General features: G+C 68.5%; 51 protein-coding genes (1 of these 51 only partly in view). 13 read left to right on the plus strand and 38 right to left on the minus strand.

Annotated elements, in window-relative coordinates; translation table 11 throughout:
* The first annotated feature begins 199 nt into the window (after positions 1–199).
* The 4 genes from glgX to AC1RL8_RS26200 all read left to right on the plus strand — a co-directional run bounded on the left by glgX (position 200) and on the right by AC1RL8_RS26200 (position 7721).
* On the plus strand, positions 200–2278 hold the full coding sequence (gene glgX, locus AC1RL8_RS26185) for a glycogen debranching protein GlgX (protein ID WP_492686686.1): 2079 nt from the start codon (positions 200–202) through the stop codon (positions 2276–2278).
* 91 nt (positions 2279–2369) lie between these two features.
* On the plus strand, positions 2370–3707 hold the full coding sequence (glgC, locus tag AC1RL8_RS26190) for a glucose-1-phosphate adenylyltransferase (protein ID WP_492686685.1): 1338 nt from the start codon (positions 2370–2372) through the stop codon (positions 3705–3707).
* A gap of 14 nt (positions 3708–3721) precedes the next feature.
* Positions 3722–5191, plus strand: coding sequence for a glycogen synthase GlgA (glgA, locus tag AC1RL8_RS26195; protein WP_492686684.1), 1470 nt, complete (start codon positions 3722–3724; stop codon positions 5189–5191).
* Positions 5192–5237: 46 nt separating this feature from the next.
* Positions 5238–7721 (plus strand): glycogen/starch/alpha-glucan phosphorylase, encoded by a 2484-nt coding sequence (locus AC1RL8_RS26200; protein ID WP_492686683.1) that lies wholly within the window; start codon positions 5238–5240, stop codon positions 7719–7721.
* A 24-nt stretch (positions 7722–7745) separates the two neighbouring features.
* On the opposite strand, the gene AC1RL8_RS26205 is transcribed toward AC1RL8_RS26200, so the two are convergent.
* The 4 genes from AC1RL8_RS26205 to AC1RL8_RS26220 all read right to left on the minus strand — a co-directional run bounded on the left by AC1RL8_RS26205 (position 7746) and on the right by AC1RL8_RS26220 (position 10491).
* Complete coding sequence (locus tag AC1RL8_RS26205; RefSeq protein ID WP_095743305.1) at positions 7746–8216, minus strand: ExbD/TolR family protein; 471 nt, start codon at positions 8214–8216, stop codon at positions 7746–7748.
* Positions 8217–8231: 15 nt separating this feature from the next.
* The gene (locus AC1RL8_RS26210) at positions 8232–8927 is read right to left on the minus strand and encodes a MotA/TolQ/ExbB proton channel family protein (protein WP_095743304.1); all 696 of its coding nucleotides are present in this window, start codon (positions 8925–8927) and stop codon (positions 8232–8234) included.
* Between the two features lie 27 nt (positions 8928–8954).
* The gene (gene dapB, locus AC1RL8_RS26215; RefSeq protein WP_492686735.1) at positions 8955–9755 is read right to left on the minus strand and encodes a 4-hydroxy-tetrahydrodipicolinate reductase; all 801 of its coding nucleotides are present in this window, start codon (positions 9753–9755) and stop codon (positions 8955–8957) included.
* Positions 9756–9930: 175 nt separating this feature from the next.
* Positions 9931–10491, minus strand: a complete 561-nt coding sequence (locus AC1RL8_RS26220) for an outer membrane protein assembly factor BamE (protein WP_062481043.1) — start codon at positions 10489–10491, stop codon at positions 9931–9933.
* Between the two features lie 85 nt (positions 10492–10576).
* Between AC1RL8_RS26220 and fur the strand changes: the two genes are divergently transcribed.
* Positions 10577–10996, plus strand: a complete 420-nt coding sequence (fur, locus tag AC1RL8_RS26225) for a ferric iron uptake transcriptional regulator (protein ID WP_062481042.1) — start codon at positions 10577–10579, stop codon at positions 10994–10996.
* A 63-nt stretch (positions 10997–11059) separates the two neighbouring features.
* On the opposite strand, the gene hprK is transcribed toward fur, so the two are convergent.
* The 4 genes from hprK to AC1RL8_RS26245 form a co-directional block, all read right to left on the minus strand.
* Entirely contained in the window at positions 11060–12019 is a 960-nt protein-coding gene (gene hprK / locus AC1RL8_RS26230) for an HPr(Ser) kinase/phosphatase (protein WP_062481041.1), read from the minus strand.
* A gap of 101 nt (positions 12020–12120) precedes the next feature.
* A complete protein-coding gene (locus AC1RL8_RS26235; protein WP_042581318.1) occupies positions 12121–12588 on the minus strand; it encodes a PTS sugar transporter subunit IIA in 468 nt (155 codons plus the stop codon).
* A 192-nt stretch (positions 12589–12780) separates the two neighbouring features.
* On the minus strand, positions 12781–13110 hold the full coding sequence (gene hpf, locus AC1RL8_RS26240; RefSeq protein ID WP_013538898.1) for a ribosome hibernation-promoting factor, HPF/YfiA family: 330 nt from the start codon (positions 13108–13110) through the stop codon (positions 12781–12783).
* A gap of 320 nt (positions 13111–13430) precedes the next feature.
* A complete protein-coding gene (locus AC1RL8_RS26245; protein WP_492686682.1) occupies positions 13431–15548 on the minus strand; it encodes an ATP-dependent helicase in 2118 nt (705 codons plus the stop codon).
* Between the two features lie 225 nt (positions 15549–15773).
* Here AC1RL8_RS26245 and corA point away from each other — a divergent pair, with 225 nt between their 5' ends.
* Positions 15774–16760: a magnesium/cobalt transporter CorA gene (corA, locus tag AC1RL8_RS26250; protein ID WP_056584267.1), complete on the plus strand. Its 987-nt coding sequence runs from the start codon at positions 15774–15776 to the stop codon at positions 16758–16760.
* Positions 16761–16816: 56 nt separating this feature from the next.
* A complete protein-coding gene (locus tag AC1RL8_RS26255) occupies positions 16817–17569 on the plus strand; it encodes a YoaK family protein (protein WP_062481040.1) in 753 nt (250 codons plus the stop codon).
* Positions 17570–17578: 9 nt separating this feature from the next.
* Here the strand turns inward: AC1RL8_RS26255 and AC1RL8_RS26260 are convergent, their stop codons facing one another.
* From AC1RL8_RS26260 to AC1RL8_RS26310, 11 genes are all read right to left on the minus strand, one after another.
* Positions 17579–18319, minus strand: coding sequence for a 5'-methylthioadenosine/adenosylhomocysteine nucleosidase (locus AC1RL8_RS26260; protein WP_492686734.1), 741 nt, complete (start codon positions 18317–18319; stop codon positions 17579–17581).
* A 36-nt stretch (positions 18320–18355) separates the two neighbouring features.
* Complete coding sequence (locus tag AC1RL8_RS26265) at positions 18356–19987, minus strand: ABC transporter substrate-binding protein (RefSeq protein ID WP_492686681.1); 1632 nt, start codon at positions 19985–19987, stop codon at positions 18356–18358.
* Between the two features lie 47 nt (positions 19988–20034).
* Positions 20035–21054: a peptide ABC transporter ATP-binding protein gene (locus AC1RL8_RS26270; RefSeq protein ID WP_492686680.1), complete on the minus strand. Its 1020-nt coding sequence runs from the start codon at positions 21052–21054 to the stop codon at positions 20035–20037.
* The gene (locus tag AC1RL8_RS26275) at positions 21051–22076 is read right to left on the minus strand and encodes an ABC transporter ATP-binding protein (RefSeq protein ID WP_492686679.1); all 1026 of its coding nucleotides are present in this window, start codon (positions 22074–22076) and stop codon (positions 21051–21053) included. The genes AC1RL8_RS26270 and AC1RL8_RS26275 overlap by 4 nt, the downstream gene beginning before the upstream one ends.
* Positions 22077–22093: 17 nt before the next feature.
* Positions 22094–23002, minus strand: coding sequence for an ABC transporter permease subunit (locus AC1RL8_RS26280; RefSeq protein ID WP_492686678.1), 909 nt, complete (start codon positions 23000–23002; stop codon positions 22094–22096).
* 4 nt (positions 23003–23006) lie between these two features.
* Positions 23007–24011: an ABC transporter permease subunit gene (locus AC1RL8_RS26285; RefSeq protein ID WP_095743299.1), complete on the minus strand. Its 1005-nt coding sequence runs from the start codon at positions 24009–24011 to the stop codon at positions 23007–23009.
* Positions 24012–24065: 54 nt separating this feature from the next.
* Positions 24066–25745: a long-chain-fatty-acid--CoA ligase gene (locus tag AC1RL8_RS26290; RefSeq protein WP_369644986.1), complete on the minus strand. Its 1680-nt coding sequence runs from the start codon at positions 25743–25745 to the stop codon at positions 24066–24068.
* 100 nt (positions 25746–25845) lie between these two features.
* A complete protein-coding gene (locus AC1RL8_RS26295) occupies positions 25846–27345 on the minus strand; it encodes an NAD(P)(+) transhydrogenase (Re/Si-specific) subunit beta (protein WP_492686677.1) in 1500 nt (499 codons plus the stop codon).
* Positions 27342–27680 carry an NAD(P) transhydrogenase subunit alpha part 2 gene (locus AC1RL8_RS26300; protein ID WP_056584236.1) on the minus strand — a complete coding sequence of 113 codons (339 nt, stop codon included), beginning with the start codon at positions 27678–27680 and terminating at the stop codon, positions 27342–27344. Before AC1RL8_RS26300 ends, AC1RL8_RS26295 begins: the two co-directional genes overlap by 4 nt.
* Positions 27681–27717: 37 nt before the next feature.
* The gene (gene panD, locus AC1RL8_RS26305; protein WP_062481508.1) at positions 27718–28080 is read right to left on the minus strand and encodes an aspartate 1-decarboxylase; all 363 of its coding nucleotides are present in this window, start codon (positions 28078–28080) and stop codon (positions 27718–27720) included.
* 16 nt (positions 28081–28096) lie between these two features.
* Positions 28097–29227 (minus strand): Re/Si-specific NAD(P)(+) transhydrogenase subunit alpha, encoded by a 1131-nt coding sequence (locus AC1RL8_RS26310; RefSeq protein WP_139702225.1) that lies wholly within the window; start codon positions 29225–29227, stop codon positions 28097–28099.
* A 402-nt stretch (positions 29228–29629) separates the two neighbouring features.
* Between AC1RL8_RS26310 and AC1RL8_RS26315 the strand changes: the two genes are divergently transcribed.
* From AC1RL8_RS26315 to AC1RL8_RS26325, 3 genes are all read left to right on the plus strand, one after another.
* On the plus strand, positions 29630–30352 hold the full coding sequence (locus tag AC1RL8_RS26315; protein ID WP_062481504.1) for a response regulator transcription factor: 723 nt from the start codon (positions 29630–29632) through the stop codon (positions 30350–30352).
* 83 nt (positions 30353–30435) lie between these two features.
* The gene (locus AC1RL8_RS26320; protein ID WP_492686676.1) at positions 30436–30864 is read left to right on the plus strand and encodes a DUF4019 domain-containing protein; all 429 of its coding nucleotides are present in this window, start codon (positions 30436–30438) and stop codon (positions 30862–30864) included.
* 28 nt (positions 30865–30892) lie between these two features.
* On the plus strand, positions 30893–31366 hold the full coding sequence (locus AC1RL8_RS26325; protein ID WP_070063403.1) for an NUDIX hydrolase: 474 nt from the start codon (positions 30893–30895) through the stop codon (positions 31364–31366).
* Between the two features lie 7 nt (positions 31367–31373).
* Here the strand turns inward: AC1RL8_RS26325 and mnmA are convergent, their stop codons facing one another.
* The gene (gene mnmA / locus AC1RL8_RS26330) at positions 31374–32474 is read right to left on the minus strand and encodes a tRNA 2-thiouridine(34) synthase MnmA (RefSeq protein WP_159273579.1); all 1101 of its coding nucleotides are present in this window, start codon (positions 32472–32474) and stop codon (positions 31374–31376) included.
* A 144-nt stretch (positions 32475–32618) separates the two neighbouring features.
* On the opposite strand from mnmA, the gene AC1RL8_RS26335 reads away from it, so the two are divergent.
* Positions 32619–34337, plus strand: a complete 1719-nt coding sequence (locus AC1RL8_RS26335; protein WP_492686675.1) for a long-chain-fatty-acid--CoA ligase — start codon at positions 32619–32621, stop codon at positions 34335–34337.
* Between the two features lie 3 nt (positions 34338–34340).
* On the opposite strand, the gene AC1RL8_RS26340 is transcribed toward AC1RL8_RS26335, so the two are convergent.
* The 16 genes from AC1RL8_RS26340 to ssb form a co-directional block, all read right to left on the minus strand.
* Positions 34341–35333, minus strand: coding sequence for an LLM class flavin-dependent oxidoreductase (locus tag AC1RL8_RS26340; protein WP_390347148.1), 993 nt, complete (start codon positions 35331–35333; stop codon positions 34341–34343).
* 44 nt (positions 35334–35377) lie between these two features.
* The gene (locus tag AC1RL8_RS26345) at positions 35378–37042 is read right to left on the minus strand and encodes an FxLYD domain-containing protein (RefSeq protein ID WP_492686674.1); all 1665 of its coding nucleotides are present in this window, start codon (positions 37040–37042) and stop codon (positions 35378–35380) included.
* A 21-nt stretch (positions 37043–37063) separates the two neighbouring features.
* Positions 37064–37669, minus strand: a complete 606-nt coding sequence (locus AC1RL8_RS26350; protein WP_492686673.1) for a hypothetical protein — start codon at positions 37667–37669, stop codon at positions 37064–37066.
* Positions 37670–37684: 15 nt separating this feature from the next.
* Complete coding sequence (locus AC1RL8_RS26355) at positions 37685–39481, minus strand: VanW family protein (RefSeq protein ID WP_492686672.1); 1797 nt, start codon at positions 39479–39481, stop codon at positions 37685–37687.
* Positions 39478–40083: a DUF6891 domain-containing protein gene (locus tag AC1RL8_RS26360; protein ID WP_070063409.1), complete on the minus strand. Its 606-nt coding sequence runs from the start codon at positions 40081–40083 to the stop codon at positions 39478–39480. The genes AC1RL8_RS26355 and AC1RL8_RS26360 overlap by 4 nt, the downstream gene beginning before the upstream one ends.
* A gap of 300 nt (positions 40084–40383) precedes the next feature.
* Complete coding sequence (locus AC1RL8_RS26365) at positions 40384–40764, minus strand: hypothetical protein (RefSeq protein WP_062480474.1); 381 nt, start codon at positions 40762–40764, stop codon at positions 40384–40386.
* A 246-nt stretch (positions 40765–41010) separates the two neighbouring features.
* Entirely contained in the window at positions 41011–42495 is a 1485-nt protein-coding gene (pdxR, locus tag AC1RL8_RS26370; RefSeq protein ID WP_492686671.1) for a MocR-like pyridoxine biosynthesis transcription factor PdxR, read from the minus strand.
* 70 nt (positions 42496–42565) lie between these two features.
* On the minus strand, positions 42566–43366 hold the full coding sequence (locus AC1RL8_RS26375) for an inositol monophosphatase family protein (protein ID WP_206167823.1): 801 nt from the start codon (positions 43364–43366) through the stop codon (positions 42566–42568).
* A gap of 13 nt (positions 43367–43379) precedes the next feature.
* A complete protein-coding gene (locus AC1RL8_RS26380) occupies positions 43380–44099 on the minus strand; it encodes an ABC transporter permease (protein ID WP_062480468.1) in 720 nt (239 codons plus the stop codon).
* Between the two features lie 2 nt (positions 44100–44101).
* A complete protein-coding gene (locus AC1RL8_RS26385) occupies positions 44102–44794 on the minus strand; it encodes an ABC transporter permease (RefSeq protein ID WP_062480466.1) in 693 nt (230 codons plus the stop codon).
* Positions 44795–44838: 44 nt separating this feature from the next.
* Positions 44839–45627 carry a transporter substrate-binding domain-containing protein gene (locus AC1RL8_RS26390; protein ID WP_095950686.1) on the minus strand — a complete coding sequence of 263 codons (789 nt, stop codon included), beginning with the start codon at positions 45625–45627 and terminating at the stop codon, positions 44839–44841.
* 33 nt (positions 45628–45660) lie between these two features.
* Positions 45661–46449, minus strand: a complete 789-nt coding sequence (locus tag AC1RL8_RS26395; RefSeq protein WP_390347160.1) for an ABC transporter ATP-binding protein — start codon at positions 46447–46449, stop codon at positions 45661–45663.
* Positions 46450–46482: 33 nt separating this feature from the next.
* Entirely contained in the window at positions 46483–47262 is a 780-nt protein-coding gene (locus AC1RL8_RS26400) for an SDR family oxidoreductase (RefSeq protein ID WP_492686669.1), read from the minus strand.
* Between the two features lie 14 nt (positions 47263–47276).
* Positions 47277–48047, minus strand: coding sequence for a 2-keto-4-pentenoate hydratase (locus AC1RL8_RS26405; RefSeq protein ID WP_492686668.1), 771 nt, complete (start codon positions 48045–48047; stop codon positions 47277–47279).
* A gap of 7 nt (positions 48048–48054) precedes the next feature.
* The gene (locus AC1RL8_RS26410; protein WP_492686733.1) at positions 48055–49254 is read right to left on the minus strand and encodes a pyridoxal phosphate-dependent aminotransferase; all 1200 of its coding nucleotides are present in this window, start codon (positions 49252–49254) and stop codon (positions 48055–48057) included.
* A gap of 488 nt (positions 49255–49742) precedes the next feature.
* Positions 49743–50312: a single-stranded DNA-binding protein gene (gene ssb / locus AC1RL8_RS26415; RefSeq protein WP_492686667.1), complete on the minus strand. Its 570-nt coding sequence runs from the start codon at positions 50310–50312 to the stop codon at positions 49743–49745.
* Between the two features lie 174 nt (positions 50313–50486).
* On the opposite strand from ssb, the gene uvrA reads away from it, so the two are divergent.
* Both uvrA and AC1RL8_RS26425 read left to right on the plus strand, forming a co-directional pair.
* Positions 50487–53570, plus strand: coding sequence for an excinuclease ABC subunit UvrA (gene uvrA / locus AC1RL8_RS26420; RefSeq protein WP_174250277.1), 3084 nt, complete (start codon positions 50487–50489; stop codon positions 53568–53570).
* Between the two features lie 46 nt (positions 53571–53616).
* Positions 53617–54513, plus strand: coding sequence for a DMT family transporter (locus AC1RL8_RS26425; protein WP_492686666.1), 897 nt, complete (start codon positions 53617–53619; stop codon positions 54511–54513).
* A gap of 2 nt (positions 54514–54515) precedes the next feature.
* Here the strand turns inward: AC1RL8_RS26425 and AC1RL8_RS26430 are convergent, their stop codons facing one another.
* Positions 54516–55283, minus strand: a complete 768-nt coding sequence (locus AC1RL8_RS26430) for a GntR family transcriptional regulator (RefSeq protein WP_492686665.1) — start codon at positions 55281–55283, stop codon at positions 54516–54518.
* 1 nt (position 55284) lies between these two features.
* On the minus strand, positions 55285–56547 hold the 3' portion of the coding sequence (locus AC1RL8_RS26435) for a glycerol-3-phosphate dehydrogenase/oxidase (RefSeq protein WP_369630972.1). Its footprint extends 507 nt past the window's final position; 1263 of the gene's 1770 nt are visible here — the last part of the coding sequence; its start codon lies off the right edge, out of view; the stop codon is at positions 55285–55287.

Genomic DNA, 56547 nt, shown 5'->3' on the forward strand with positions numbered 1-56547 from the left:
CTCGCAGCTGTTTGAGCGAAGCGAGTTCTGCGAGACCCCGCGAAACGCGAGCACCGCAGGTTGCCCGTAGCGAAGCGGAGGGTCGCAGACAGTGGGGTCGCCTTTCTTTGCTTACTTTCTTTGGCGAAGCAAAGAAAGTGAGTCGCCCGCCGGGGCGAGTCCCGGCCTCGGAAAGTAAACCCACGGCGAGGCCCAAAAAATGCTGAGCCCAGGCCATCCCCTCCCACTAGGCGCAACCCCATCAAATCAAGGCGTCAACTTCGCCCTCACAGCGCCATCCGCCAGCAAAGTAGAACTCTGCCTCTTCGACAGCACAGGCAAGAGCGAACAACAGCGCCTACCGCTCCCAGAGTGCACAGACGGCATCTGGCACGGCCTGCTTCCCAACGCAAGAACAGGCCTGATCTACGGCTACCGAGTCCACGGCCCTTGGTCCCCCCAAGAGGGCAAGCGCTTCAACCCCGCCAAGCTCCTCCTCGACCCTTACGCCCGAGAAATCCTCGGCCACTACAACGGCAGCGACCTCTTCCTGGGCCACGCCCCCACAGACCCGACCCAACGCGACCACCGAGACAACGCCCCCATCGCCCTCAAGGCCCGCGTCACAGCCCCCAGCAACGCACCCAAAACAACAGGCCAAGCCCACATCCCCCCCACCGACCGCGTCCTGTACGAACTCCACATCCGCAGCCTCACCCACCAGCACCCCGGCGTTCCCGAACCGCTAAGAGGCACCTACGCCGGCCTCGCAGAGCCTGCCGTCCTCGACCACCTGCAACGCCTGGGCATCACCACCCTCAGCCTCATGCCCGTGCAGCACCGCGCCGACGAACAGCGCCTGCTCGCCAAAGGCCTGACCAACCACTGGGGCTACAACACCATCGGCTGGTTCGCCCCCGAGGCGCGCTTCTGGAGCGGCCGCCCCGGCACCACGCCCGCCAGCGAGTTCCGCGCCATGGCCGATGCGGTGCATGCGCGCGGCATGGAGCTGGTGATCGACGTGGTCTACAACCACAGCGCCGAAAGCGACGAGCTCGGCCCCACGCTCTCGCTGCGCGGCATCGACAACGCCCTGTACTACCACCTGCGCCCCGACGACCGCGCCCTGTACGAGAACTGGGCCGGCACGGGCAACTGCCTGAACCTCGGCGAGCCGCGCGTGCTGCAGCTGGTGATGGACAGCCTGCGCTTCTGGGCCTGCGAGATGGGCGTCGACGGCTTCCGCTTCGACCTCGCGCCGGTGCTGGGCCGCGACGCGCAGCGCGGCTTCGATGCGCGTGCGCCCTTCTTCGCGGCCATCGCGCAAGACCCGGTGCTGTCGCGCACGCTGCGCATCGCCGAGCCCTGGGACCTCGGCCCCGGCGGCTACCGGCTCGGCGAGTTCCCGCCGGGCTGGCTCGAATGGAACGACCGCTTCCGCGACACGCAACGCGGCTTCTGGCTGCGCCAGGGGCGCGAGGGCGCCGCCGGCCTGGGCGACTTCGCGCACCGCTTCACGGCCTCCAGCGCGAGCTTCGCGCACGATGGCCGCGCACCGACCGCGAGCGTCAACTTCATCACCGCGCACGACGGCTTCACGCTGCGCGACCTCGTGAGCTACGCGTCGCGCCACAACCTCGCCAACGGCGAAGACAACCGCGACGGCCATGCGCACAACCTGAGCACCAACTGCGGCGTCGAAGGCCCGAGCGACGACCCCGCCGTGCGCACGATGCGCGCACGCCTGCAGCGCACGCTGCTCGCCACGCTGCTGCTGTCCCAGGGCACGCCGATGCTGCTGGCCGGCGACGAGCTCGGCCACAGCCAGGGCGGCAACAACAACGCCTACTGCCAGGACAACGAGACCACCTGGCTCGGCTGGATCGGGCTGTCCGACCCGGCCAGCGAACGCGCGCGCCTGGCGGCCTTCGTCGCGCGGCTCACCGCGCTGCGGCGCGAGGCGCCGGCGCTGCGCAGCGCGCGCTGGTGGCCGGCCGAACCGACGGCCGACGGCGCACCGCCGGGCATCCGCTGGCTGCGCCCCGACGGCCAACCGATGGCGCCGGCCGACTGGCACGCAGGCACGGCCCTTGCGATCCTGTTCGGAGATGCCGAAGACGCCTGGCTGGTGCTGGTGAATGCGGGGCCGAGCCCCGTCGCCTTCACGTTGCCGCAGGGCGACTGGCGCTGCTGCCTGGCCACCGATGCCGAAGACCCCGACGCCCTGCGCGCCGCGCCCCGCCCGCTGGGCCGCGCGGTGGAGGTGCCGGTTTCGAGCCTCTGGCTTGCAAGAACGTAGGAGCCAAGCCCACGGCGCAGTGCCAGACTCGGTGCGGACACTCTGAAGACGACGACGAATTCAACAAGCGAACGAACGAACGGAGACACAGATGGACAAGCTCAACACCCAGGGAACCCAGGCCCCGCAGCCCCCCCTGCAGGCCCATCAACTGGTCCGCCGCACCATCGCGCTGGTGCTGGCCGGCGGCCGGGGCTCCCGCCTCAAGCAGCTCACCGACCGGCGCGCCAAGCCGGCCGTGTACTTCGGCGGCAAGTTCCGGATCATCGACTTCGCGCTGTCCAACTGCCTGAACTCCGGCATCCGGCGCATGGCGGTGGTCACGCAGTACAAGTCGCACTCGCTCATGCGCCACCTGCAGCGCGGCTGGAGCTTCCTGCGCGCCGAGCTCAACGAGATGGTCGACGTGCTGCCCGCGCAGCAGCGCATGGGCGACGAGCACTGGTACCGCGGCACGGCCGACGCGGTGTACCAGAACCTGGACATCATCCAGACCCGCTCCACGCCGCACGACTACGTGGTGGTGCTGGCCGGCGACCACATCTACAAGATGGACTACTCCATCATGCTCAAGGACCACGCCGAGCGCGGCCTGGGTTGCACGGTCGGCTGCATCGAGGTGCCGCGCCACGAGGCCACGGCCTTCGGCGTGATGGCGGTGGACGACGGCCGCCAGATCACCAGCTTCCTCGAGAAGCCCGCCGACCCGCCCGCCATGCCCGGCCACCCCGACCTGGCGCTGGCCAGCATGGGCATCTACATCTTCGACTCGGCCTACCTGTACCGGCTGCTCGAGGAAGACAACGCCAACCCCGACTCGAGCCACGACTTCGGCAAGGACATCATCCCGCGCGCCGTGGCCGAGGGCCGCGCGCTGGCGCATCCGTTCAGCATGTCCTGCGTCACGCGCGCCTCGCGCGGACCCGACGCCAAGGCCTACTGGCGCGACGTGGGCACGATTGATGCATTCTGGGCAGCCAACCTCGACCTGGCCTCGATCACCCCGGAGCTCGACATCTATGACACGGACTGGCCCATCTGGACCTACCAGCGGCAGCTGCCGCCGGCCAAGTTCGTGCTCGACCGCGAGGGCCGCCACGGCATGACGGTCAACACCATCGTCTCGGGCGGCTGCATCGTCTCGGGCTCGAAGGTGAGCAGCTCGGTGCTGTTCTCGGGCGTGCGCATCCACTCCTTCTGCGAGATCAACGAGGCCGTGCTGCTGCCCGACGTGGAAGTGGGCCGCGGCTGCCGGCTCAACCGCGTGGTGATCGACCGCGCCTGCGTGATCCCCGACGACACGGTGATCGGCGAAGACGCCGAGGCCGACGCCGCGCGCTTCGAGCGCACGGAAACGGGCGTGGTGCTGGTCACGCGCGAAATGCTCAAGCGGCTCGCGCCGGACCCCGCGCCTTCGACCGCTGCCTGATCGACCGCACCACCATGCGCATCCTCCAGGTCAGCGCCGAGCTGTTTCCCCTCCTCAAGACCGGCGGCCTGGCGGACATCGCCGGCGCCCTGCCCCTGGCGCTCATGGCCGCGGGGCAGGAGGCGCGCGCGCTGCTGCCGGGCTTTCCCGCCATCGTGGCCGGCGTGCGCGACCTAGCGCCCGTGGCCGAGTTCACCGCGCCCTGGGGCGAGCGCTTCGGCCTGCGCGCCGGGCACGTCGCCATCGCCGGCGCGCCGCCGATTCCCACCTACGTGATCGACGCGCCCGCGCTCTACGACCGACCCGGCAACCCCTACGAAGACACCACGCGCCAGCCCTACGGCGACAACCACCGGCGCTTCGCGCTGCTGGGCTGGGCGGCGGCGCAGCTCGCGCAGGGGCTCGACCCCGGCTGGCGGCCCGACATCGTGCACGCGCACGACTGGCACGCGGCGCTCGCGCCGGCCTACCTGGCCTTCGCGCGGCGCGCGGGCGGCCCGCGCACGGGCAGCGTGTTCACGGTGCACAACCTCGCCTACCAGGGCGTGTTCGCGCCCTGGCACTTCGCCGAACTTGGCCTGCCGGCGCCGGCCTTCCACATGAACGGGCTGGAGTACCACGGCCAGATCTCCTTCATGAAGGGGGGCCTGTACTTCGCCGACCAGCTCACCACCGTGAGCCCGACCTACGCGCTCGAGATCCAGACCCCCGAGCAGGGCTGCGGCCTCGACGGCCTGCTGCGCCAGCGCGCCGGCGTGCTCAGCGGCATCCTCAACGCGGTGGACGACCAGGTCTGGAGCCCGTCCACCGACGCCGCGCTGGTGCAGGGCTACCAGGCGCCCGAGGGCCGCCACATGGCCGGCAAGGCGCGCTGCAAGTCGGTGCTGCAGCGCCAGCTGGGGCTGGCCGAGCGCCCCGACGCGCCGCTGTTCATCGTGGTGAGCCGGCTCACCGAGCAGAAGGGCCTGCACCTCGTGCTCGGCGGCCTCGACACGCTGCTGGCGCAGGGCGGCCAGCTCGCGCTGCTGGGCAGCGGCGAAGGCTGGCTCGAAGAGACCTTCCGCCAGCGTGCGGCGGCGGCGCCCGCCTCGGTGAGCGTCACCATCGGCTACGACGAGACGCTGGCGCACCAGCTCTTCGGCGCGGGCGACGTGACGCTCGTGCCCTCGCTGTTCGAGCCCTGCGGCCTCACGCAGATGTACGGCCTGAAGTACGGCAGCCTGCCGCTGGTGCGCCGCGTCGGCGGGCTGGCCGACACCGTCGTCGACTGCACGCTGGAAGACATGGCCAGCGGCGCCGCCACCGGCTTCGTGTTCGAGCGCTTCGAGGACGCCGACTACGACCGCGCCCTGCGCCGCGCCTTCGCGCTGTACGAGCGCGCCGCCGACTGGCGCCGCGTGCGCGGCAACGCCATGCGGCGCCCGGCCGACTGGGGCACGGCAGCCGCGCAGTACATCGATGTGTACCAACGGGCGCTGGCCTGAAGCCCCGCCCCACACACACCCCACCACCCACTCCGGGAACGCCTCCATGACGATCAAGGACTTCGCCTACGACCACCCCGACCGCGACGTTGCCGCCTTCAAGCGCGCGGTGGCCAACAAGCTGATCTACGCCGTCGGCAAGGACCCCGTGGCCGCCAGCCAAGACGACTGGCTGCACGCCACCGCGCTGGCCGTGCGCGACCAGCTCGTCGAGCGCTGGATGACGACCACGCGCGCCAACTACGCGCAGGACCTCAAGCGCGTGTATTACCTGTCGATGGAGTTCCTCATCGGGCGCACTTTCACCAACGCGCTGCTCGCCGTCGACCTGTACGGCACCGTGCGCGAGGCGCTGGCCGACTTCGGCGTCGACATGGCGGCGCTGGCCGAGCGCGAGCCCGATGCGGCGCTCGGCAACGGCGGCCTCGGGCGGCTCGCGGCCTGCTTTCTCGATTCGATGGCCACGCTCGGCGTGCCCGGCATGGGCTACGGCATCCGCTATGAATACGGCATGTTCCGCCAGCGCATCGTCGACGGCCAGCAGGTCGAGACACCCGACTACTGGCTCACGCGCGGCAACCCGTGGGAGTTCCAGCGGCCCGAGGTGAACTACCGCGTGCGCTTCGGCGGCCACGTGCAAAAGCGCGAAGGCAAGAACGCGCCCTACGGCGCGGCCGACTGGGTCGACACGCACGACGTGCTGGCCGTGGCCTACGACACCATCATTCCCGGCTACGGCACGCAGGCCACCAACACCTTGCGGCTGTGGTCGGCGCGCGCCACCGAGGAGATCGACCTGTCGGCCTTCAACCGCGGCAACTACATGGCGGCGGTGGAGAGCAAGAACCACTCCGAGAACGTCTCGCGCGTGCTCTACCCCGACGACTCCACGCCCTCGGGTCGCGAGCTGCGGCTGCACCAGGAATACTTCTTCTGCAGCGCCAGCGTGCAAGACCTGCTGCGCCGCTACCTGCGCAACCACACGAGCTTCGATCAACTGTCCGACAAGGTCAGCATCCACCTGAACGACACGCACCCGGTGCTGGCCGTGCCCGAGCTCATGCGCCTGCTGCTCGACGAGCACGGCCTGGCGTGGGACGTGGCCTGGGCGCACACGCAGAAGGTGTTCAGCTACACCAACCACACGCTGATGCACGAGGCACTGGAAACCTGGCCGGTCGAGATGCTGGGCCGCATCCTGCCGCGCCACCTGCAGATCCTGTACGACATCAACGCGAAGTTCCTGGCCGCCGTGACGCAGACGCACGGCCAGGACGTCGAGCTGGTGCGCCGCCTCTCGCTGATCGACGAGACCGGCGAGCGCCGCGTGCGCATGGCCTACGTGGCGGTGCTCGCGAGCCATTCGGTGAACGGCGTGTCGGGGCTGCACTCGGAGCTGATGAAGCAGTCGATCTTTGCCGACTTTGCGAAGATCTTTCCCGAACGCTTCAACAACAAGACCAACGGCGTCACGCCGCGCCGCTGGCTCGCACAGGCCAACCCGCCGCTGGCCGCGCTGCTCGACCAGCGCATCGGCAAGGGCTGGCGGCGCGACCTGTCGCAGCTCGAGGCATTGCGACCGATGGTCGCGCAGCCCGCCTTCGTGCGCGCCTTTCGCCATGCCAAGCGCGAGAACAAGCTGCGGCTGGCCAACTGGGTCGGCGAGCACCTGAAGCTCGACCTGGACACCGACGCGATGTTCGACGTGCAGGTCAAGCGCATCCACGAGTACAAGCGGCAGTTGCTCAACGTGCTGCACGTGATCGCGCGCTATCACCGCATCCTCGATGCGCAGGCCAGCGGCACGCCGCTCGACATCGTGCCGCGCGTGGTCGTGTTCGCGGGCAAGGCGGCCTCGGCCTATGCGATGGCCAAGCAGGTGATCCGGCTCATCAACGACGTGGCGGCCACCGTGAACGCCGACGCGCGCGTGGGCAAGCTGCTGAAGGTGGTGTTCCTGCCGAACTACAGCGTGAGCCTGGCCGAGATCATCATGCCGGCGGCCGACCTGTCGGAGCAGATTTCCACCGCGGGCACGGAAGCGTCAGGCACCGGCAACATGAAGTTCGCGCTCAACGGCGCGCTCACCATCGGCACGCTCGATGGCGCCAATGTCGAGATGCGCGAGAACGTCGGCCCCGAGAACATCTTCATCTTCGGCCACACCACGCCCGAGGTGGCCGACATTCGCGCCCGCGGCTACCAGCCGCGCGAGATCTACGAGGAGAACGCCGAACTCAAGCGCGTGCTCGATGCCATTCGCGACGGCGCGTTCTCGCCGGGCGAGCCGGCGCGCTACCAGGGCATCTACGATGCACTCGTGAACTGGGGCGACCACTACCTGCTGCTGGCCGACTACGCGAGCTATGTCGCCAAGCAGGCCGAGGTCGATGCGCTGTACCGCGATGCGGAGGCGTGGACGCGCATGGCGATCCTCAACGTGGCGGGCATGGGGGCGTTCTCGTCGGACCGGACGATCGCGGAGTACGCGCATGAGATCTGGCACACGAAGCCCGTGATGCTCGGCTGAGGCGAGCGGGCCGGGCCCGCAAGCTCAGCGCGGTTTGGCGGGGGCCGCCTCGGCCTCGGTCACGAAGCCGATCCGGCTCAGCCCGGCCTTGTTCGCGATGCCCATGAGCGCCACCACCTTGCCGTAGGGCACGGTCTGGTCGGCGCGCAACTGCACCTCGGTGTCCTTGCTGTCGGCGGCGGCCTTTTCGAGCTGGGCGGTCAGCTCGTCGTCGGTCACAGGCTTGTCGTTCAGGAAGACCTTGCCCGAGGCATCGACCGACAGGCTCACGAACTTCGGCGTGTCGTTGGGCTGGCCCGCGTCGGTCTGCGGCAGGTCGAGCTTGATCGAGCTGGCCATCAGCGGTGCGGTGATGATGAAGATCACCAGCAGCACCAGCATCACGTCGACCAGCGGCGTGACGTTGATGTCGGACAGCGGGCGCTGCCCACCCGCGCCCATGGCTCGCCCGCCGCCTGCGGCGCTGCTGCCCAGTGAGGTGCGTCCGAAGGCCATGGCGTGCGTTGCGCGTTAAACAGGCATCGGCCGCGCGGGCGGCGGTGCGGCGGGTGCCGGCGCTTCGCCGAAGCTGCCGAGCAGGTCGTGCGCGAAGCCTTCGAGCTCGGCCTCGACGCGGCCCACGACGCGGCCGAACACGTTGTAGGCCAGCACGGCCGGAATGGCGACGGCAAGGCCGAAGGCCGTCATGACGAGCGCCTCGCCGACCGGCCCGGCCACCTTGTCGATGGTGAAACCGCCGGTCTGGCCCGCGATGCCCGCGAGCGCGCCATAGATGCCCCAGACGGTGCCGAGCAGGCCGACGAAGGGCGCGGTGGCACCCACGGTGGCCAGCAGGATCTGCCCGGCCTGCAGGCGCCGCAGCGCGCCGTGCAGCGCACCGCGCAGCACGCGCGTGAGGCGCTGGTTGCGGTCGACCGTGGCGCCCAGCGTGCCGCCGGGGGCTTCGGTGGCGGCCTGGCGCAGCGCGGCCACGGCGGGGCGCACGAGTTCGGCGCGGTCGAAGGCCTGCAGCTTCTGTTCGGCCTCGACCAGGGTGGCCGACTGCCAGAACGCCGCGATGCTGCGCAGCACGTCGCGCGTGCCGCCGCGCAGCAGCCAAGCTTTCCAGAGGATCACGACCCAGCTGGCGATCGACATCGCGAGCAGCAGCGCGGCCACCGAACGGCTGACGCCGTCACCGTGGGTCAGCAGTTCGAGCACGCTCATTCGCGTCCTTGGTTGTGGTGCGCGTGCTTAGCGCAGACCCAGCACGTCGAACATGTCGAACAGGCCGTTGCGCTGGCCGCTCAGGAAGCGCACCGCACGCAGCGCGCCCTGCGCGTAGGTCACGCGGCTGGACGACTTGTGGGAGATTTCGATGCGCTCGCCGATGCCCGCGAACAGCACGGTGTGGTCGCCCACGATGTCGCCGCCGCGGATGGTGGCGAAACCGATGGTCGACGGGTCGCGCTCGCCCGTGATGCCTTCGCGGCCGTACACGGCGCAGTCCTTGAGGTCGCGGCCCAGCGCGTCGGCGATCACCTCGCCCATCTTGAGCGCGGTGCCCGAGGGCGCGTCGACCTTGAAGCGGTGGTGGGCCTCGACGATCTCGATGTCGTAGCCGGTGGCCATCGCACGGGCGGCCATGTCGAGCAGCTTGAGCGTGACGTTGACGCCCACGCTCATGTTGGGCGCCATCATGATGGCGACGTCTTTGGCGATCTCGCCGATCTCGGCCTTCTGCGCGTCGCTGAAGCCGGTGGTGCCGATCACGGCCTGCACGCCCAGTTCGCGGCACACGGCCAAGTGCGCCATCGTGCCTTCGGGGCGGGTGAAGTCGATCATCACCTGCGCGTCCTGCAGGCCGGTGCGCAGATCGGCCACGATGGGCACGCCGCTGGTGAAGCCCAGGAAGGCCGCGGCATCGGCGCCGAGGGCGGCGCTGCCGGCGATGTCGAGCGCGCCGGCCAGGCGGCAGTCGGGCGCATTGCGCACGGCTTCGATGAGCATGTGGCCCATGCGGCCCGAGGCGCCGGCGATCGCCACCCGGCGCAGCGCGGGAGCGGAGGAAGAAGAATCGGAGGTGGGGGTGGTGGTCGGTTCAGTCACGGGGATTCGGTCGTTGAAAAGTCCCTACGGGAGCCATGGACACCGACGAAAGCCACCCCACCGGTCCGGCGGGCACCGCCCGCAGGAGGGGTGGCCGCCGCCGGAGCCCTGCCGCGCACGCTCAGCGCGCGGCTTCGAGCGGGGGGTAGGCGGCCGGCAGCGCGGGCATGGGGGCTGCCGGGGTGCCGGTGGTGTCGGCTTTCTTGTCGGCCTTGGGCGCGAATTTTTTGAGCTCTTCTTCGGTGGCCTCGAGCTGCGGCACCTTGCCGCTCTTGCGGCGGGTGTCGAGCGTGGCGACGAATTCTTCTTCGCTGGGCATTTCATCGCCCTCGAAGCGGTCCATGAGTTCACCGTTGAAGAACACGGTCAGGCGGCGCTCCTGGGGATCGACGCCCTGGCGGCGGATCGTGAAGACGTAGTCCCAGCGGTTGGCGTGGAAGACGTCGTTCAGCAGCGAGGTGCCGAGGATCTCGCGCACCTGCTGGCGCGACATGCCGGGCTTGAGTGCCGCGACCTGTTCCTTCGACACGAAATTGCCCTGCACCACTTCGACTTTGTAGGGGGTGACGGCAGACAGCGCGCCACGCGTGCGTTCGCTGAAACCGCTGCAGGCACCGAGGGCGAGCGTCGCCGCAATGGCAGCAACCAGCAACCAGGGCCGGCGTTGGAGGATGGCAGGCATGGGAGAAGAGGGGGTAGCGATATGATCGAACATTGTAGCGGCCGAGCCTGAAGGCCCGGCCTCAGCCCAGGGCGCAGGAACCATCATGGCCAACATCGACGAACTCAAGAACACCGGCCTCAAGGCCACCTTGCCGCGACTGAAGATCCTCGAGATCTTCCAGACCGGCAGCCAGCGGCACATGACCGCGGAAGACGTCTTCCGCGTGCTGCTCAACGAACACTCCGACATCGGCCTGGCCACCGTGTACCGCGTGCTCACGCAGTTCGAGCAGGCCGGCATCCTGGAACGCAGCCACTTCGAAAGCGGCAAGGCGGTCTACGAACTGAACGAAGGCACGCACCACGACCACCTGGTCTGCACCTCGTGCGGCAAGGTCGAGGAGTTCTACGACGCCGAGATCGAACGGCGCCAGCAGATGATCGCCAAGGACAAGGGCTGGGTCCTGCAGGACCACGCCATGTCGCTGTACGGCCTGTGCGGCGACTGCGTCAAGAAGCGCTGACGCCGGCCCCCCGCGAAAGCAGAAAGCAGCCCTTCGTTTCGAAGGGCTTTTTTCTTGCCGGCCTCAGTCCGGATCGCGCCCGCTTTCCATCGCCTTGTGGTGGCGGGCCACGAAGTCGGCATAGGTGTCGATGCCGCGCAGCTGCAGGATCGAGTTGCGCACCGCCGCCTCCACCAGCACGGCGATGTTGCGCCCCGCCACCACCTGGATGATGACCTTGCGCACCGGGATGCCCAGCACGTCCTGCGTGAGCGGCGCCGAGGGCATGCGCTCGTAGTCGCGCTCGAAGCTGTCGCGCCGCACGAGGTGCACGATGAGCTTCAGGCGCATCTTCCGGCGCACCGCCGTCTCGCCGAAGATCGCGCGGATGTCCAAGAGGCCGATGCCGCGCACTTCCAGCAGGTTCAGCAGCAGGTCGGGGCAGCGCCCCTCGATGGTGTTCTGGTTGATGCGGTACAGGTCGACCGCGTCGTCGGCCACCAGGCCGTTGCCGCGCGAGATCAGCTCCAGGCCCAGCTCGCTCTTTCCGAGGCCCGACTCGCCCGTGATCATCACGCCCATGCCCAGGATGTCCATGAACACGCCGTGCATCGAGGTGCGCTCGGCGAAGTGCTTGGACAGGTAGGCGCGCAGCAGGTCGATCACGAAGGCCGACGACTCGCGCGTGGCAAACAGCGGCAGCTGGGCGCGTTCGCAGATCGACAGCAGCTCGTCGGGCGCGGCCTGGCCGTCGGCCAGCACCAGCATCGGCGGCTCCAGCGTGACGATGCGGCCGATGCGGCGCACGCAGTCTTCCTTGCTGCCGCGCGTGAGGTAGGCCACCTCGCGCGCGCCGAGGATCTGCACGCGGTACGGGTGGATGTAGTTCAGGTAGCCGACCAGGTCGGCGGCCGACTGCGCGCGGCTGATGACGTCGGGGTCGAACTGGCGCTCCGAGGCGCCCAGGCCCGCGAGCCATTCCCAGCGGAGCGACCCGCGGAACTCCTCGAACATGGCATCGGCGCTGATGACGGTCGGCTTCATGCGTGCGGCGGCCGGCGCGGGGCGCCGGCATTCTGGTCAGGATGGAGGGAGAGAAAAGCGTCGCCGCAGCTTATCAGCAGCGGCAGGCCCGGCACGGGCGCTCAGGCGACCTGGGTCGACTGCCAGCCGGCAATGAGGCCGTGCAGCGCGGCGGCGTCGGTGCTGGACTTGATCTGCTCGCGCAGGCCGGCGTCGCTCAGCAGCTCGGCAATTTCGGACAGGATTTCGAGGTGCTTCTGCGTGGCCGCTTCGGGTACCAGCAGGAAGATCAGCAGCGCCACGGGCTGCTCGTCGGGAGCGTCGAAGCCGATGGGGTTCGCCAGCTGGAACACCGCAGCCATCGGCGCCTTGAGGCCCTTGATGCGGCCATGCGGAATGGCGACTCCGTGGCCCAGACCGGTGGAGCCGAGGCGCTCGCGCGCAAACAGGCTGTCGGTGATGAGGGCACGGCCCAGACCGTGAAGGCTCTCGAACAGCAGGCCGGCTTCTTCGAAAGCACGTTTCTTGCTGGTGGCGTCAACGCTCACGAGCACTTGAGCGGGCGGCAGGATGGACGCGAGGCGATTCATGGTGGGGTCAGAGCGGGGGCGATTATGCACCTCCTCGGTAAAAACCCCCAGTCCCCCTAATTACTTTCGTCTACATGTGTTGCCGTGAGGCGTCGCTTCCTCTGGAGGCCCTTGCAAAGCCCCACCAATGTGGTCGGACAAACAAAAGGCCGCCCGAAGGCGGCCTGAGATGCGGGGCGCGGGGCCCGGCGTTTACATCACGCGCTTGGGCGCCACGTGATGGTGGTCCTGCAGGCGATCCTTGTGGCGGACCACCTGGCGGTCGAGCTTGTCGACCAGCTCATCAACCGCGGCGTACAGATCAGCGTGGCTCGATTCCGCGAACATGTCATTGCCCTTGACGTGAATGTTGCACTCCGCCCTTTGGCGGCGTTCCTTTTCCTTCTGCTTTTCCACCGTGAGGATCACCTTGACATCGACCACCTGGTCGAAATGTCGCGTGATCCGGTCCAGCTTGCTCGTGACGTAGGTGCGCAAGGCAGGTGTGACGTCGAGGTGATGACCGCTGATCGTCAAATTCATGAATGACCTCCTGAGAATTGACGGTTGGGGAAATGACCGCGCTCCGGGATGAAGCGTGGCCGGCGAAACAGGTGAGGTTGGGAGAGAGGGGGAAGAGGAAGGGAGATGAAGAAAGGGGGCGGTCGGATTCACTATGCCCAAGCTGTCACGGTATTGCAATACCGGGGCTTGCCCGAGTGACGGGCCGGTGTATTGCATGCCCTAATCCGCTATTGATTCCATAGCTGCCCCCGTGCAGTGGCATGCCGTTGCGGCACATTGGAAGCAAGTGTTTCCATGTGCAGCGCGCAGTGACCCTCACGCCCGAAGGGCCGGCCCGTTCAGCGCCAGGCGGCGCGCATGCGGTTGCGCAGGTCGATCACCGCCGCCGGCGGCGGCACCGCGGGCGGCAGCACCGGCGGCGGCGGCCAGGTCTGCAGCTCGAAGCCCGCCAGGTCGGACTCCGTGATGAAACGGGTGCGGTTGGCGTACAGGTGCCGGTCGCCGCGCGCCGCCTGCTGCGTGATGTGAAAGCGCTGCGGCATCACCAGATGCAGGTGGTCGCGGGCCCGCGTCATCGCCACGTAGAGCAGGCGCCGTTCTTCTTCCAGCTCGTGCGCGCCCTGCGCCACGTCGGCCGGCATGCAGCCGTCGACCACGTTGATGACGTGCACCGAGTTCCACTCCTGCCCCTTGGCCGAATGGATGGTCGACAGGATCAGGTAGTCCTCGTCGAGCGAAGGCGGGCCGGGCCGGTCGCTGGTGGCCTCGGGCGGGTCGAGCGTGAGTTCGGTGAGAAAGCGCTCGCGCGAGCCATAGACGGCCGCCAGCCGCGCCAGTTGCTCGACGTCGGCATGACGCACGCCCGAGGTGTCTTCGTACAGCCGCTCCAGGTGCGGCTGGTACCACTGCATGGCTACCTCCACGTCGGCCGGCCACTGCAGCGACGGCGCGCGCAGCGTCGCATAGGCCTGGGCAAAGTCGGCCCACTGTTCACGCGCGGCCGACGGCGGCACGAAGTCGCGCACGGCCGCGGCGGGGTCGGCCGCCTGGTCCATCGCGTCGAGCAGGCGCGTGCCGGTGGCCGGGCCCACGCCGGGAATGAGCTGCGTGACCCGGAAACCCGCCATGCGCCCACGCGGGTTCTGCGCGAAACGCAGCACGGCGAGCAGGTCCTTCACATGCGAGGCCTCGAGGAACTTGAGCCCGCCGAACTTCACGAACGGGATGTTGCGCCGCGCCAGCTCCAGCTCGAGCGCCGCGCTGTGCGACGAGGTGCGAAACAGCACCGCCTGCGACTTCAGCGCCAGCCCGCCTTCGCGGTGCGCCAGGATCTTGTCGGCCACCCAGCGCGCCTGCCCGGCCTCGTCGGGCACGAGCACCAGCACCGGCTTGCCGGCCGAGGGCTTGTCGGTCCACAGCGTCTTGGCGTGCCGCTCGGCGGCCTGCGCGATGACGCGGTTCGACACGTCGAGGATCGGTTGCGTCGAGCGGTAGTTGCGCTCCAGCGTGACGACGCGCGCCTCTTGTGAGAACTGCGAGGGAAAGTCGAGGATGTTCCGCACCGTGGCGCCGCGGAACGAGTAGATCGACTGCGCGTCGTCGCCCACCACCGTCACGCCGCGCCCATCGGGCTTCATCGCGCGCAGGATCTCGGCCTGCAGCAGGTTGGTGTCCTGGTACTCGTCGACCAGCACGTGGTCGAAGCGCGCGCCGACGTGCGCGGCCAGCGCGGGCTCGGCGACCATCTCGGCCCAGTAGAGCAGCAGGTCGTCGTAGTCGAGCACGTTCTGCTGCTGCTTGGCTTCGACGTAGGCGCCGAAGAGCGCCTTGAGCTGCGCCTCCCACTCGGCGCACCAGGGAAAGCTGTCTTTCAGCACGGCGGCCAGCGGCGCGCGCGTGTTCACGCAGCGCGAGTAGATCGACAGGCAGGTGCCCTTGCGCGGGAAGCGGTTGACCGTGGACGACAGGCCCAGCTCATGCCGCACCAGCCCCATCAGGTCTTCGGCGTCGCCGCGGTCGTGGATGGTGAAGTTCTCGTCCAGCCCGATCTGCGCGGCGTACTCGCGCAGCAGCCGTGCGCCGATGCCGTGGAAGGTGCCGGCCCAGGGCAGCGCGGGCGGGCGCTCCGACTTCAGGCCCAGCACGCGCGCCAGCACCTGGCCCGCGCGGCGCTCCATTTCCTGCGCGGCGCGGCGCGAGAAGGTGAGCAACAGCAGGCGCTGCGGATCGACCCCGTCCGCGATCAGGTGCGCCACGCGGTGCGCCAGCGTGCTGGTCTTGCCCGAGCCGGCACCGGCGATCACGAGCAGCGGCCGGTGGTCGGCGCCGACCGCCGCGCCCACGCCGTGCTCGACCGCCGCACGCTGGTCGTCGTTGAGCGCGGCGAGCGCCGCGGCCAGGCGCTCGGCTTGCGTCTTCGGGGGGGTGGAAAGAACAGGGGACGCAGGGGTCTGCATGGGCACGACTTTACTGTATGTCCGTCCAGTTCGAGTGCCTTGTCGCCCTGTGGCCGGTGACATAATCGCGCCTCGCTGCAACCGGAGACTCCCCTTGGAAACCGCCCCGTCTCGGCAGCTTTCAACTCCCTGGCGACGCTGCGCGTGATGTACTGACGCCGGGTCCGCGGGAATTGAAAGCGCCCCGCCCTCGCCCATCGTTCAGTCACCCCCGGGAGTGAGCCCATGCTCAACATCTTTACGCTCGCCAACGGCCGCCTCGTCCAGGAAGAGATCGAGTCGCTCGAAGAGCTCTCCAAGTTCCAGCCGATCTGGGTCGACCTCGAGTCGCCCACGCTCGAGGAAAAGCGCTGGATCAAGCAGTACTACGGCCTCTCGATTCCCGAAGACGCGATGGACGAGGACATCGAGGAATCGGCCCGCTTCTACGAGGAAGACAACGGCGAACTGCACATCCGCTCCGACTTCTTGATCGACGACGACGAAGACCCGCGCACGGTGCGCGTCGCCTTCATCCTCAACCAGCACAACACCGACCTGCGCAGCCGCGGCGTGCTGTTCTCGATCCACGACGAAGACGTGCCCGTGTTCCGCCTGCTGCGCATGCGCGCACGCCGCGCGCCGGGGCTGATCGAAGACGCGAAAGAAGTGATGCTCAAGCTCTTCGACGCCGACGCCGAGTACTCGGCCGACACGCTGGAGAACATCTACGACGAGCTCGAGGTGGCGGGCAAAAAGGTGCTGTCGGGCAACGTCAGCGACGAGCTGGCCGGCGAGGTGCTCGGCGCCATCGCGCGGCAGGAAGACTTGAACGGCCGCATCCGCCGCAACGTGATGGACACGCGCCGCGCCGTGAGCTTCATGATGCGCAGCAAGATGCTCAACGCCGAGCAGTTCGAGGAGGCGCGGCAGATCCTGCGCGACATCGAATCGCTGGACAACCACACGGCCTTCCTCTTCGACAAGATCAACTTCCTGATGGATGCGACCGTCGGTTTCATCAACATCAACCAGAACAAGACCATCAAGATCTTCTCGGTGGCCAGCGTCGCGCTGCTGCCGCCCACGCTGATCGCGAGCATCTACGGCATGAACTTCAAGTTCATGCCCGAGCTCGACTGGGCCATGGGCTACCCCTACGCCATCGCGCTGATGGCGGCCAGCGCGCTGGTGCCGATGTGGTACTTCCGTCGGCGCGGCTGGCTCAAGTAACGCCGCACATCGGGTGCTAGAGTGGCTGCCGACAGGCAGCTGACCTGGAGGGCCCCGTGCGCAGACTTCGTTTCCTCACCAACCGCCACCGCGCGCCGTCGACGAACACCGCGCTCGGACTGCTGCTGGCCTTCAACGCCGGCGCCATCAATGCAGGCGGCTTCCTCGTGCTGCACATGTACACCTCGCACATGACCGGCTTCGCCTCGCAGCTGGCGGACGGCATGGTGCTGGGCAACCTCACCCTGCTGCTGAACGCGCTGGGCGCGATCCTGGCGTTCGTGAGCGGCGCGGCGGTCTGCGCGGTGCTGGTGAACTGGGCGCGCCAGCACCGGCTGCATGGCGTGTACGCGCTGCCGCTGCTGCTGGAGGCCGCGCTGATGTTCCCGTTCGGGCTCGCCGGCGCCATCACGCTGACCTGGGCCACGCCGTTCGCGGTGCCGCTCACGGTGCTGCTGCTGTCGTTCATCATGGGCCTGCAGAACGCCGTGGCGTCGAAGACCTCGGGCGGCAGCACGCGCACCACCCACATGACCGGCAACATCACCGACGTGGGGATCGAGCTGGGCAAGATGCTCTACTGGAACCGGCGCGCGCCGTCCACGCCGCTGCCGGTGCGCCACGACCGCAGCAGGCTGCGCCGCTGCGGCGGCCTGGTCGCCATGTTCGTGCTCGGTGGCGCCGTGGGTGCGCTGGGCTTCAAGCACGTGGGCTTCATCTGCGTCGTGCCGCTGGCCGCGCTGCTGCTGGCGCTGTCGATCCCGCCGCTGCTGCGCGACCTGCCGCAGCTGCGCCGGCTCGCGCCGTAGGCGGGTTCTTCAGGCCGCGTCGCGCGGCAGGGAGGCGAGCCAGGCGTCGACGAGCGCGAGGCTGTAGCGGCTCGCCACCTCGGCCACGAAGCGCGTGAAGTCGCCGTGCGCGGTATCGTCGGCGCGGTCTGAAATGGTCCGCAGCGCCGCGAAGGGCACGCCGTAGTCGTGGCAGGCCTGCGCCATCGCCGCGCCCTCCATCTCGACGGCGAGCGCATCGGGCAGCGAGCGTTGCAGGACCCCACACTCCGCGGTGGTCGACACGAAGCGGTCACCGCTGATCAGCAGGCCGCGATGGACCTTCGGCGACCGCAGATGGAACTCATCGACCGCCTTCTGCCCCACCAGACTCACCGGATCGCGCAAGGTGCTTTCGGCCACCGCCGCCAGCGCATCGCCGATGACCGCATCGGCCGCGAAGCGTGAGCGCCCCATCAGCGGCACCTCGTACTTCGGAAAGATCGGCGAAGCGTCCATGTCGTGCTGCAACAGCTCGGTCGCCACGACCACGTCGCCGACGTTCACGCCCGGCGCCAGCCCGCCCGCCACGCCCGTGAACACGATCGCCCGCACGCCGAAGCGCTCGAGCAGCACCGTGGCCGTGACCGCCGCCGCGACCTTGCCGATGCGCGACAGCACCGCGACCACGGGCTGGCCTTGCAGGTGGCCGACCCAGAAGTCGCGGCCGGCCACGCGCACGCGCTGCTCGTCGGGCATGCGCGCGAGGAGCGCACTCAGCTCCTCGTGCATGGCCGCGACGATGGCGATGGGCGCAGCGGCCACGGCTTACTTGATGTCCACGCCGTAGAACGTGTGGCGGCCGAACGGACTCAATTTGAAGTCGACCACCTCCTTGCGCACTGGCTTCAGCTGCACCGCGTGCGCGATGGTGAACCACGGCGCCTGCTCCTTGAAGATGACCTGCGCCTTCTTGTAGAGCGTGTCGCGCTCCGACTGCTTGGTCGCGCTCTTGGCCTTCACCACGAGGTCTTCGTAGGGCTGGTAGCAAAACTTCGAGATGTTGCTGCCGCTGGCCGACTTGGCCGAGGCGCAGCCCAGCAGCGTGTACATGAAGTTGTCCGGGTCGCCGTTGTCGCCGGTCCAGCCCAGCATGCCCATCTGGTGCTCGCCGGCCTGCAGGCGCTTGCGGTACTCGCCCCACTCGAAGCTCTTGATCTCGGCCTTGACGTTGATCTTGGCCAGGTCGGCCTGCATCAGTTCGGCGATGCGCTTGGCATTCGGGTTGTAGGGGCGCTGCACCGGCATGGCCCACAGGTCGGTACTGAAACCATCGGGGAAGCCGGCCTGCGCCAGCAGCTTCTTGGCGGCTTCGGGGTCGTACGGGTCGTCCTTCACGGCATCGTTGTAGGACCACAGCGTGGGCGGAATCGGGTTCTTCGCGGCCACGCCGGTCGTGAGGTACACGCCGTCGATGATGGCCTTCTTGTTGATCGCCATGTTGATGGCCTTGCGCACGCGCACGTCGTCGAAGGGCTTCTTCGTCGTGTTGTACGAGAGGTAGCCCACGTTCAGGCCCGGCTGCTCCAGCACCTGCACGTTCGGGTCCTTGCGGATCGCGTCGAGGTCGGCCGGGTTCGGGTACGGCATGACATGGCACTCGCCCTTTTGCAGCTTGGCCCAGCGCACCGACGCATCGGGCGTGATCGCGAACACGAGGTCGTCGATCTTGGCCTTGCCGCCCCAGTACTGCGGGAAGGCCTTGAAGCGGATGATCGCGTCCTTCTGGTACTGCACGAGGTAGAACGGCCCGGTGCCGACCGGGTCCTGGTCGACCTTCTCGGGCGTGCCGGCCTTCAGCATCGCGATGGCGTATTCCTTCGACTGGATGCCCGCGTACTGCATCGCCAGGTTGGCCAGGAACGGCGCCTCGGCCTGGTTGAGCGTGATCTTCACCGTGTGGTCGTCGATGCGGTCCACCGACTTCAGCAACTTGGGCATGCCCATGTCGTTGAAGTAGGAGTGGTTCTGGCTCGTGACCTTGAAGAAGGGGTCGCTCTCCTTCCACTGGCGCTCGAGCATGAAGATGAAGTCGTCGGCGTTGAAGTCGCGCGTGGGCTTGAAGCTCTTGCTCGTGGTGTGCCACTTCACGCCCTTGCGCAGGTGGAAGGTGTACACGGTGCCGTCGGCCGAGATGTCCCATTTTTCCGCGAGGCCCGGCATGACCTTGGTGCCGCCGCGCTCGAACTCGACGATGGTGTTGTAGACCTGCGTGGTCACGTCGAAGGACGTGCCGGTGGTGTTCATGCCCGGATAGAAGTTTTCCGGGCTTCCTTCGGAGCAGTACACCAACGTCTTGGCTGACACGGCGCCGCAGGCCAGGGTAAGGGCCGTGAGCGCTGCCGGTGCCAGGAGCGCCAGCTTTTGTGAGCGGCGCGAAACGGAGGACTGGGTCGTCATGGGGACTCCTCGAGACAGGGTTGAAAAAATCGCCACTCCACTCTTCTTCAGGACGCGGCGAGCACGGGACCATCGGCGCGCACGGCCGGCGCGCCATCGAGAAACTGCTCGGCGTAGTGGCAGGCCACCAGCCGGTCGTCGAGCGCGCGCAGCACGGGGCGCTCCTCGCGGCAGCGCGGCTGCACGTGCGGGCAGCGCGTGCTGAAGACGCAGCCCGAGGGCGGGTCCAGCGGCGACGGCAGTTCGCCCTTGAGCACGATGCGCTGGCTGCTCAGCCCCGGCGTCGAGGCCAGCAGCGCCTGCGTGTACGGATGCAGCGGCCGCGCGAAGATGCGCGACTTGGGGCCCTGCTCCACCGCATGGCCCAGGTACATCACGAGCACGTCGTGCGCGATGTGGCGCACCACGCCCAGGTCGTGCGAGATGAAGAGGTAGGCCAGGCCCAGCTCGGCCTGCAGGTCGGCCAGCAGGTTCAGCACCTGCGCCTGGATCGACACGTCGAGCGCCGACACCGGCTCGTCGGCCACCAGCAGGCGCGGCGACAGCATGAGCGCGCGCGCGATGGCGATGCGCTGGCGCTGGCCGCCCGAGAACATGTGCGGGTAGCGGTTGGCGTACTCGGGGCGCAGGCCGACGCGGGCCAGCATCTCGCGTGCTTTCTCGGCGCGCTCCGGCTTGCTCAACGAGGTGTTGATGGCCAGCGGGTCTTCGAGCACCGCCGAAATCTTCTTGCGCGGGTTGAGCGAGCCATACGGGTTCTGGAACACCAGCTGCACCGCCTGGCGCAGCTCGCGCCTGCGTTCATGCGGCGGGCTCACGGCATCGGCACCGATCAGCGTCAGTTGCCCGGCGGTGGGTTTCTCGATCAGCGCGACCATGCGCGCGAGCGTCGACTTGCCGCAGCCCGATTCGCCCACCACCGCGAGCGTGCGCCCGCGTTCGAGGCGAAACGAGATGTCGCCCACGGCGCGCAGCTGCGCCGGCGCGCGGAACAGCCCGCGCCGCACGGCGTAGGTGCGCTGCAGGTTGCGCGCCTCGACCACGATCTCCGGCGATGCGTCGCTCATGGCAGCACCTCCGCAATCGCGGTGCGCGGCGGGTCTTGCGCGATGGCATCTGCGCGCCCCGGCTCGCCGAGCGGAAAGTGGCAGCGCACCTCGGCGCCCTGCCACGCACGCAGCGCCGGGCGCACCTGGCAGGCGCGCTCGGTGACGTAGCCGCAGCGCGGCGCGAACAGGCAGCCCGCGGGCCGGTCGTGCACGCCGGGCACCACGCCGCTGATGGTGGCGAGCCGGCCCTCGGGCGCGGCGCGCTCGGGCAGCGCCGCGAGCAGCGCCTCGGTGTAGGGATGCTGCGGCGATGCGAAGAGGCGGTCGACGCGCTGGTGCTCCATCACCTGCCCCGCGTACATCACGGCGATGCGCTGCGCCATCTCGCTGACCACGCCCATGTTGTGCGTGATGAGCACGAGCGCCATGCCGCGCTCCTTCTGCAGATCGCGCAGCAGGTCGAGGATCTGCGCCTGGATGGTCACGTCGAGCGCGGTGGTCGGCTCGTCGGCGATCAACAGGCGCGGGTTGCAGGCGATGGCCATGGCGATCATCACGCGCTGGTTCATGCCGCCCGAGAGCTGGTGCGGGTAGCTGCCCAGGCGCGACGAGGCGGCGGGAATGCCGACCTGCTCGAGCAGTTCGGTGGCGCGCTTCCTCGCTTCGCGCTTGTCGAGCTTCAGGTGCAGGCGCAGCGTTTCCATCAGCTGGAAGCCGATGGTGAAGCAGGGGTTGAGGCTGGTGGTCGGCTCCTGGAAGATCATCGCGACCTCCTTGCCGACCAGCGTGCGGCGGGCCTTGTCGGAGATGCCGAGCAAGTCCTTGCCCGCAAAGCGCATGTGGTCCGCGCGCACGCGGCCCGGAAAGCCGACGAGGCCCATGAGCGCCATCATCGTGACGCTCTTGCCCGAGCCCGACTCGCCGACGATGCCGAGCACCTCGCCCTCTTCGAGCGTGAGGCTCACGCCGTCGACGGCGTGCAGCACGCCGCCTTGCGTGGGGAACTCGACGTGCAGATCTTTGATTTCAAGCAAAGGCATCTGTTCTTTCCTTTGCTTCAGCGCTTGAGCTTCGGGTCGAGCGCATCGCGCAGCCCGTCGCCCAGCAGGTTGAAGGCCAGCACGGCCGCAAGGATGGCGAGGCCCGGAAAGGTCACGACCCACCACGCGCGCAGCACGAACTCGCGCGCATCGGCCAGCATCGTTCCCCACTCGGGCGACGGCGGCTGTGCGCCCAGGCCGATGAAGCCGAGCGCCGCCGCATCGAGGATGGCGGTCGAGACGCCCAACGAGGCCTGCACGATCAGCGGCGCCGAACAGTTGGGTAGCACCTCGCGGAACATCAGGCGCAGCGTGCTGGCGCCGCTCACGCGCGCCGCAGTCACGTAGTCGCGCGAGACCTCCGCGATGACCGTGGCGCGCGTGATGCGCACGTAGTGCGGCAGCACCACGATGGCCACCGCGAGCATGGCGTTGACGAGCCCCGGCCCGAGGATCGCGACGATCACGATGGCCATCAGCAGGCTGGGCATCGTGAGGATGATGTCCATCATCCGCATGATCGTGATCTCGAGCACGCCGCGGAAGAAGCCGGCGACGAGGCCGAGCACCACACCCACCACCACCGACAGCGCCACCACCGCGACACCGATCGACAGCGACAGCCGCGCACCGTGCATGAGCCGCGACAGGATGTCGCGCCCGATGGCGTCGGTGCCGAGCAGATAGCTCCACGAACCACCCTCCTGCCACGCCGGCGGCTTGAGGAAGGCGGCGGCGTTGGTTTCGTTCGGTGCGTGCGGTGCAATCCACGGCGCGAACAGCGCCACCAGCAGCAGCACCACGATGGTGACGAGACCGATGACCGCGCCCCGGTTCGCCGAGAAGGCGGTCCAGAACTCGCGCCAGGGACCGGGAGGCGCCGAGGCCTGCGAGCCGGGGGGAACTGCGTGGGTGTTGCTCGTCATCGACTCAATGCCTGATCCGCGGGTTGATGACGCCGTAGGCGATGTCCACCAGCAGGTTGAGCAGCATCACGATGCCGCCCAGCAACAGCATGCCGCCCTGCAGCACCGGGTAGTCGCGCCGGCCGATGGCCTCGATGAGCCACTTGCCGACGCCGGGCCAGGAGAAGATGGTCTCGGTGAGGATCGCGCCGGTGAAGAGCACGCCGATCTGCAGGCCGATCACCGTGACGACCGGGATCAGCGCATTGCGCAGCGCATGCAGGCCCACCACGCGAAAGCGCGACAGGCCCTTGGCGCGCGCGGTGCGGATGTAGTCCTCGCCCAGCACCTCGAGCATGGCCGAGCGCGTCATGCGCGCGATGACGGCCAGCGGCACGGTGCCCAGCACGATGGCCGGAAGAATGAGGTGGTGCAGCGCCGACCAGAAGGCCTCGGTCTCGCCGGCGCGCAGCGCATCGATCAGCAAAAAGCCGGTCTGCGGTTCGACGAAGTACTGCACCGAGATGCGGCCCGACACCGGCGTCCAGCCCAGTTGCACCGAGAAGAACAGGATCAGCAGCAGGCCCCACCAGAAGATCGGCATCGAGTAGCCGGTGAGCGACGTGGCCATCACGCCGTGGTCGAAGATGGAGTTGCGCCGCACCGCCGCGAGGATGCCGGCCGGCAGCCCCAGCAGCAGCGCGAAGAGAATCGCGCAGACGCCGAGTTCGACGGTGGCCGGAAAGAGCGCGAGGAACTCGCTCATCACGGTGTCCTGCGTGATGAGCGACTTGCCCAAGTCACCCTGCAGCACGCGGCCGATGTAGATGCCGTATTGCACGAGCAGGGGCTTGTCCAGGCCCATGGCGGTGCGCAGCTCGGCGTGGCGCGCGGGGTCGATGCCGCGCTCGCCGGCCATCGTCTCGATGGGGTCACCCGGCACCAGCCGGATGAGAAAGAAGGCCAGCAGCGTCATGCCGATGAAGGTCGGCACGAGCAAGCCTAGGCGAACGTAAATGAATCTGAGCATCGACCCGCGAATATGCAAGATCGATGCCCCGGCCCCACCCGGGCGGAACCCTTACTACTTCTTGCTATCCCGCAGTTCGCGCCGCAGGATCTTGCCCACCGGGGTCTTGGGCATGTCGGTGCGGAACTCGATCACGCGCGGCTGCTTGTAGCCCGTGAGGTTGGCGCGGCAGTACTCGCGCACCTGCGCTTCGGTGAGCGACTCGTCCTTCTTGACGATGACGAGCTTCACGGCCTCGCCGGTCTTGTCGTCGGGCACGCCCACCGCGGCGCATTCGAGCACGCCAGGCAGCATCGCCACCACGTCCTCGATCTCGTTCGGGTACACGTTGAAGCCCGACACCAGGATCATGTCCTTCTTGCGGTCGACCACCTTGAAGTAGCCGCGCTCGTCGACCACGCCGATGTCGCCGCTCTTGAAGTAGCCATCGGGCGTCATGACCTTGGCGGTCTCGTCGGGGCGCTGCCAGTAGCCGGCCATGACCTGCGGGCCCTTGATGGCGATCTCGCCGCGCTCGCCGGTGGGCACTTCGTTGCCGTCGTCGTCCAGCAGCTTGAGCCAGGTGCTCGGCAGCGGCAGGCCGATGGTGCCGGTGTAGGCCGTGCTGTTGGTCGGGTTGCAGGTGGTCGAGGGCGAGGTTTCCGAGAGGCCGTAGCCTTCGCAGATGGGGCAGCCGGTTTTCTCGAGCCAGAGCTTGGCCACCGCGGCCTGCACCGCCATGCCGCCGCCGACCGAGACCTTCAGGTTCTTCCAGTTGACGGTGTTGAAGTCGGGGTGGTTCGCCAGCCCGTTGAACAGCGTGTTGACGGCCGGGAAGCTGTGGATGGTGTGCTTGGACAGTTCCTTGAGCACGCCGGGAATGTCGCGCGGGTTTGGGATCAGGATCAGCTTGCCGCCCGTGCGCATGCTCAGCATCATGCCGACCGTGAACGCGAAGATGTGATACAGCGGCAGCGCGCACACGCTGGTGGGCTGCTCGTTGGCCGGCACCTTGGCCATGACGGGCTCGTTCCAGGCCTCGGACTGCAACACGTTGGCGATCACGTTGCGATGCAGCAGCACCGCGCCCTTGGACACGCCGGTGGTGCCGCCGGTGTACTGCAGCACGGCCACGTCGTCGGGGCCGGTGGCCACGGGCTTGAGCGAACCGCCTGCGCCCTTGTCGAGCGCATCGTTGAAGCGCACGGCGCCCGGCAGGCTGAAGTGCGGCACCAGCTTCTTGACGTTGCGCACCACGTAGTTGACCAGCGCGCCCTTCAGGAAGCCGAGCCGGTCGCCCATGGAGGCCAGGACGATGTGCTTGATCGGCGTGCTCGCGATGCACTGCTGCAGCGTGGTGCCGAAGTTCTCCATGATGATGATCGCCTTGGCGCCCGAGTCCTTGAGCTGGTGCTCGAGTTCGCGCGGCGTGTACAGCGGGTTCACGTTCACCAGGATCAGGCCGGCGCGCAGGATGGCCGCCACCGCGATCGGGTACTGCGGGCAGTTGGGCATCATCGCGGCGACGCGGTCGCCCTTCACGAGGCCCAGGCCCTGCAGGTAGGCCGCGAAGGCCTTGCTGAGCTTGTCGGTCTCGCCGTAGCTCACGTCCTTGCCCATGAAGCTGTAGGCCGTGCGGTCGGCGTACTTGGTGAAGCTCTCCTCCATGAGCGCCACCAGCGACGGGTAGTGCGACGCGTCGATGTCGGCGGGCACGCCTTGCGGGTAGCTGCTGAGCCAGGGGCGTTCGGTCATGGATGTGTCTCCTCGGAGTCGGATGAGTTTTTAAAAACGAAAACGGCGCACGTGAGGCGCCGCGACGATCAGGCCCGCATCGCGGGCACGGACCTTCGGCCTATTCGATGGCCTTGCCCATATCTTCCACTACTTTTTTCGCATCGCCAAAGACCATCATGGTCTTGTCCATGTAGAAGAGCTCGTTGTCCAGGCCCGCGTAGCCAGCGGCCATGGAGCGCTTGTTCACGATGACGGTCTTGGCCTTGTAGGCTTCCAGGATCGGCATGCCGTAGATCGGCGTGCCCTTGGTGAGCGCGGCCGGGTTCACCACGTCGTTGGCACCCAGGATGATCGCCACGTCGGCCTGCGCGAACTCGCCATTGATGTCCTCCATCTCGAACACCTGGTCGTAGGGCACCTCGGCCTCGGCCAGCAGCACGTTCATGTGGCCCGGCATGCGGCCGGCCACGGGGTGGATGGCGTACTTCACGTTGACGCCCTTGTGCGTGAGCTTCTCGGCCAGTTCGTTCACGGCGTGCTGGGCGCGCGCCACGGCCAGGCCGTAGCCCGGCACGATGATCACCGTCTCGGCGTTGGACAGCATGTAGGCCGCGTCGTCGGCGCTGCCGCTCTTCACGGGGCGCTGTTCCTTCGCGCCGTCGGTGGCGGTGGTCGCCTCGCCGCCGAAGCCGCCCAGGATCACGTTGAAGAACGAGCGGTTCATGGCCTTGCACATGATGTAGCTCAGGATCGCGCCCGAAGAGCCCACCAGCGAACCGGCCACGATCAGCATCGCGTTGTTCAGGCTGAAGCCGATGCCGGCCGCCGCCCAGCCCGAGTAGCTGTTGAGCATCGACACCACCACCGGCATGTCGGCGCCGCCGATCGGGATGATGATGAGCACGCCCATCACGAAGGCCAGTGCCAGCATGGCGAAGAACGCCGGCCAGCTTTCGGTGGCCACGAACACCAGGCCCAGGGCGATGGTCGCCAGGCCCAGCACCAGGTTCAGCATGTGCTGGCCCGAGAACTGCACCGGCGCGCCCTGGAACAGGCGGAACTTGTACTTGCCCGAGAGCTTGCCGAAGGCGATGACCGAGCCGCTGAAGGTGATGGCGCCGATGGCCGCACCCAGGAACAGCTCGAGCCGGTTGCCGTAGGGAATGGCATGACGCACGAAGCCCTCGAAGAGGACCGCGCCGTCGGGCGTGCGCGCACCGACGACCGCCGCCACGGGCGCGGCCGTGATGCCGAAGGCCCAGGGCTCGGCCACCGCGGCCACGCCGATGAACACCGCGGCCAGGCCGATCATGCTGTGCATGAAGGCGACCAGCTCGGGCATCTTGGTCATCTCGACCTTGTTGGCCATGAAGGCGCCCAGGCCGCCACCGACCACGACGGCGGCCAGCACCCAGGCGATGCCGGTGGTGAAGTCGACGTTGAGGGCGCGCGCCTGTCCGTGGACCAGCGCGATGGTGGTCAGCACGGCGATCGCCATGCCGGTCATGCCGAAGATGTTGCCGCGGATCGAGGTGGTGGGATGGGACAGGCCCTTCAGGGCCTGGATGAAGCAGACGCTGGCAACGAGGTACAGCAGCGTGACGAGGTTCATGCTCACTTGGCCACTCCTTGTGCTGCCTCTGCGGCCTTCGGGGCGGCCTTCTTGTCTTTCTTCTTGAACATCTCGAGCATCCGGCGCGTGACCAGGAAGCCGCCGAAGACGTTCACCGCGGCCAGCGCCACGGCGAGCACGCCCATGGTCTTGCCCAGCGGCGTGGTGGTGAGCGCGGCAGCCAGCATGGCGCCCACGATCACGATGGCCGAGATGGCGTTGGTCACGGCCATGAGCGGCGTGTGCAGCGCGGGCGTGACGGTCCAGACCACGTGGTAGCCGACGTAGATGGCCAGCACGAAGATGGTCAGGTTGATGACGGTGTGCGAAACGATTTCCATGGTGTTGTGTTCTCCTCGTTCGATCTTGCGTGCCCTGTCAGAGCTTCTTGACTTCGTTGATGCGGTTGGCATCGCCAAGCAGCACCACCTTGGGCTTGTAGTCGGCGGCTTCGGCCTCGGTCATGGGGGCGTAAGTGCAGATGATGAGCAGGTCGCCCACATGCGCCTTGCGCGCCGCCGCGCCGTTGAGCGAGATGGCGCCCGAACCGCGCGCCGCCTTGATGATGTAGGTCGAGAAGCGCTCGCCGTTGTTGACGTTGTACAGCTCGATCTTTTCGTACTCGCGCATGTCGGCCGCGTCGAGCAGGTCCTCGTCGATGCCGCACGAGCCTTCGTAGTGCAGGTCGGCTTCGGTCACGGTGGCGCGATGCAGCTTCGCGCGGAGCATGGTGCGGTTCATGGAAGGCAGCCTGCTCTTACTTGCGCGTGACCTGGCCGTCTTGCGTGACCCGGCAGGCGGCGACGATGTCGTCCTCGAGGTCGATCTTGAGCGCGCCTTCCTTCGTGACGACGAGCTTGAGGAAGTCGAGCACGTTGCGCGCATACAGCGCCGACGCGTCGGCGGCCACCAGCGCCGCGAGGTTGGTTTCGCCGACGATGGTCACGCCATGCTTGACCACGGTCTTGTCGGCCTCCGACAGCGGGCAGTTGCCGCCGATGCCGTCGGCGCCCTTGCCGGCCGCGATGTCGACGATCACCGAGCCCGGCTTCATCGACTTGACCATGTCCTCGGTGACGAGGGTGGGCGCGGCGCGGCCCGGGATGAGCGCGGTGCTGATGACCACGTCGGCCAGCGCGACGCGCTTGGCGACCTCGGCCTGCTGGCGCGTGAGCCAGCTGGCGGGCATCGGACGGGCGTAGCCGCCGACGCCTTCGGCCGCGTCTTTCTCTTCCTGCGTCTCGTAGGGCACGTCGATGAACTTGCCGCCCAGCGACTCGATCTGTTCCTTGACGCTCGGACGCACGTCCGAGGCCTCGATCACGGCGCCCAGGCGCTTGGCCGTGGCAATGGCCTGCAGGCCGGCCACGCCCACGCCCAGGATGACGACGCGGGCGGCCTTCACGGTGCCGGCGGCGGTCATCAGCATGGGGAAGAAGCGCTGGTACCTGTCGGCCGCAATCATCACGGCCTTGTAGCCGGCGATGTTGGCCTGCGAGCTGAGCACGTCCATGCTCTGGGCGCGCGTGGTGCGCGGCGCGGCTTCGAGCGCGAAGCCCGTGACGCCTGCGGCGGCCAGGCGCTGAAGGCCGGCCGCGTCGAAAGGATTGAGCATGCCGATGACGACCGCGCCGGCCTTCAGCTGCGCCGCCTCGGCGTCGCTGGGCGTGCGCACCTTGAGCACCATGTCGGCGGAGAGCGCCCCGGCCGCATCGGTGATCTCGGCGCCTGCCGTCTGGTACGCCGCGTCGGTGACGCTGGCTGCAATGCCGGCACCGGCCTGCACACGCACGGTATGCCCGGAGGCCACCAGTTTCTTCACCGTTTCGGGTGTAACGGCCACTCGGGTTTCGCCAGCCGCTGTCTCGGCAGGCACGCCTATCAACATAGAGTTCTCCTCAGGGGGAAGGGGCAGCACGGATTGCGGGCAGAGCTTACAGCAAGATTACAAGCACACCTGTCGCCAGAATGCCGCGTTCTTTTTGCTGCTCAACGCCCGCAGGCACTGCACATGTAGCTATTTAATTGATAGCAAATTGGCGGCCGGTACGACCCCGGGGGAAACACGGGTGACCGCCGCAGAAGCGCTTGTGGCGCCTTCGCTCGCTCTGGTTCTAGATTGCAATCAACTAACACCAATTGGATTCAATTAGCAATTGAACCACATACATAAAATCAATTTGCGTGAATTAATAGCAATTCACAGCAATGATTTCAGACGCGGATAGATACACTTCGATTCATATTGCGGACACATAGAGGTCCACACAGGGCGGAACAAGGGAATGGAATGCGCATTGCAGTACTCGACACCGAGCCGGACCAACTCCGGTTGATCAACCAATCCATGGCGAGCCTCGGTCACGAGTGCCACACGTACGCCGCCGGCAAGGCGCTGCTGCACGCCATGCGCCGCGAGACCTTCGACCTGCTGGTCCTCGACTGGCGCCTGCCGGACATGAACGGCCCGGACGTCGTCAAGACGATCCGGCAGGACTACAAGAGCCGCATGCCGATCCTGTTCGTGACCGAGCACCACGACGACAGCGACATGGTCGAAGGCCTCAATGTCGGTGCCGACGACTTCATGGCCAAGCCGCTGCGCCCGATCGAGTTCGAAGCCCGCATCAACGCCCTGCTGCGCCGCGCCTACCCCTCGCGCAACGAGCCCGAAATGGTGTTCGGCCCGTACCACTTCTTTCCGCCCTCGCGCACCATCCGGGTCCACGGCGAGCTGGTCGAACTGAAGAACCGCGAGTACGAACTCGCGCTCTTCCTGTTCCAGAACCTGGGGCGCCTGCTCTCGCGCGAGCACCTGCACGAGGCGGTCTGGGGGCTGGGCGTCGAGGCGCTGTCGCGCTCGCTCGACACCCACGTGTCGCGCCTGCGCACCAAGCTCGAGCTGCGCCCCTCGAATGGCTTCCTGCTGCTGGCCGTGTACGGTCTGGGCTACCGGCTGGAAACCATCGAGGTCGACACACGGCCCGCCGCTGCAGCTTCCAACGCGCGCTGAGCGCACGCCCCGGCAGGCCGGGCGGGGAACCCCTCCTCCCCGTCGGCCTCCAACTTGTTCCGTCCGAACAAGTGCCCTTTCCCATGCCCCGGCTCCTCCTGGCCGCACTGCTCCTGCTGTGCAGCGGCCTGTTCCCCGCCCTCGCTGAAGACGTCGAGGCCAGCGACATGGTGCGCGGCGGACTGCAGGCGATCCAGATGATCGACCGGAACGAGGCCGGCGAGCTGTGGGACGGCGCCACGCCCGCCACCCGCAAGCGCATCACCCGCACCGACTTCGCCAGCAAGGTGGCCAAAAGCCGCGCCCCGCTCGGCGGGCCGCAGCAACGCACCTGGGTGGCCGTGCACCGGCAGGTCGTGAGCGACCCGGACGCCGATGCGGCCGGCCAGTACGTCAGCGTCGAGTACGAGACCCGCTTCGGCAACACGCCCGAGCGCACGCTGCGCGAACGGGTGAGCTTCCGGCTCGACGCCGACCGCATCTGGCGCTTCAGCGGCTATGTCGTGCGATAGCCGAGATGCCGATAGACTCGCGCCCACGATGCCCACACGCTGGAAACCCAATGTCACCGTGGCCGCGGTGATCGAGCAAGACGGCCGCTTCCTGCTCGTCGAAGAGCAGACCGACGACGGCCTGAAGCTCAACAACCCCGCCGGCCACCTCGACCCCGGCGAGTCGCCCGAGGACGGCTGCATCCGCGAAACGCTCGAGGAAACAGCCCACGCCTTCACGCCGACCGCGCTGCTGGGCGTGTACATGGCGCGCTCGGCCGAGCAGCCCGACGTGACCTACATGCGCTTTGCCTTCACCGGCGAACTGGGCGCGCGCGAGGAAGGCCGTGCGCTCGACGAAGGCATCGTGCGCACGCTGTGGATGACCGTGGACGAGATCCGCGCCAGCGTGGCGCGCCATCGCAGCCCGCTGCTGCTGCGCTGCGTCGAGGACTACCTCGCCGGCAAGCGGCATCCGCTCGCACTGATCCACACCGAAGACAGCGTGCGGCAGCCCCGCTGAAGCCGGCTCAGACGATGACGCCGCCCCCGAGGCAGCGCTCGCCGTCGTACAGCACGGCCGACTGCCCCGGCGTGACCGCCCATTGCGGCGCACCGAAGCGAAGGCTGAAGGCGCCGTTGGCGCCCTCGGACAGTTCGCAGGCCGCATCGGCCTGCCGGTAGCGCGCCTTCGAACCGTAGGCGCCCGCGGTGGGCGCCTCGCCGGCGACCCAGCTCGCGTCGTCGGCCTTCAGTTCGGACGACAGCAGCCACGGATGGTCGTGCCCCTGCACCACCCACAGCGTGTTCTTCTCGACGTCCTTGCGCGCGACGAACCAGGGCGAATGGTCGCCCGCGCCGCGCTGGGCGCCCTTTTCCTTCACGCCGCCGATGCCCAGCCCCTGGCGCTGGCCCAGCGTGTAGAAGCTCAGGCCCTGGTGCTCGCCGAGCTTGCGGCCGCGGTCGTCCTTGATCGGGCCCGGCTCCTTGGAGATGTAGCGGTTCAGGAAGTCGCGGAACGGCCGCTCGCCGATGAAGCAGATGCCGGTCGAGTCCTTCTTCTTCGCGTTGGGCAGGCCGATTTCTTCCGCGATGCGGCGCACCTCGGTCTTGTGCAGCTCGCCGACCGGGAACAGCGTCTTCGACAGCTGCGCCTGATTCAGGCGGTGCAGGAAGTAGCTCTGGTCCTTCGAGTTGTCGAGCCCCTTGAGCAGCTCGTGCCGGCCCGTGGCCTCGTTCAGGCGCACGCGGGCGTAGTGGCCGGTGGCGATCTTCTCGGCGCCCAGCCGCATGGCGTGGTCGAGAAAGGCCTTGAACTTGATCTCGGCGTTGCACAGCACGTCGGGGTTGGGCGTGCGGCCGGCCTTGTACTCGCGCAGGAACTCGGCGAACACGCGGTCCTTGTAGTCGGCGGCGAAGTTGACGTGCTCGATCTCGATCCCCAGCACGTCAGCCACGCTGGCGGCGTCGATGAAGTCGATGTTCGACGAGCAGTACTCGCTGTCGTCGTCGTCTTCCCAGTTCTTCATGAAGATGCCGACCACCTCGTGCCCCTGCTGCTTGAGCAGGTGCGCGGTGACCGCGGAGTCCACCCCGCCGCTCAGCCCGACCACGATCCGTTGTTTTGCCATAAGCCCGCCATTGTCCCAGCCCGGCGACAGGGGCATCCGGCGTGTGGGAAATCGGGAAAACCCGTGTCGCCGGCTTGTCAGCCGCCACTCCACGATGCGAAAGGCCGGCGCTACAGTGCCCCGAAACAAAGCGGAGACACACGCATGGCGACCCCTTCCCTCTCTGGCGACCCCACCCCCTGGACGCGCAACTACCCGCCCGGCATGCGCTGGGACGCCGACCTGCCCGTCAAGCCGGTGCAGCAGATGCTCGACGAAGCGGTCGCGCGCTGGCCCGACCATTCGGCCGTGGAGTTCATGGGCCAGGTCCTCACCTACGCCCAGCTCGGCGCGGCGGTCGACCGCGCCGCCAAGGGCCTGCAGGACCTGGGCGTGAAGCCGGGCGTGCATGTCGGCCTGTACCTGCCGAACACGCCGCATTACCCGATCGCCTTCTTCGCCGTGCTCAAGGCCGGCGGCACGGTGGTGAACTATTCGCCGCTCGACGCCGAGCGCGTGCTGGCCCACAAGATCGAGGACAGCCGCACCGACATCCTCGTCACGCTCGACCTCGTGAACCTGTACCCGCTGATGGCGCGCCTGCTCGACAGCTCGCGCCTGAAGACGCTGGTGGTCGGCAGCCTCGGCGACTACGGCGCGGCGGGCGACAAGGTGCAGGCGCAGCTGCAGGGTGCCGGCCAGATCGCACCGGTGCCCACCGATGACCGGCACGTGCGCTTCACCGATCTGCTCAAGAGCGAAGGCACGCACCAGACCTACCCGCTGGGCGACCTGGCCGAAGAGATCGTCGTGCTGCAGTACACCGGCGGCACCACCGGCCTGCCCAAGGGCGCGATGCTCACGCACGCCAACCTCACGTCGGCCTCGGCGCAGTACTACGAATCGACACGCGGCGAGCCGCCCATCCTCGACGAAGGCAAGGAGCGTTTCCTGGTCGTGCTGCCGCTGTTCCACATCTTCGCGCTCAGCGCCGCGATGCTGCTGGGCGTGCGTCTGGGCGCGGCGCTGGTGCTGCACACGCGCTTCGATGTCGACGCGGTGATGAACGAACTCGCGGCCAGCAAGATCAGCGTGTTCCCCGGCGTGCCGACCATGTACACCGCCATCCTTGCGCACCCCAAGGCCAAGGAGATGGACCTGCGCTCGCTGAAGTTCTGCGGCTCGGGCGGCGCGCCGCTGCCGGTGGAGGTGGAGCAGCGCTTCTTCGAACTCACCGGCTGCCACCTCAACGAAGGCTGGGGCATGACCGAGACCTCGCCCGTGGGCACCTTCACGCCCGCGCGCGGCGTGCGCAAGGCCGGCTCGTGCGGCATGCCGCTGCCGCGCGTGCGCATCAAGCTCGTGAGCCTGGACGACCCGACGAAGGACGTGACCGCGTTCGGCGAGCCCGGCGAGCTGTGCGTGCAGGGCCCGAACGTCATGAAGGGCTACTGGAACAACCCGAAGGCCACCGCCGAGTCGATGACCGCCGACGGCTACTTCCGCAGCGGCGACGTCGCGAAGATGGACGCCGACGGCTACCTCTACATCGTCGACCGCACCAAGGACATGCTGCTGTGCGGCGGCTACAACGTGTACCCGCGCGTGCTCGAGGAGGCGGTGTACGAGCACCCGTCGGTGGCCGAGGTCTGCGTGATCGGCGTGCCCGACGAGTACCGCGGCCAGTCGCCCAAGGCCTTCGTGAAACTGAAGGACGGCGCAGACGCGCTCACGCTCGACGCGCTCAAGGCCTTCCTGAAGAACCGCCTGGGCAAGCACGAGATGATCGGCGCGCTCGAGATCCGCGCCGAGCTGCCCAAGACCGCCGTGGGCAAGCTCTCGAAGAAAGACCTCGTGGACGAGGAAGCCCGCAAGCGGGCCTAGCCTCTACGACTTCTTCTGACCGAAGGCCTCGGCCAGCAGCTCGTACGAGCGCAGCCGGGCCGCGTGGTCGAACACCTGCGAGGTGATCATGAGTTCGTCGGCGCCGGTGCGCGCCACGAACGCTTCCACGCCCTGCTTCACGGTCTCGACCGAGCCCACCGCCGAGCACGACAGCACCGAGTCGAGCAACGCGTTCTCGGCCGGGCCGACCTTCTGGCGGTAGTTTTCCACCGGCGGCGGCAGGCGCCCCGGGCGGCCGCTGCGCAGGTTCACGAAGGCCTGCTGCCACGAGGTGGCGCGGAACTCGGCCTCGGCGTCGGTGTCGGCCGCGAACACGTTGAAGCCCAGCATCACGTACGGTTTCTGCAGCTGCGCCGAAGGCTTGAAGGTCTCGCGGTAGATCTGGATGGCCTGCATGATCTGCTGCGGCGCGAAGTGCGAGGCAAAGGCATACGGCAGCCCCAGGTGCGCCGCCAGCTGCGCGCCGAAGGTGCTCGAGCCCAGGATCCACACCGGCACCTCGAGCCCCGCGCCGGGCACGGCGCGCACGGCCTGCTGCGGGTTCTTCGACATGAAGTCCATGAGCTCCATCACGTCCTGCGGGAACTGGTCGGCGTCCGACTCCAGGTTGCGCCGCAGGGCGCGCGCGGTGCGCTGGTCGGAGCCGGGCGCGCGGCCCAGGCCGAGGTCGACGCGTCCCGGGTACAGCGACTCCAGCGTGCCGAACTGCTCGGCGATCACCAGCGGCGAGTGGTTGGGCAGCATCACGCCGCCGGCGCCGATGCGGATGGTGGAGGTGCCCGCGCCCACGTGCGACAGCAGCACGGCCGTGGCCGCGCTCGCGATGCCCGGCATGCCGTGGTGCTCGGCCAGCCAGTAGCGCGTGTAGCCCAGCTTCTCGCCGTGCTGCGCCAGCGACAGCGAGTTGCGGAACGACTGCGCGGCATCGCTGCCTTCGGTGATCGGGGAAAGGTCGAGGATCGAAAGCGGAATCATGGCGCGATCATGGCGCGAACCGCCCGATGCCGTCACGCGCGGGGCTATTCGGTTTGGTATAGCGTCGCGACGCTCGCGAAATCGCGCCCGTGCTGCGTCACGTGGACCTGGAAGGGCACGCTCTCGCCCGGCGCGATGGCCGGCAGGTTCTCGATCAGCTTGAAGCCGGTCAGCTGGTCGTTGCGGTCGCGCAGGCTCACCCACAGGCGCACCTTGGCCGCGATGGCCGTGCCGGGGTTCTTCACCGTGCCCGTGACCTCCACGCTCTTGTAGGTGAAGCGCTGGCTGAAGTTGAGCAGCACGCTCCCGGTGCCGGCCTGGGTGCCCGTCACCTGCACCTCCAGCGGCTTGCGCGGGCCGGGCAGTGCGGCGCGGCGCATCGGCTTCCACTCGACGCGGGTCTGCGTGATGCGGTCCACGGCCTTGGGCTCCAGCAGGACCGGAAAGCGCTCGCCCGGGTACAGATAGGCCAGCGCGTCGAGGCGCGTGGTGCCGTCGGCCGTGCTGCCGCCGAAGCGCGAGATCACGGCGCCGGGCGCAATGGCGATGGCGTCGGTGCTGCGGTTCACCAGCTCGGTCATGAACAGCGGCCGCTGGATCGTGCTGCGCCCCGCCACCAGCGGCAGCAGTTCGAGCTGCCGCGGGTCGAAGCGCTCGCTGTCGTCGGCCAGCAGGTCTTCGGTGCCCAGCCGCAGGTCGGGGTGGAAGGCCTCGGGCGCACCGGCCGTGCGGATCACGCGGTCGGCGCTCAGCACCGTGGTGCGCGCGCCCGAGGGCGTGACCGTGCGGTAGCCGATGCGGTAGTCCCACGCCGCGATGGCGGCGCCGCGGCCGAAGCGGCTGAGGTCGACATCGATCGCCGTGCGTGCGCCGGGCGCCAGCTCGGATCCCGGCGCATGGCCGCGACCGACGCCGATCACCTGGCCCGCGTCGTCGTACAGCGTGACCAGCGCCTCGATGCTGCCGAACGCCGGTGCGCCGGCGGCGCCCGCATGCACGAGGCGCCCGACCAGGCGCACGCGCTCGCCCTGCTGCACCAGCCGCACGCGCGAGAACGCCAGGCGCGGCCCCTCGGCGGCGCTGCGCGGTTCGGACAGCTTCTCGACCGTCACCTCCTGCCGCGTGACGTTCTGGCCCGAGGGCAGGTCGACCAGCACGGGCGCGGACTCGCCGGGCATCAGCACGTCGATCGGCAGAGATTCGCTGCGCTCGTTCAGCCGCGTGTCGCCGTCGTGGAACCCCACCTTCAGGCCGGGCCGTTCGAGCGGCCGGCCGGTCTCGTTGCGCGCCAGCACCAAGAGCTTCGGCCGCTCGCCGACCAGCACCTGGCGCGGCTCGGACAGCTTCAGGCCGTCGGTCGCGATGGTGCGCTCGACGATCGCGCGCGCCACCGAAGGCGTATCGCTGCGCTTGCCGGAGCCGAACAGCAGCATCGCGACCTGGACGGCCACCGCCACGCCGAGAAAGCCGATCACGACGAAGCCGATCGTGCGCACCATCTGCTTCTGGCGCAGCGCCTGTTCGGCGGCGATCTGCTGGCCGGCGTGGTGCTTGACCTGCTGCAGCACGCGCTCGAGGCGGTCGGACACGTCGTCTTCCACCAGCGACATCGAGCCGCAGTGCGCGCAGGTGTATTCGTTCAGGCCGGTGCGGCGCAGCGCGCTGCTGCCGCACTCGCCGCATTTGAGGGTCTGCAGGTCGATGCTCATGTGTCTTCTTTTCTTTTTCCCTTACCAGCCGAACACGTCGACGACGTTTTCGGCCGCCGCCGCACTGCCCAGCAGCGGCACGAGGCGCTCGACCAGGCGCGCGCGGTGCACCGGGTCGACCTCGCAGTCGTCCTCGTCGGTGAAGATGGCGTCGCCCGCTTCGTCCCACACCTGGCCGATGGTGCCCAGGCAGGCGGCCATCTCGAAGATGTCGGCGAAGAGCGGTTCGTCTTCCTCCCAGGCGCCCGTGCCGTGCATCGCGAACTGGATCGCGCCGGTGCGCAGGTCGAAGATGAACGGATCGGCGCCCTGGTCGGCCACCACCAGCCAATGGTCGGGCCAGTCGGCGATGCGCTCGCCGGTGATGCCGTGCCAGCGGTAGCCGGCCTGCAGCTGCCACAGGCGCGAGAGCGCGGGAATGCTGAACGGGTTGCCGGTGGTCGGCACCGTGAGGCCCGCGTAGCCCACGCGCTCGTTGACCCACTCGCCGAGCGGGCCGACCTGTTCGTAGAAGGTGACGAGGGCGGCGGGCAAGGCCAGCTCGCCATGCCAGTGCTCGGCGGCGGATTGCAGCGCCAGCGCGCCATGGGAAGCCAGGGCCGCGCGGGCCTGTTCGATCGATGCCACGAGGTTGTTCTCCGTTCAGGTCAGGCGGACGGCCTGCTGCAAGGCGGTGCGCAGTGCGTCGATGTCGCCGGGTGCGACCTCGTGCACGCCCGGCACACCGGCCAGGCCGCAGGCCGTCGATGCCACCACGGGCACGCCGGCCGCCACGGCGCGCAGCAGGGCGCGCGGTGCGTGCTCGACGTGCGCGGGCAGCACGACGACGCTTGCACCGGCCAGCACGTCGCCTTGCCAGTTCATGTGTTCAATGGATTCGATGCCCTGCCAGAGCTGCGCGTCGTCCGAGGGCGCGCCCAGCACGCGCAGGCGGCACGGCCAGCCTTGCAGCGCGGCAGCAAGTTCACGCGCGCCCTTGCGCGCCAGTGCGCTCGCGGCGAACACGACGAGCGGTGGTTCTTCGCGCTTGCCGTGCGTGGCCTTCGCCTGCGGCAGCGCCCAGTCGAGCCGCTGCAGCGCGGCCTGCGGTGCGTACTGCGCCATGGCCTGTGCCACTGCAGCATGCGGCGTGACAACGACCGCCGCGCGCGCGAGCGCCAGCGCCTCGTCGCGCACCAGCGATGCATCGGCGCGGAAGTCGCGCAAGGTGGCGTCGCCGGGCCAGCGCTGCGAGGCGGCATCGAGCTTCTTTTCAATGTCGGCCATCGGCAATGCGCTGGCCAGCACGGTGATGCGGCGCCCGTCGAGCGCGCCGAGGCGCTGCAGGTGCGGCAGCAGCGACTGCTCGACCACCAGGTGCGTGTGCGCAGGCGCCAGCCGCGCGGCGAAAGCCTGCGCGAGCCAGCGCTGGCCGTCGATCAGGCTGGCCTGGCGCCGACCCGCCTGCCGCGCCCAGAGCCGTTGCCAGACGGCGCGGCGCAGGCTCGCGGCCCACGCCGTGGTCACCGGTTCGTTCGTCACGGGCTCGCGATGCCACCCCGCAGCAGGCACGCGCCAGAACGCGAGCCGCAGCGGCACGGGCTGCATGCGCTGCGCCTGCGGATGCGCCTCGCGCAGGTGGCGTGCGAACTCCGGCGTCCAGCCATCGACGAGCACGGCGGTGCGCCCTTCGGCGCCGGCATTGACCGGCGGACGGTGGCGAAAGCACGCCGTTTGGTCGCAGCTCAGGCAGCCGCGCGCCAGCGGCAGCGCGGTGGGCGTGTCGTCGTTCGCGCGCCGCAGCGTGACGGGCTCGGCCGGCACCGCCCGCGGCGTGCGCGCGCGGATGCGCACCACGAGCTCGGTGTCGGTCAACGCCACTTCGAGCCGCCAGGCGTGCCGGGCGCGCAGCTTGACGTCGACGTAGTTCCAGAACACCGTCGCATCGACGGCATCGCTGTCCGGCGCATCCGCCTGCTCGATGCGCGCCGTGTGGCCGTGGCGCTCGACCAGCTCGAAGCCCGCGCGCACGGCCACGGTGGCCAGGGCGTTCGACAGCTGGCACAGCCCGCCGGCCAGCGTCGGCACCACGCAGCCGCCGCGCACCTCGCGCCCGACCACGAAGCCGCGCCCGGCGCCCGGTCGCCCCAGCTGGCGCCAGAAGCTCAGCACTTCGCCGGCCGGCACCTCGATGGCGTCGAAGGCCGGCCGCGCCACGCGCAGGTTGTGCACCTTGCCGGCGACCAGCGGGAATTCATCGGCCCGGCCGTCGGACCACAAGGGAGTTCGGTACTGCGCGAGCACCGGCGCGTCGGCCAGTGCGTGTTGGCCTGTGGGCCAGCGCCGGGCCGAGGGCCGCAGGGTTTCGCGCAGGGCGTGGGCCGTGGCGAGCAGCCGCGAGCGCAGCCAGAAGTCGATCGCGTCGATGCGGCGCGGCGGCTGCCAGGCGTGCGCACTCACGCGGCGGGGCCTCGCTTGCGCCATTGGCCGAGGTCGGCTTCGATGCGCTCGTTGATGTTGCCGCTCCATTGCGCGCCGAAGCCGGCGTCGCGCAGCAGCTCGACGATGCGGCGGCCGACCACGACGGTGTTGGTTTCGCGCTGCGCGATCTCGGGGATCATGCCGCCGCTGAAGGCGAGGTACAGGCGGCCGTTGCGCACGGCGCCGTCCAGGTCCTGTGCGTGATAGAAGCAGCAGCCGCGGATGCCGGACTCGAGCCGCCCGGCCGCACGCCACTGCTCGCGCACATCGTCGTGCCCGTCGGACAGCGTGTTGCCCGCGCGGTGCAGGGCGATGATCTTTTCGCTGCGCAGCTGCGCGAACACCGCCTCGAGCCGGTCGTACTCGGTCTGCGCGGGCCACTGCGCCTCGGCGGCGCGCTTGGCGGCGCAGGCGCGCGTGGTTTCGGCCTTGATCCAGGCGCGGTCCTCGGGCGTGAGCTCATCCGGATCGAGGTACTCGTCGGTGATCATCCAGCCGATGTCGGCATCGGCATGGAAGCCGCTCCACACCAGGTCGTGGATGCGTCCGCGCGTGTCTTCGGGGTCGAGAGTGAGGGCCATGCGTAGTGGGTCGTCGCTTGGTCGGCGACGGATGTGCTTTCATTTTTTCGCGGTCGGAACGACGCTCGATTCTCGCGTGTCCGCACCACGGCGATGCATTAATGCGAAAGCATGCGCTCTGGCGGCCATCCCTCCCGCGCCCAAATCATGAGGGATGCGCAAGGCCAAGGCAATGTGACTTTCGGCCAAGAATTCACGGTCATGGCCCATGAAAAAAGCCGACCCTGCGTTGGCAGGGCCGGCTTTCATGAAGACCTGGAACGTTCGCCGATCCCGTCGGCGAAGCATTCGGGCTGTTGCTTACAGCGGCAGTGCGTCGCCGTGGGCAGCAGCGCGGGCTGCGGCGCGAACCGCAGCGCGGTCGACGGTGCTGGCGACGATCGGGGCCACGCCCGACGAAGCGCCTTCGGCGTACGGGTCGGCGCTGTGTGCGGCGGCGACAGCGTCGGCACGCACGGCGGCGCGGCTGGCAGTCGACACGATCACTTGCGCAGGGCCTGCGTTGGCGCCGGTGGCGTAGGGGTTGGCGCTGTGTGCGGCCACGACGGCTTGGGCGGCGACATCGGCGCGGCTGGCGGCCGAGGTCAGTTGATGCACGCCTTCATAGCTTTCGGCATGGGCGGCGCCGGCAACGGCCATCAGGGCAACAGCAACGGCGGAGAGGATCTTCGAGGCGGTCATTTGGATTTCTTCCTTCTTCAATTCAGTTCAAGTTCTTGCTTCGGATGTCGAACCGGTCTTGGGTGGGTCACCGCCCCTCTGTTCTTTTTCGGAGGGCGGCCACCTCGCTCGGGGCCCTGTTCACCCAGATCAGCTTTGAGGGCTGGTCCGTGAGATGAATTGTGCGCCTCGATCTAGGTAAAAACCCGTAGCAAAACGAACCGCGGTGTTCACGGATTCGAAACAATTGAAGGGCAGTGGCGATGCTCAGGCGTTCGCGACCGCACTGCCAAAGAGCGCCAACGCCGGGGCGATCCGCTCGGCGGGCGTGTTGCCGAAGCCGAAGACGAAGCCCGTGCGGACCTGCTCGCTCAGGCAATAGGCAGAGATCGCGGGCACGTCGATGCGGTGCGCCAGCAGCGCCTGGGAGACCGCCGCATCGTCGATCGGCGTGCGCGAGATGGCCGACAGGTGCAGCCCCGAGCCGGTGGTCGACAGCTCGAAATCGCGCCCCACCAGCGTCCTGAAGCAGTGCTCCATGAGCTGCGCGCGTTCGCGATAGCGCACGCCCATGCGCCGGATGTGGGCCGCCAGCTGCCCGCTCGCCATGAAGTCGGCCACCACGCCCTGGGTCGGCATGGAGGCCTTGAACGAGAAGATCTGCGTGGCGCAGGCGAAAGCGTCCGCCAGGTCGGGCGGGACCACCAGGTAGGCCAGGTTGAGCGCGGGCGAGATGGAACGGTTGAAGTTCCCGATGTAGATGACCCGCCCCCCGTGGTCCAGCGCCGCCAGCGGAGGCAGCGGCCTGCCGCGGAAATGGAAGGCGTTGTTGAAGTCGTACTCGATCACCCAGGCATTGCGCTCGTGCGCCCACTGCAGGAGCGAGAGGCGCCGCTCCAGCGGCATCGTGCTGCCGAAGGGGAACTGGTTGGTGGGTGACGCCACGATCAGCCGCGCGTCGGGCGCATGGCTGTCGAACCGGCTGCTGTCCAGGCCTTGCAGGTCGATGGGCACGGGCACCAGGTCCGCGCCGAAGCCCATCAAGGCGGCAAGCCGCGTGATGTAGCCGGGGTCTTCCACGATGATGCGATCGCCGTGGTCGGTCAGCACCTGGCCTGCCAGCACGAAGCCCTGCGTCGTGCCGTCGACCACGAGCACCTGGTCCGGCAGGCAGGAAATGCCGTGTGCCTCGCCCACATAGTCCGCGATCTGCTGGCGCAGTTCGGGCAGCCCCATCGGCGAGCCGTAGCCCAGCTCCGCGGCCGGCGCCGAGCGCCAGTACTGCGACGAGACCTTGGCGAACTGCTCGAACGGCAGCTGGTCGAGCGCGGGCACGGTCGGGCTGAGGTCGAACGTGGCATTGCGCTCGGGCGGCAGCGCCAGTTCGGACATCGCCTGTGCACGCCGCGAGATGTGCCTGGGCGCCGGCGCGGTGACGGCTTCATTCAACGGCGTGCCGGCCGGCGCGCTGCGCTCCTCGGGCAGCACGGCGGCAATGTAGGTGCCCGCCCCGACACGGCCGCTGACATAGCCCTCGGCCAGCAGCCGTTCGTAGACCAGCACCACGGTGTTGCGCGACACGCCGAGTTCCGTGGCCAGCTGGCGGGTGGGCGGCAGCCGCGAGTTCTTGGAGATCCGGCCCTGCACGATGGCCTGGCGGATCTGCTCGAACACCTGGACGTGCAGCGGATCGGAGCCGCTGCGGTCCAGCGAGAGCGAACTCCAGGTCGGGTAGTTGAAGTGCCGCGGCATACGAGATCTCCATGCCGCCCGTGCCGGACAGGCTGCGGCGGCCTTCGAATATACGGCCCGGTCGCCCGCGCTAGGCGCCCGCAAGCATGCGCAGGACCTCCTCGTGGCGGCGGGGGTTGCCCGACGCGACCAGCCGGTTGCCGGAGTAGATCGTGAGCGGACGCCCCTCCCAATCGGTGATGACGCCGCCGGCGCCCTCGATCACCGGCACCAGGGCGCAGTAGTCGACCTCGCGGTGGCGGCCGCAGTCGATGCCGATGTCGATCGTTCCGTTGGCGATGCAGCCGTACGCATAGCAGCTCGATCCGTACACGCACCATTTGGCGGCGCTGCGCAGCGTCTCGAACGCCTCGCGCTCGCGCGGCCCGAAGGGCTCCGGGTTGCTGCACGACACCAGCGCGTCGGCCAGCGACGGGCACTCGCGGCTGCGGATGCGCTGGCCATTGAAGGTGGACGGCTGGCCCTGCGCCCCGGCCCATCGGTCGTTGGTGATCGGATGGTCGATCACGCCGATGATCGGCGTGCCGTGGCGCGCCAGCGAAATCAGCGTCCCGTAGATGGGAATGCCCGTGATGAAGGCCTTGGTGCCGTCGATCGGGTCGAGCACCCAGACGTACTCGGCATCGAGGTCCTGGCCCTCGAACTCCTCGCCGAGGATGCCGTGCGAGGGATAGCGGTGGCGGATCAGCGTGCGCAGCGTCTGCTCGACATGCTTGTCCACGACGGTGACGGGGCTGTCGTCCTCCTTGGACTCGAAGCCCCTGCGGCTGTACAGGTTCTCGCGCAGGATGGCGCCGCTGGCGTCGGCCAGCCCATGGGCGAAGGCGAGGAATTCGGCCATCGCCGACTCGGGAACGGAAGAAGTGGACACGCGGTCTCCTGGATCAAGTGGGCATGGGCCCGGTGCCGTGCTGCGCCGGCAAGTGGCGAAGATGGCGAGACATGCGGTGCTCCAGCCGCCGCACCAGGTGGTTGGCGGCGAACGCGAAGGCAAGGTAGATCAACCCGGCCGCAATGAAGATCTCGTAGGGGGCGAAGGTGCGCGCCACCAGGGTGTTGGCCACGCCCGTCAGTTCCGAGAGCGTGATGGCGCTGGCCAGCGACGTGCGCTTGATCGTCTTGATCACCTCGTTGCCGTAGGCCGGCAGCGCCAGCAGCATCGCTCGCGGAAGGATGACGTGGCGGTACAGCGCACCGAAGGACAGCCCGAAAGCCTGGCCGGCCTCGACCTCCCCGTGCGGCACCGCCTGGATCGCCCCGCGGAAGATGTGCACGGCGTAGGCCGTCGTGTTCAGCACGAAGGTGATGACGGCGCACCAGTACGGCTTGCGCAGGTAGGGCCAGGCCCAGCTGTCGCGCACCGCATCGATCTGGGCAATGCCGTAGTACACGATGAAGATCTGCACCAGCAGCGGCGTTCCCCGGAAGACCTGCGAGAACACCTCGACGGGCCAGCGCAGCCACCAGGCCTTCTGGACACGCACGATGGCCAGCGGCACCGCCAGCAGCGTCGCGAGCACCATCGTGATCGCGAAGAGCTCCAGCGTGAGCAGCGCGCCCTGCCAGAGCACCGGAAGGCTCTCGACAATGAGTTCGACATCCATGGTCAGGCCGTCCTTTCACCGCGGGCGCCGCGGCGCTCGAGCTGATGCAGCACGAGCGAACTCAGCACGGTCAGCGTGAGGTAGATGGCGCCGGCACTGAGGTAGAAGAACAGGGCGCGGCGCGTGTCGCTGGTGGCCAGTTCGGAGGCCTTCATCAGCTCGCTCAGCCCCACGATGGAGATCAGCGAGGTGTCCTTGAGCGTCGAGATCCAGATGTTGCCCAGGCCCGGCAGCGCCAGCCGCAGCATCTGCGGGCACTGGATCACGAAGAAGATCTGCAGGGTGCCCATGCCCACGGCCATGCCGGCCTCCACCTGCCCGCGGGGAATGGCCGTGAGCGCGCCGCGGAACACCTCCGAGGCGTAGCCGCCGAAGATCAGTGCCAGTGCAAAGACGCCCGCCGGATACGGCGGGATCTCGACCATGCCCGCGTCGGGCCTGACCAGCGCGAGCAGCCGGCTCAAGACCACCGTGCTGCCGAAGTACACCATCAGGATCAGCAGCAGTTGCGGGATGCCCCGTATCGCCGTGATGTAGGCCTCGGCCAGCCAGCGCACCGCCTTGAAGCGGGACAGGCAGGCCGCCGCGCCCAGCAGCCCCAGCGCGATGCCGAACACCGACGACACCAGCGCCACCTCCACGGTGGTCCAGGCGCCCTGCGCGATGGTCGGCCCCCAGCCGTTGAACATGTCCATGGTGTCGTCAGCAATCAGTGAGCGGATTCGGTGGCGCGACGGCGTCAGTGCCAGACCGCGGGCAGCACACTGAAGCTCCAGTACTTCTGGTTGATCGCCTTGAAGGTCCCGTCGGCAAACATGCCCTTGAGCGCCGCGTTGATCTCGTCGCGCAGCGCCGTGGCCCCCTTGGGCAAGCCGACGGCCACGCCTTCGCCCAGGTACTTGGGCGCCTCGATCTCGGGGCTGACGAACTCGTAGTTGCGCCCTTCCGGCTTCTCCAGGAAGTCGGTGCGAACCTTCATGGGACTCACGAGCATGAGGTCGATGCGGCCGGCCACGAGGTCCAGCAGCATGTTCTCGGCCGAGTCGTAGCGCGTGATCTCGACGCCGGAGAACTCGCCCGCAAGGTAGCTGTCGTTCGTGGTGGCCCGCTGTACGCCCACCACCTTGCCCTTGAGCGCGCCTGCGTTGGGCGTGTTGTCGGGCTTCATCGGGAGCAGCCCCCCGTTCTTGCGGCCCACGAAGCGCGCCGTGGAGGCCCGGTAGGGAACGGAGAAATCGATGCTCTTCTTGCGCGTCTCGGTGATCGAGAGGCTCGAGGCGACGATGTCGATCTTCCTGGAAAGCAGCGCGGGAATCAGCCCGTCGAACCCCAGGCAGACGAACTGCACGTTGGCGTTCATCCGCCGCCCGATCTCGCGGGCGATGTCGATCTCGAAACCCTTCAGCTCGCCCGATGCATCGCGGTAGTTGAAGGGCGGATAGGTGCACTGCACCCCGGCCTTGATCTCGCGCCCCATGGCGGCGACGGAGCACGCGGCCAGCAGGCCTGCGAACAACCATTTCTTCATTTCGTCTCCAGTTCTTGGTTCGTGATGTCGTGGCTACAGAACGCTGTCGAGGAACTTGCGGCAACGCTCGCTGCGCGGGTTGCCGAACACGTCGGCCGGGGCCCCGCGTTCCTCGATCTTTCCCTTGTGCAGGAAGGCGACCTCGGTCGAGACCTCGCGTGCGAACGCCATCTCGTGGGTGACCATCACCATGGTGCGCCCCTCCTCGGCCAGCAGGCGGATCACCTTCAGCACCTCGCCCACGAGCTCGGGGTCGAGCGCGGACGTGGGCTCGTCGAACAGCAGCAGCTTGGGCTCCATCGCCAGCGCGCGGGCGATCGCGCAGCGCTGCTGCTGGCCGCCGGAGATGTGGGCCGGATAGTGCCGAAGCCGGTCGCCGAGCCCGACCTTCGCCAGCAGCGCTTCGGCCCGTTCCGTCGCTTCGCGGCGCGACAGCCCCAGCACCTTCATGGGCGGCATGGCCACGTTCTCCAGCACGGTCATGTGGCTCCACAGGTTGAAGTTCTGGAACACCATGCCGATGCCCGCGCGCAACCGGTTCACCTGGCTCTTGCTGGCAGGGCTCGCCTGCCCTGCCGGCGAACGGCGCATGCGGATCTCCTCGCCATCGATGGCGACGGTGCCGGCGTCGGGCACTTCGAGCAGGTTGAGGCAGCGCAGGAAGGTGCTCTTGCCCGAGCCGCTGGCGCCGATCAGCGTGACCACGTCGTGCTCGTGCGCGCACAGGTCGATGCCGCGCAGCACGTCCAGCGCGCCGAAGCGCTTCTCGATGCCGGTGGCAGACACGATCTGCCTGCCCTGTTGTCGTTGGGGGTCGCTCAAGTGAGTTCCTTTTGAACGGTGCTGGCGCTTCGCCTAGAAGGTCCCGGGATAGGCCCCGCCGTCGAGCAGCAGATTCTGTGCGTTGATGTAGCCGGCATGGGCGCTGCACAGGAAGGCGCAGGCACGGCCGAACTCCATCGGATCGCCGAAGCGCGCGGCCGGGCTGCGGCCCTGCCATTCGGTCTGCTCGGCCTCGAACGAGCGACCCGACCCGGCCGCGGCAGCCTCCACCGTGGCGCGCAGGCGGTCGGTGGCGAACGAGCCGGGCAGCAGGTTGTTGATGGTGACGTTGCGATGCGCCGTGCGCCGCGCCAGGCCCGCCACGAAACCGGTGAGCCCGCTGCGCGCGCCGTTGGACAGGCCCAGGATGTCGATGGGCGCCTTCACCGAGGACGAGGTGATGTTGACGATGCGGCCGAAGCCACGCTCCATCATGCCGTCCACCGTCGCCTTGATCAGCTCGATGGGCGTCAGCATGTTGGCGTTGAGCGCCACCATCCAGTCGTCGCACGTCCATTGGCGGAAGTCGCCCGGCTTGGGGCCTGCGGCATTGGTCACCAGGATGTCCGGCGCGGGGCAGGCCTCGAGGACGAGCGCCCGCCCCTGCACCGTGGTGACGTCGGCGGCCACTGTGCGCACGTGCACGCCCGTTGCCTCGCGAATTTCGTCGGCGGTGGCCTCGAGCGCCTGCGCGCCGCGCGCCACGATGGTGAGCGATGCGCCGTCTTCCGCCAGTGCGAACGCGCATGCCCGGCCCAGCCCTTTGCTCGCGGCGCACACCAGCGCCGTCTTGCCCTTGATTCCCAGATCCATGGAGACCTCTTGCTTCAGATGAAGTTCGCGGCGACCGTGCCGAAGCGGTCGAACGAGGAATGCACCCGCATGCCCTGCGACGCGCGGTACTGCCGCGTGAAGGAGCCGGACATCACCTGCATCCCGGCCTCCAGCGCCAGCCCGAATTCGGCCAGCTTGTTCGCCAGCCACAGCACCGAGAGCAGCCCGCCGCCCTGCATGACCGCCGAGCCGGAGGCCGTCTCGCTGACGGCGCCGTCGACCTGCACCGTCACGCTGGCGCCGGCCAGGTCGCGGTTGTCGGCCGTCAGCGGCACGGCCGCCCCCGTCACATAGGCCTTCTGCTGCGCGTTGTCCGCCATCGCCAGCGCCAGGTTGCCGGCGAACGGACCGCGAACCTCCACGATCTCCAGGGCCGGTGCCGCATGCGTCACGGCGGCTGCGACCTCCTCCAGGCTCACGCCGGGTCCGCGCAGCGTCTTGCCGATGGTCAGGCACAGCTCGTTCTCGAAGCCGGGCGCGATCAGCTCGGAAAAACGATAGGCCTGACCACTCGCATGCCGGCCGCTTTCCAGCAGATAGCCGAAGCAGGGCTCGTGCACCTGCTGCTGCACGCGCATGGCCTCGGCGGTGAGGCCGACCTTCCAGCCCGTCTGCCGCTCGCCCCTGGCCAGGCGCTTGTGCAACAAGGCCAGCTGCACTTCGTAGCCCTGCTGCAGGGAGAACTTCCCGGCCCATTCCGACGGCATGTGGCGTCCGTCCTCCATGGCTTGCCAAAGGGCGCCCGCAATGTCTTGGGTGTTCATCGCATCCTCATCGTGTGGTTGGGTGGTGTTCCAGGTAGGCGGCCAGGCGGCGAACGCCGTCGTCCAGGCGCGCCGTGCCGCTCGCGTAGCACCAGCGCAGGTAGCCTTCGCCCTCGGGGCCGAAGGCCACGCCGGGCGCCAGCCCCAGCCCGGCCTCGGCCACGAGCTGCTTGCAGAACGCGAGGCTGTCCGTGACGCCTTCGACACGGAAGAAGGTGTACATCGCGCCCCGCGCGGGCGCGGCGAGCTCGACCCCCGGCACGCTCCCCAGGCGCGCCGCCAGGTGGTCCCTGCCCTGGCGCAACCGCTCGACGGTGCGGGCAATGGTGTCCTCCCCGCGCGCCAGGGCGACCACCCCCGCCGCCTGGACGAAGGGCGGCGCGCAGGTGCTGCTGTACTCGATCAGCTTGCCGATGTCGCCCAGCATCGCGGGCGGCACGACGATCCAGCCCAAGCGCCATCCGGTCATGCGCCAGGCCTTGGAAAAGGAGTTGCAGCTGATGACCCGATCCTCGGGCGTCGCGATGTCCAGGAAGGACGGCGCGCACGGCGCATCGAAGCTGATGCGCTGGTAGACATCGTCGCTGACGATCCAGATGCCCAGGCGCCGGCAGTGCGCGAGGATGGCTTCCTGCGACTCGCGCGAAAGGGTCCAGCCCGTCGGGTTGTTGGGCGCGTTCAGCAGCAGCGCGCGGGTGCCCGGCCGAAGCGCTTCCAGAAGGCGCTGCTCGTCGAGCACCCAGCCCGCCGCGGTGAACTGCAATGCCACGGTCTCGACGTGCGCGCCCAGCACCTTGGGCATCTCGACCAGGTTGGGCCACAACGGCGTCACGGCCACGACCCGGTCGCCGGGGTTCAGCAGCGCCTGCAGGGCCAGCATCAGCGCATGCGTGCCCGAACTCGTCACCGCCACCCGTTCGACGCCGATCGGGCCATGCCAGCGCGACAGGTAGCGGGCGATCTCCTCGCGCAACGCGGGATCGCCCAGCGTCTGGACGTAGAAGGTGCGCCTGTTCTCGAGGGCGGCGATCGCAGCGCCGCAGATCTCGTCCGGCGTCTCCTCGTCGGGCTCGCCGAACCAGAAAGGCAGGATGTCCTTGCGGTCCATGCCCGCATTGGCGACCTCGCGGATCTTCGAGGACCGCAGGGCCTGGACTTCGGCGCGTGCGACGGTCGATGGCGGGCAGTGGGAGGCGGCGCTCTGCATGTCGTGCTTGTCTCGGTGTTCTATGGCCTGCATGCTCCGACGCCGCACGGTGCGGGACAAGGACCAATTCCGCGCGCCGAGGCAGACCAATCGCGGCGAGCCGGTCGACCGCGATCCGTGCGGCCCCCTGCGACCACCCCGACGTCCGCAGACAGCGTGGCCGTGCGACGCCCTGCTTCTTCGCGACGGCCGACCATCTCCGGCGATGCGCTGCTGAACGACGCTATTCAGCAGAACGGCCGGAGCCAATGGGTTGATTGCCGCCGGGAATTGCCCCTCTGAACACAGTCATTGCCGTCGAAAAGGGGCTCCCGTCAAACGCTTCCCCTGCGCTCAACGGCCAGACGAACAAAGAGGCTGCATTTCCTTGGCAAAACAGCACTTTCCCGGGCACGACCGCCCATGGAGAGAGTTCGAAATAAAAAGGGCAAAAAAAAGGCCTGCCTTCGAAAAGGCAGGCCTTCCTTGAAAAGCTCGAGGAGCCGGTTTCAGAACGGAATGTCGTCGTCCATGTCGTCGAAGCCCGACGACGACTTGGCCGGCGCTTGGCGCGGCGCCGGTGCCGGGGCACGCGGTGCGGCTGCGGGAGCACGCGGGGCGTAACCGCCACCGCCACCGCCACCGCCACCGCCGCCACCACCTTGCGAGTAACCACCGCCGCCGCCCCCGCCTTGCGAGTAGCCGCCGTCGTCGTCGCTCGGACCCGACGGACCGCCCTGGCCCTGGCGGCTGCCCAGCATCTGCATCTGGTCGGCGCGGATTTCGGTTGTGTACTTTTCGATGCCGTCCTTGTCGGTCCACTTGCGCGTGCGCAGCGAGCCTTCGACGTACACCTGCGAGCCCTTGCGCAGGTACTGGCCGGCGATTTCGGCCAGGCGGCCGTTGAACACGATGCGGTGCCATTCGGTGGCTTCGCGCATCTCACCGCTTTGCTTGTCTTTCCAGCGATCGGTGGTGGCCACGGTGACGTTTGCGACCTGATCGCCGCTCGGGAAGGTCCGCATTTCGGGGTCGCGCCCCAGGTTGCCGACGACGATGACTTTATTGACCGATGCCATATGCACTGCCCCTGATAAGTAGATGAAGGAGGAGGTTGAGAGGAACCCTCCATTCTGCCTGAGCCGCAACCGGCCCGGCCCGGGAGGGCCCGCCCGCCGCCGTCCATCCCCTGGTCATGACAGGCGAAGCCGGCGCCTCTATCATGTCCGGTTGCCCTCGGACGACCGCACCCCTTGAATTCACCCACCACTGAAGACACCCCGGAGCGTGACGCCTACCTTGGCGCCCTGCTCGCCCAGCAGCGCATCAGCATCCGCGGCGCGCGCACCCACAACCTGAAGAACGTCGATCTCGACATCCCGCGCAACAAGCTGGTGGTGATCACCGGCCTGTCGGGCTCGGGCAAGTCGAGCCTGGCGTTCGACACGCTGTATGCCGAGGGGCAGCGGCGCTACGTGGAAAGCCTCTCGGCCTATGCGCGGCAGTTCCTGCAGCTCATGGACAAGCCCGACGTCGACGTGATCGAGGGCCTGTCGCCCGCCATCAGCATCGAGCAGAAGGCCACCAGCCACAACCCGCGCTCGACCGTGGGCACGGTGACCGAGATCCACGACTACCTGCGCCTCTTGTACGCGCGCGCCGGCACGCCCTTCTGCCCCGACCACCACCTGCCGCTGCAGGCGCAGACGGTGTCGCAGATGGTCGACGCGGTGCTGGCCCTGCCCGACGAGCCCCGGCTGATGATCCTGGCACCCGTGGCGCGCGAGAAGAAGGGCGAGTTCCTCGAGCTCTTCACCGAGATGCAGGCGGCCGGCTACGTGCGCTTTCGCGTCGACGGGCAAACCTACGAATACAACGACCTGCCCAAGCTCAAGAAGACCGAGAAGCACGACATCGACGTGGTCATCGACCGCCTGCGTGCGCGCCCCGACATGCAGCAGCGCCTGGCCGAGAGCTTCGAGGCCGCGCTGCGCCTGGCCGAGGGCCGCGCCATTGCGCTGGAGCTGGGCGCAAAGCCGGAAGGCAGCGCCGATGGCGCTGCGGGCGCGCCCGACAAGGAGCACCTGTTCAACGCCAAGTTCGCCTGCCCGATCTGCCACTACTCGCTGTCGGAGCTCGAGCCGCGCCTGTTCTCGTTCAACTCGCCCGTGGGCGCCTGCCCGAGCTGCGACGGCCTGGGCCACCGCGAGGTGTTCGACCCGGTGCGCGTGGTGGCGTTTCCGTCGCTGTCGATCGCCAGCGGCGCCATCAAGGGCTGGGACCGCCGCAACGGCTACTACTTCAGCATGGTCGAGAGCGTCGCCAAGCACTACAAGTTCGACGTCGACGCGCCCTTCGAGTCGCTGCCGGCCTCGGTGCAGCAGACGCTGCTGCACGGCTCGGGCGGCGAAGAGATCAAGTTCAACTACACCATGGAATCGGGCAACTTCGCGGGCAAGAAGCTCACGAAGAAGCACCCCTTCGAGGGGATCATCCCGAACATGACGCGGCGCTACCGCGAGACCGATTCAGTGATGGTGCGCGAAGACCTCGCGCGCTTTCGCAACCAGCAGCCCTGCCCCGACTGCGGCGGCTCGCGGCTGCGGCGCGAGGCGCGCAACGTGTTCCTGGTCGACGATGCCGGGCACGTGGGCGCGAACGGCGGCGAGCCGCCGCGCATGGCCATCTTCGAACTCAGCCACCTCACGCTGCGCGACGCCTACGCCTGGTTCAGCACGCTCAAGCTGCGCGGTGCCAAGGCCGACATCGCCGACAAGGTGGTGCGCGAGATCGGCCTGCGCCTGAAATTCCTGAACGACGTGGGCCTCAATTACCTGAGCCTGGACCGCAGCGCCGAGACGCTCTCGGGCGGCGAGGCGCAGCGCATTCGCCTCGCGTCGCAGATCGGCTCGGGCCTCACGGGCGTGATGTACGTGCTCGACGAGCCCAGCATCGGCCTGCACCAGCGCGACAACGACCGCCTCATCGGCACGCTCAAACACCTGCGCGACATCGGCAACAGCGTGATCGTGGTCGAGCACGACGAGGACATGATCCACGCCGCCGACCACGTGATCGACATGGGCCCCGGCGCCGGCGTGCACGGCGGGCGCGTGATGGCGCAGGGCACCTACGCCCAGGTGTCGGCCAACCCCGAGTCGCTCACCGGCCAGTACCTCTCGGGCGTGAAGAAGATCGAGGTGCCCAAGCACCGCACCGCCTGGCTGCCGGCCGTGAAGAAGCCGGCCTTCAACGAAGGCAAGAAGCCCTCGCGCTTTCCGCAGAGCCCCGCGGCCGAACGGCGCGCCGCGCGCGAAGCGGCGCACCTGGCCTCGCAGACCGACCTGCAGGAGATCCGCGTGGTCGGCGCCACCGGCAACAACCTGAAGAACGTGAGCGTGGCCTTCCCCGTGGGCCTGCTGACCTGCGTGACCGGCGTCTCGGGCTCGGGCAAGTCGACGCTGGTGAACGACACGCTCTACACCGCCGTGGCGCGCACGCTATACCGCGCGCACGAAGAGCCGGCCGCGCACGAGTCGGTGGAAGGCATCGAGTACTTCGACAAGGTCATCAACGTCGATCAATCGCCCATCGGCCGCACGCCGCGCAGCAACCCGGCCACCTACACAGGCCTGTTCACGCCCATCCGCGAGCTGATGGCCGAGACCAACACCGCGCGCGAGCGCGGCTACGGCCCGGGCCGCTTCAGCTTCAACGTGGCCGGTGGCCGCTGCGAGGCCTGCCAGGGCGACGGCGTGGTGAAGGTCGAGATGCACTTCCTGCCCGACGTGTACGTGCCCTGCGAGGTCTGCCACGGCCAGCGCTACAACCGCGAGACGCTCGAGGTCCAGTACAAGGGCCGGAACATCGCGCAGATTCTCGAGATGACGGTCGAGGTGGCGCACGAGTTCCTCAAGGCCGTGCCGACCATCGAGCGCAAGCTGCGCACGCTGCTGGACGTGGGCCTGAGCTACATCAAGCTCGGCCAATCGGCGACCACGCTGTCGGGCGGCGAGGCGCAGCGCGTGAAGCTCGCGCTCGAACTGAGCAAGCGCGACACGGGCCGCACGCTCTACATCCTCGACGAGCCGACCACCGGCCTGCACTTCGCCGACATCGAGCTGCTGCTCAAGGTGCTGCACCAGCTGCGCGACGCGGGCAACACCATCGTCGTCATCGAGCACAACCTGGACGTCATCAAGACCGCCGACTGGCTCATCGACATGGGCCCCGAGGGCGGTGCCGGCGGCGGCACGGTGGTGGGCGAAGGCACGCCGGAAGACATCGCGGCGAACGAGGCGAGCCACACGGGGCGCTACCTCAAGCGCCTGCTGTAGCAGCGCCGCCAGCACGAATGCGCGGGCCGCGCCACAATCGCGGCCCATGCCTTCCTTCACGCCGCGCCAGTTCGTTCTTCTCGTGCTCCTCACCCTCGCGTGGGGCTTCAACTGGCCGGTGATGAAGCTCGGCGTGGCCGACTACCCGCCGCTGGCCTTCCGCGCGATTTCGATCTGGCTGGGCGTGCCCGTGCTGGCGATCGCGCTGGTGGTGATGAAGGTGCCGTTCCGCGTGCCGCGCAGCGCCTGGCCCGAGCTGGTGTGGCTGGGCGCGACCAACATGTTCGTCTGGCACGCCTGCATCATCCTCGCGGTGAAGGCGCTCTCGGGCGGGCGCGCCGCGATCCTGGGCTACACGATGCCGGTGTTCTCCGCCGTCATCGGTGCACTGCTGTTCTCGGCCGTGCTCACGCGCCGCGCGTGGACCGGCGTGGGCGCCTGCGCCATCGGCGTCGGGCTGCTGCTGTGGCACGAGCTCACCGACTTCGCGGGCCGCCCCGGCTACGTGGCACTGGCGCTGGTGGCCGCCGCCACCTGGGCGCTGGGCACGCAGTTGCTGCGCCACACGCGCATCGGGCTGCCCACGCTCACGCTCTCGTTCTGGATGACGGCCATGACGGCCGTGGTGATGACGGTGCTGTCGCTGCTGTTCGAACGCGACCAATGGCGCTCGCCGGGCGCCGTGACCTGGGGATCGATCGCCTACAACGCGGTGCTGATCTTCGGCTTCGCGCACGCGGCCTGGTTCTACCTGGCGCGCGGCCTGCCGCCGGTGGCCTCGACCCTGAGCGTGATGTTCATTCCCGTGCTCGGCGTGTTCAGCGGCGCCGTATGGCTCGGCGAGATCGTGCACTGGCAGGACTGGGTGGCGGTGGCGCTGATGATGGTCGCCATCGCCTCGGTGCTGCTGCCTTCACGCAGCAGCAGCAGCGCGAAGGCCTGAGCTCAGGTCGTCGTCTGCACGTGCAGGCGGCTGGTCTTGCAGCGGTGCAGCGCGCGGTAGTGTTCCAGCGGCCGGCCGTTGGCGCCGTAGGCGATCGATTCGATGCGCAGCAGCGGCTCGGGCTGCGGCAGGTCGAGCAGGCGGCAGGTTTCCGCGTCGGGCAGCACGGCGTCGATCCAGCGTTCGGCGCGCACCAGCCGCACGCCGTACTGGCGGCGCAGCACGTCGTACAGCGAGCGGTCGTCCAGCCGCGTGCGGTGCAGGCCCGGCGCGAGGTCGGCCGGCACGGCCGTCTCGACCAAGAGGCGCAGTTCGCCGTCGACGCTGCGCAGGCGCTTGAGGCCGACCACCTGCGCGTCTTCGGTGAGGCCGAGCGCGGCGGCTTCCTGCGCGGTGGCGGTGCGCAGTTCCTGCACGAGGATCTGCGTGCGCACCGAGCGGCCCTTGCGTTCCATCTCGTCGGAAAAGCCCAGCACGGTGGAGACGAAATCTTCGTCGCGCTCGCGCGCCGACACGAAGGCGCCGCGGCCCTTGATCTTGTAGATGAGGTTGTTGCGCACCAGGTCGGCCAGCGCCTCGCGCACCACGATGCGCGAGATGCCGAACTGCTCGCCCAGCTCGGCCTCGGACGGCAGCTTGGCGCCGATGGGCAGCACGCCCTGCAGGATCTGCAGCCGGATGGCGTCGCGGAACTGCGCCCACAGCGGCGATTCGGAGTTGCGGTCGAGCGAGGTCGTCGACACGGTGTCGGGGGCGGTGGAAAGGGTCACGTTAGGTCGGGCCGAGGACGGGGCTGGCCATCAATGATGCATCGAAAGCAGAAGGCGCCGGCTCATGGGCCGCCACCGGCTGCAGGCGCACGCCATGCCGCTCGCGCAGGGCGGCGGCGCAGGCGCTGAGTTCCTGGTGGGCGCGGGCCGCGTCCCAGCCGAGGGCTTCGGCGGCCACGGCGGCGATCTCGGCCAGCGCGTCGTCGGTGACCAGCCCGCGGATGGCCAGCAGCGTGCGGCGGATCACGAGGTCGTCCAGGTGCACGACGCCGGTCTCCATGCACAGGTACGAGAGTTCGGCCGCCGAGTACTCGGGCGCATGGCGCAGCGGCGTGTCGCCCGAGGCCGCGAGGCGCTGCGCCAGCGGCAGCGCCTTCGAGCCGTAGCGGCGCAGCAGGCCCAGCGCGCGCGCGCGGCCCAGGCCCGAGCCGGCCGTCATCTTGTCGATGAAGCGCTCGGTGGCGGCCGCGTCGGCCGGCAGCTCGGCGCCGCCGCCGATGGGCAGCGACTCGGTCGAGGCGGTGCGCGAGCGGCCCAGGTGGCGCAGCACGTGGTCGGTGGCTTCTTCGGCCAGGGCGCGGAAGGTGGTCCACTTGCCGCCCACGAGGCCCACGATGGGCACGTCGCGCGTGGCGCTCGGCGGGTCGACCACCACCGAGTGGTCGCGCGAGATCTGGCCCGGCTTGTCGGCGTCGGAGCGCGCGAGCGGGCGCACGCCGACGTAGGTGTAGATCACGTGCTGGCGGTCGAAGGCCATGTTCGGGAACACCTCGCGCAGCACGTCGATGAGGTAGTCGATCTCGGCCGGCTCGGTGACGATCTGGTCGGGGTCTTCCACCGGGATGTCGGTGGAGCCCACCAGCACGCGGTCGAGGAAGGGATAGACGATGCACACGCGCCCGTCCACCGCCTCGAAGTAGGCCATGCGGCCTTCGAGCGCATCGCGCAGCGCCGGGTGGTCGAGCACGAGGTGCGAGCCCTTGGTGCCCATCACGCGCGGGCCGGCGCCGCCGAGCACGGCCGCGCTGCGGTCGAGCCAGGCGCCAGTGGCGTTCACCACGGTGTCGGCCGTGACGCGCACCAGCGCGCCGGTGATCTCGTCGCGCAGCGTGAGGATGTTGCCCGCGCAGCCCGTCACGCGGCAGTAGTTGGCGGCGGCCGAGCGCGGCTGGTCGCGGCAGGCGTCGCCGATGAGCTCGAGGATCAGCCACTCGGGATGGCTGATCCAGGCGTCGAAGAAGGTGGCGGTCCAGCGGATCGCGGC

It is taken from the genome of Variovorax sp. GW822-FHT04E09 (assembly GCF_058800845.1).

What these genes read in the sequence shown, in the direction of transcription:
- pdxR (WP_492686671.1), bottom strand. Translation starts at nt 42,495, where the DNA reads ATGCCGCGGCACTTCAACTACCCGACCTGGAGTTCGCTCTCGCTGGAC.
- AC1RL8_RS26300 (WP_056584236.1), bottom strand. Translation starts at nt 27,680, where the DNA reads ATGGAAATCGTTTCGCACACCGTCATCAACCTGACCATCTTCGTGCTG.
- AC1RL8_RS26325 (WP_070063403.1), top strand. Translation starts at nt 30,893, where the DNA reads ATGCCCACACGCTGGAAACCCAATGTCACCGTGGCCGCGGTGATCGAG.
- AC1RL8_RS26275 (WP_492686679.1), bottom strand. Translation starts at nt 22,076, where the DNA reads ATGCCTTTGCTTGAAATCAAAGATCTGCACGTCGAGTTCCCCACGCAA.
- glgA (WP_492686684.1), top strand. Translation starts at nt 3,722, where the DNA reads ATGCGCATCCTCCAGGTCAGCGCCGAGCTGTTTCCCCTCCTCAAGACC.
- AC1RL8_RS26340 (WP_390347148.1), bottom strand. Translation starts at nt 35,333, where the DNA reads ATGATTCCGCTTTCGATCCTCGACCTTTCCCCGATCACCGAAGGCAGC.
- AC1RL8_RS26270 (WP_492686680.1), bottom strand. Translation starts at nt 21,054, where the DNA reads ATGAGCGACGCATCGCCGGAGATCGTGGTCGAGGCGCGCAACCTGCAG.
- AC1RL8_RS26245 (WP_492686682.1), bottom strand. Translation starts at nt 15,548, where the DNA reads ATGCAGACCCCTGCGTCCCCTGTTCTTTCCACCCCCCCGAAGACGCAA.
- AC1RL8_RS26265 (WP_492686681.1), bottom strand. Translation starts at nt 19,987, where the DNA reads ATGACGACCCAGTCCTCCGTTTCGCGCCGCTCACAAAAGCTGGCGCTC.
- AC1RL8_RS26220 (WP_062481043.1), bottom strand. Translation starts at nt 10,491, where the DNA reads ATGCCTGCCATCCTCCAACGCCGGCCCTGGTTGCTGGTTGCTGCCATT.
- AC1RL8_RS26360 (WP_070063409.1), bottom strand. Translation starts at nt 40,083, where the DNA reads ATGGCCCTCACTCTCGACCCCGAAGACACGCGCGGACGCATCCACGAC.
- AC1RL8_RS26285 (WP_095743299.1), bottom strand. Translation starts at nt 24,011, where the DNA reads ATGCTCAGATTCATTTACGTTCGCCTAGGCTTGCTCGTGCCGACCTTC.
- AC1RL8_RS26205 (WP_095743305.1), bottom strand. Translation starts at nt 8,216, where the DNA reads ATGGCCTTCGGACGCACCTCACTGGGCAGCAGCGCCGCAGGCGGCGGG.
- fur (WP_062481042.1), top strand. Translation starts at nt 10,577, where the DNA reads ATGGCCAACATCGACGAACTCAAGAACACCGGCCTCAAGGCCACCTTG.
- AC1RL8_RS26410 (WP_492686733.1), bottom strand. Translation starts at nt 49,254, where the DNA reads ATGCAGAGCGCCGCCTCCCACTGCCCGCCATCGACCGTCGCACGCGCC.
- AC1RL8_RS26390 (WP_095950686.1), bottom strand. Translation starts at nt 45,627, where the DNA reads ATGAAGAAATGGTTGTTCGCAGGCCTGCTGGCCGCGTGCTCCGTCGCC.
- AC1RL8_RS26320 (WP_492686676.1), top strand. Translation starts at nt 30,436, where the DNA reads ATGCCCCGGCTCCTCCTGGCCGCACTGCTCCTGCTGTGCAGCGGCCTG.
- AC1RL8_RS26345 (WP_492686674.1), bottom strand. Translation starts at nt 37,042, where the DNA reads ATGAGCATCGACCTGCAGACCCTCAAATGCGGCGAGTGCGGCAGCAGC.
- glgC (WP_492686685.1), top strand. Translation starts at nt 2,370, where the DNA reads ATGGACAAGCTCAACACCCAGGGAACCCAGGCCCCGCAGCCCCCCCTG.
- corA (WP_056584267.1), top strand. Translation starts at nt 15,774, where the DNA reads ATGCTCAACATCTTTACGCTCGCCAACGGCCGCCTCGTCCAGGAAGAG.
- AC1RL8_RS26335 (WP_492686675.1), top strand. Translation starts at nt 32,619, where the DNA reads ATGGCGACCCCTTCCCTCTCTGGCGACCCCACCCCCTGGACGCGCAAC.
- AC1RL8_RS26400 (WP_492686669.1), bottom strand. Translation starts at nt 47,262, where the DNA reads ATGGATCTGGGAATCAAGGGCAAGACGGCGCTGGTGTGCGCCGCGAGC.
- AC1RL8_RS26200 (WP_492686683.1), top strand. Translation starts at nt 5,238, where the DNA reads ATGACGATCAAGGACTTCGCCTACGACCACCCCGACCGCGACGTTGCC.
- AC1RL8_RS26235 (WP_042581318.1), bottom strand. Translation starts at nt 12,588, where the DNA reads ATGAATCGCCTCGCGTCCATCCTGCCGCCCGCTCAAGTGCTCGTGAGC.
- AC1RL8_RS26315 (WP_062481504.1), top strand. Translation starts at nt 29,630, where the DNA reads ATGCGCATTGCAGTACTCGACACCGAGCCGGACCAACTCCGGTTGATC.
- hpf (WP_013538898.1), bottom strand. Translation starts at nt 13,110, where the DNA reads ATGAATTTGACGATCAGCGGTCATCACCTCGACGTCACACCTGCCTTG.
- AC1RL8_RS26425 (WP_492686666.1), top strand. Translation starts at nt 53,617, where the DNA reads ATGCCTTCCTTCACGCCGCGCCAGTTCGTTCTTCTCGTGCTCCTCACC.
- AC1RL8_RS26310 (WP_139702225.1), bottom strand. Translation starts at nt 29,227, where the DNA reads ATGTTGATAGGCGTGCCTGCCGAGACAGCGGCTGGCGAAACCCGAGTG.
- hprK (WP_062481041.1), bottom strand. Translation starts at nt 12,019, where the DNA reads ATGAAGCCGACCGTCATCAGCGCCGATGCCATGTTCGAGGAGTTCCGC.
- AC1RL8_RS26290 (WP_369644986.1), bottom strand. Translation starts at nt 25,745, where the DNA reads ATGACCGAACGCCCCTGGCTCAGCAGCTACCCGCAAGGCGTGCCCGCC.
- AC1RL8_RS26260 (WP_492686734.1), bottom strand. Translation starts at nt 18,319, where the DNA reads ATGCACGAGGAGCTGAGTGCGCTCCTCGCGCGCATGCCCGACGAGCAG.
- AC1RL8_RS26380 (WP_062480468.1), bottom strand. Translation starts at nt 44,099, where the DNA reads ATGGATGTCGAACTCATTGTCGAGAGCCTTCCGGTGCTCTGGCAGGGC.
- glgX (WP_492686686.1), top strand. Translation starts at nt 200, where the DNA reads ATGCTGAGCCCAGGCCATCCCCTCCCACTAGGCGCAACCCCATCAAAT.
- AC1RL8_RS26405 (WP_492686668.1), bottom strand. Translation starts at nt 48,047, where the DNA reads ATGAACACCCAAGACATTGCGGGCGCCCTTTGGCAAGCCATGGAGGAC.
- AC1RL8_RS26210 (WP_095743304.1), bottom strand. Translation starts at nt 8,927, where the DNA reads ATGAGCGTGCTCGAACTGCTGACCCACGGTGACGGCGTCAGCCGTTCG.
- mnmA (WP_159273579.1), bottom strand. Translation starts at nt 32,474, where the DNA reads ATGGCAAAACAACGGATCGTGGTCGGGCTGAGCGGCGGGGTGGACTCC.
- panD (WP_062481508.1), bottom strand. Translation starts at nt 28,080, where the DNA reads ATGAACCGCACCATGCTCCGCGCGAAGCTGCATCGCGCCACCGTGACC.
- ssb (WP_492686667.1), bottom strand. Translation starts at nt 50,312, where the DNA reads ATGGCATCGGTCAATAAAGTCATCGTCGTCGGCAACCTGGGGCGCGAC.
- AC1RL8_RS26385 (WP_062480466.1), bottom strand. Translation starts at nt 44,794, where the DNA reads ATGGACATGTTCAACGGCTGGGGGCCGACCATCGCGCAGGGCGCCTGG.
- AC1RL8_RS26365 (WP_062480474.1), bottom strand. Translation starts at nt 40,764, where the DNA reads ATGACCGCCTCGAAGATCCTCTCCGCCGTTGCTGTTGCCCTGATGGCC.
- AC1RL8_RS26280 (WP_492686678.1), bottom strand. Translation starts at nt 23,002, where the DNA reads ATGACGAGCAACACCCACGCAGTTCCCCCCGGCTCGCAGGCCTCGGCG.